The 54,468-nt window shown below is 64.1% G+C and carries 62 protein-coding genes and 1 tRNA gene (1 of these 63 only partly in view); 31 read left to right on the plus strand and 32 right to left on the minus strand.

Annotation, left to right across the window (positions count from 1 at the left end):
• Positions 1-211: 211 nt before the first annotated feature.
• From DXY04_RS02410 to DXY04_RS02425, 4 genes are all read left to right on the plus strand, one after another.
• Positions 212-475, plus strand: a complete 264-nt coding sequence (locus DXY04_RS02410) for a hypothetical protein (protein ID WP_115160846.1) — start codon at positions 212-214, stop codon at positions 473-475.
• Positions 417-1,154 carry an ABC transporter ATP-binding protein gene (locus tag DXY04_RS02415; protein ID WP_371634512.1) on the plus strand — a complete coding sequence of 246 codons (738 nt, stop codon included), beginning with the start codon at positions 417-419 and terminating at the stop codon, positions 1,152-1,154. Before DXY04_RS02410 ends, DXY04_RS02415 begins: the two co-directional genes overlap by 59 nt.
• Before the next feature lie 16 nt (positions 1,155-1,170).
• Positions 1,171-1,242 (plus strand) — tRNA-Asn (locus DXY04_RS02420).
• Between the two features lie 282 nt (positions 1,243-1,524).
• Entirely contained in the window at positions 1,525-2,313 is a 789-nt protein-coding gene (locus DXY04_RS02425; protein WP_115131221.1) for a response regulator transcription factor, read from the plus strand.
• A gap of 14 nt (positions 2,314-2,327) precedes the next feature.
• Here DXY04_RS02425 and holB read toward each other — a convergent pair whose 3' ends face one another.
• The 3 genes from holB to DXY04_RS02440 are packed head-to-tail and all read right to left on the minus strand — an operon-like array spanning position 2,328 to position 6,222.
• A complete protein-coding gene (gene holB / locus DXY04_RS02430) occupies positions 2,328-3,272 on the minus strand; it encodes a DNA polymerase III subunit delta' (RefSeq protein WP_115160848.1) in 945 nt (314 codons plus the stop codon).
• The gene (tmk, locus tag DXY04_RS02435; protein ID WP_115160849.1) at positions 3,269-3,898 is read right to left on the minus strand and encodes a dTMP kinase; all 630 of its coding nucleotides are present in this window, start codon (positions 3,896-3,898) and stop codon (positions 3,269-3,271) included. Before tmk ends, holB begins: the two co-directional genes overlap by 4 nt.
• On the minus strand, positions 3,895-6,222 hold the full coding sequence (locus tag DXY04_RS02440; protein WP_115160850.1) for a cation-translocating P-type ATPase: 2,328 nt from the start codon (positions 6,220-6,222) through the stop codon (positions 3,895-3,897). The genes tmk and DXY04_RS02440 overlap by 4 nt, the downstream gene beginning before the upstream one ends.
• Positions 6,223-6,307: 85 nt before the next feature.
• Here DXY04_RS02440 and DXY04_RS02445 point away from each other — a divergent pair, with 85 nt between their 5' ends.
• Positions 6,308-6,829 (plus strand): photosystem I assembly protein Ycf3, encoded by a 522-nt coding sequence (locus tag DXY04_RS02445; protein ID WP_006849793.1) that lies wholly within the window; start codon positions 6,308-6,310, stop codon positions 6,827-6,829.
• A 1-nt stretch (position 6,830) separates the two neighbouring features.
• Here the strand turns inward: DXY04_RS02445 and radA are convergent, their stop codons facing one another.
• Positions 6,831-8,228 (minus strand): DNA repair protein RadA, encoded by a 1,398-nt coding sequence (gene radA / locus DXY04_RS02450; protein WP_006851231.1) that lies wholly within the window; start codon positions 8,226-8,228, stop codon positions 6,831-6,833.
• 90 nt (positions 8,229-8,318) lie between these two features.
• Here radA and rpaB point away from each other — a divergent pair, with 90 nt between their 5' ends.
• From rpaB to DXY04_RS02475, 5 genes are read left to right on the plus strand one after another with little or no spacing between them, the layout of a single operon-like run.
• On the plus strand, positions 8,319-9,065 hold the full coding sequence (gene rpaB, locus DXY04_RS02455) for a response regulator transcription factor RpaB (RefSeq protein WP_025362545.1): 747 nt from the start codon (positions 8,319-8,321) through the stop codon (positions 9,063-9,065).
• Positions 9,046-10,365, plus strand: a complete 1,320-nt coding sequence (gene plsX / locus DXY04_RS02460) for a phosphate acyltransferase PlsX (RefSeq protein ID WP_115160851.1) — start codon at positions 9,046-9,048, stop codon at positions 10,363-10,365. Before rpaB ends, plsX begins: the two co-directional genes overlap by 20 nt.
• A 57-nt stretch (positions 10,366-10,422) precedes the next feature.
• A complete protein-coding gene (locus tag DXY04_RS02465; RefSeq protein WP_244278577.1) occupies positions 10,423-11,412 on the plus strand; it encodes a beta-ketoacyl-ACP synthase III in 990 nt (329 codons plus the stop codon).
• 28 nt (positions 11,413-11,440) lie between these two features.
• The gene (gene fabD / locus DXY04_RS02470) at positions 11,441-12,337 is read left to right on the plus strand and encodes an ACP S-malonyltransferase (RefSeq protein ID WP_115160853.1); all 897 of its coding nucleotides are present in this window, start codon (positions 11,441-11,443) and stop codon (positions 12,335-12,337) included.
• Positions 12,334-12,987 (plus strand): 1-acyl-sn-glycerol-3-phosphate acyltransferase, encoded by a 654-nt coding sequence (locus tag DXY04_RS02475; protein WP_115081170.1) that lies wholly within the window; start codon positions 12,334-12,336, stop codon positions 12,985-12,987. Before fabD ends, DXY04_RS02475 begins: the two co-directional genes overlap by 4 nt.
• Here the strand turns inward: DXY04_RS02475 and DXY04_RS02480 are convergent.
• From DXY04_RS02480 to DXY04_RS02490, 3 genes are read right to left on the minus strand one after another with little or no spacing between them, the layout of a single operon-like run.
• Positions 12,950-13,525: a YdcF family protein gene (locus tag DXY04_RS02480; RefSeq protein ID WP_115081171.1), complete on the minus strand. Its 576-nt coding sequence runs from the start codon at positions 13,523-13,525 to the stop codon at positions 12,950-12,952. The two genes, DXY04_RS02475 and DXY04_RS02480, sit on opposite strands and share 38 nt — an antisense overlap.
• Positions 13,525-14,148: a tRNA (adenosine(37)-N6)-threonylcarbamoyltransferase complex dimerization subunit type 1 TsaB gene (gene tsaB, locus DXY04_RS02485; RefSeq protein WP_115160854.1), complete on the minus strand. Its 624-nt coding sequence runs from the start codon at positions 14,146-14,148 to the stop codon at positions 13,525-13,527. Before tsaB ends, DXY04_RS02480 begins: the two co-directional genes overlap by 1 nt.
• On the minus strand, positions 14,145-14,396 hold the full coding sequence (locus tag DXY04_RS02490; protein WP_115160855.1) for a Ycf34 family protein: 252 nt from the start codon (positions 14,394-14,396) through the stop codon (positions 14,145-14,147). Before DXY04_RS02490 ends, tsaB begins: the two co-directional genes overlap by 4 nt.
• A 32-nt stretch (positions 14,397-14,428) precedes the next feature.
• On the opposite strand from DXY04_RS02490, the gene DXY04_RS02495 reads away from it, so the two are divergent.
• Together DXY04_RS02495 and DXY04_RS02500 are read left to right on the plus strand one after the other, a co-directional pair.
• Positions 14,429-15,622 carry a CCA tRNA nucleotidyltransferase gene (locus tag DXY04_RS02495; RefSeq protein ID WP_115160856.1) on the plus strand — a complete coding sequence of 398 codons (1,194 nt, stop codon included), beginning with the start codon at positions 14,429-14,431 and terminating at the stop codon, positions 15,620-15,622.
• Positions 15,623-15,683: 61 nt separating this feature from the next.
• Positions 15,684-16,115 carry an RNA-binding protein gene (locus DXY04_RS02500; RefSeq protein ID WP_115160857.1) on the plus strand — a complete coding sequence of 144 codons (432 nt, stop codon included), beginning with the start codon at positions 15,684-15,686 and terminating at the stop codon, positions 16,113-16,115.
• A gap of 70 nt (positions 16,116-16,185) precedes the next feature.
• Here DXY04_RS02500 and DXY04_RS02505 read toward each other — a convergent pair whose 3' ends face one another.
• Together DXY04_RS02505 and pds are read right to left on the minus strand one after the other, a co-directional pair.
• A complete protein-coding gene (locus tag DXY04_RS02505; protein ID WP_115160858.1) occupies positions 16,186-17,094 on the minus strand; it encodes a phytoene synthase in 909 nt (302 codons plus the stop codon).
• A gap of 3 nt (positions 17,095-17,097) precedes the next feature.
• Positions 17,098-18,516: a 15-cis-phytoene desaturase gene (gene pds, locus DXY04_RS02510; RefSeq protein WP_115160859.1), complete on the minus strand. Its 1,419-nt coding sequence runs from the start codon at positions 18,514-18,516 to the stop codon at positions 17,098-17,100.
• 88 nt (positions 18,517-18,604) lie between these two features.
• Here pds and DXY04_RS02515 point away from each other — a divergent pair, with 88 nt between their 5' ends.
• Positions 18,605-18,952, plus strand: coding sequence for an NAD(P)H-quinone oxidoreductase subunit M (locus tag DXY04_RS02515; RefSeq protein WP_025362552.1), 348 nt, complete (start codon positions 18,605-18,607; stop codon positions 18,950-18,952).
• Positions 18,949-19,584 (plus strand): DUF3172 domain-containing protein, encoded by a 636-nt coding sequence (locus DXY04_RS02520; protein ID WP_115160860.1) that lies wholly within the window; start codon positions 18,949-18,951, stop codon positions 19,582-19,584. Before DXY04_RS02515 ends, DXY04_RS02520 begins: the two co-directional genes overlap by 4 nt.
• On the opposite strand, the gene DXY04_RS02525 is transcribed toward DXY04_RS02520, so the two are convergent.
• Positions 19,575-20,564, minus strand: coding sequence for a LysR family transcriptional regulator (locus tag DXY04_RS02525; protein ID WP_115160861.1), 990 nt, complete (start codon positions 20,562-20,564; stop codon positions 19,575-19,577). The genes DXY04_RS02520 and DXY04_RS02525 overlap by 10 nt on opposite strands.
• A gap of 81 nt (positions 20,565-20,645) precedes the next feature.
• Here DXY04_RS02525 and DXY04_RS02530 point away from each other — a divergent pair, with 81 nt between their 5' ends.
• From DXY04_RS02530 to DXY04_RS02555, 6 genes are all read left to right on the plus strand, one after another.
• Positions 20,646-21,377 (plus strand): NnrU family protein, encoded by a 732-nt coding sequence (locus DXY04_RS02530; RefSeq protein ID WP_115160862.1) that lies wholly within the window; start codon positions 20,646-20,648, stop codon positions 21,375-21,377.
• A gap of 34 nt (positions 21,378-21,411) precedes the next feature.
• Entirely contained in the window at positions 21,412-23,421 is a 2,010-nt protein-coding gene (locus tag DXY04_RS02535) for an NAD(P)H-quinone oxidoreductase subunit 5 (protein WP_115161245.1), read from the plus strand.
• 89 nt (positions 23,422-23,510) lie between these two features.
• Positions 23,511-25,148: an NAD(P)H-quinone oxidoreductase subunit 4 gene (locus tag DXY04_RS02540; RefSeq protein WP_115160863.1), complete on the plus strand. Its 1,638-nt coding sequence runs from the start codon at positions 23,511-23,513 to the stop codon at positions 25,146-25,148.
• Positions 25,149-25,215: 67 nt separating this feature from the next.
• Positions 25,216-25,617: a lipopolysaccharide assembly protein LapA domain-containing protein gene (locus DXY04_RS02545; protein ID WP_115160864.1), complete on the plus strand. Its 402-nt coding sequence runs from the start codon at positions 25,216-25,218 to the stop codon at positions 25,615-25,617.
• A 58-nt stretch (positions 25,618-25,675) separates the two neighbouring features.
• On the plus strand, positions 25,676-26,578 hold the full coding sequence (locus DXY04_RS02550; protein ID WP_115160865.1) for a segregation/condensation protein A: 903 nt from the start codon (positions 25,676-25,678) through the stop codon (positions 26,576-26,578).
• A gap of 46 nt (positions 26,579-26,624) precedes the next feature.
• Positions 26,625-27,803, plus strand: a complete 1,179-nt coding sequence (locus tag DXY04_RS02555; RefSeq protein ID WP_115160866.1) for an NDP-sugar synthase — start codon at positions 26,625-26,627, stop codon at positions 27,801-27,803.
• On the opposite strand, the gene DXY04_RS02560 is transcribed toward DXY04_RS02555, so the two are convergent.
• Entirely contained in the window at positions 27,784-28,689 is a 906-nt protein-coding gene (locus DXY04_RS02560) for a methylenetetrahydrofolate reductase (protein WP_115160867.1), read from the minus strand. The two genes, DXY04_RS02555 and DXY04_RS02560, sit on opposite strands and share 20 nt — an antisense overlap.
• Positions 28,690-28,756: 67 nt before the next feature.
• Between DXY04_RS02560 and DXY04_RS02565 the strand changes: the two genes are divergently transcribed.
• The gene (locus DXY04_RS02565) at positions 28,757-29,035 is read left to right on the plus strand and encodes a helix-turn-helix transcriptional regulator (RefSeq protein WP_011365335.1); all 279 of its coding nucleotides are present in this window, start codon (positions 28,757-28,759) and stop codon (positions 29,033-29,035) included.
• 208 nt (positions 29,036-29,243) lie between these two features.
• Here DXY04_RS02565 and DXY04_RS02575 read toward each other — a convergent pair whose 3' ends face one another.
• Genes DXY04_RS02575 through DXY04_RS02615 form a run of 9 tightly spaced genes read right to left on the minus strand, consistent with a single transcriptional unit; the run spans position 29,244 to position 36,751 of the window.
• Complete coding sequence (locus tag DXY04_RS02575; RefSeq protein WP_115160869.1) at positions 29,244-29,750, minus strand: CYTH domain-containing protein; 507 nt, start codon at positions 29,748-29,750, stop codon at positions 29,244-29,246.
• Positions 29,751-29,753: 3 nt separating this feature from the next.
• Positions 29,754-30,704: an NAD(+) kinase gene (locus tag DXY04_RS02580; protein WP_115160870.1), complete on the minus strand. Its 951-nt coding sequence runs from the start codon at positions 30,702-30,704 to the stop codon at positions 29,754-29,756.
• Between the two features lie 18 nt (positions 30,705-30,722).
• Positions 30,723-31,052: an NADH-quinone oxidoreductase subunit NuoK gene (nuoK, locus tag DXY04_RS02585; protein WP_038552705.1), complete on the minus strand. Its 330-nt coding sequence runs from the start codon at positions 31,050-31,052 to the stop codon at positions 30,723-30,725.
• The gene (locus DXY04_RS02590; protein ID WP_038552703.1) at positions 31,052-31,651 is read right to left on the minus strand and encodes an NADH-quinone oxidoreductase subunit J; all 600 of its coding nucleotides are present in this window, start codon (positions 31,649-31,651) and stop codon (positions 31,052-31,054) included. Before DXY04_RS02590 ends, nuoK begins: the two co-directional genes overlap by 1 nt.
• A complete protein-coding gene (ndhI, locus tag DXY04_RS02595; protein WP_115160871.1) occupies positions 31,648-32,295 on the minus strand; it encodes an NAD(P)H-quinone oxidoreductase subunit I in 648 nt (215 codons plus the stop codon). Before ndhI ends, DXY04_RS02590 begins: the two co-directional genes overlap by 4 nt.
• Before the next feature lie 59 nt (positions 32,296-32,354).
• Complete coding sequence (gene nuoH, locus DXY04_RS02600; RefSeq protein WP_170950528.1) at positions 32,355-33,473, minus strand: NADH-quinone oxidoreductase subunit NuoH; 1,119 nt, start codon at positions 33,471-33,473, stop codon at positions 32,355-32,357.
• A gap of 27 nt (positions 33,474-33,500) precedes the next feature.
• Positions 33,501-34,691, minus strand: coding sequence for a citrate synthase (locus DXY04_RS02605; RefSeq protein WP_115161246.1), 1,191 nt, complete (start codon positions 34,689-34,691; stop codon positions 33,501-33,503).
• A gap of 13 nt (positions 34,692-34,704) precedes the next feature.
• Positions 34,705-35,193 (minus strand): phosphohistidine phosphatase SixA, encoded by a 489-nt coding sequence (sixA, locus tag DXY04_RS02610; RefSeq protein WP_115160872.1) that lies wholly within the window; start codon positions 35,191-35,193, stop codon positions 34,705-34,707.
• Positions 35,171-36,751 carry a DUF3352 domain-containing protein gene (locus DXY04_RS02615; RefSeq protein WP_244278554.1) on the minus strand — a complete coding sequence of 527 codons (1,581 nt, stop codon included), beginning with the start codon at positions 36,749-36,751 and terminating at the stop codon, positions 35,171-35,173. Before DXY04_RS02615 ends, sixA begins: the two co-directional genes overlap by 23 nt.
• A 53-nt stretch (positions 36,752-36,804) precedes the next feature.
• On the opposite strand from DXY04_RS02615, the gene DXY04_RS02620 reads away from it, so the two are divergent.
• Together DXY04_RS02620 and DXY04_RS02625 are read left to right on the plus strand one after the other, a co-directional pair.
• Positions 36,805-37,161 carry a rhodanese-like domain-containing protein gene (locus DXY04_RS02620; protein ID WP_115160874.1) on the plus strand — a complete coding sequence of 119 codons (357 nt, stop codon included), beginning with the start codon at positions 36,805-36,807 and terminating at the stop codon, positions 37,159-37,161.
• On the plus strand, positions 37,161-38,135 hold the full coding sequence (locus tag DXY04_RS02625; RefSeq protein ID WP_115160875.1) for a heat-inducible transcriptional repressor HrcA: 975 nt from the start codon (positions 37,161-37,163) through the stop codon (positions 38,133-38,135). Before DXY04_RS02620 ends, DXY04_RS02625 begins: the two co-directional genes overlap by 1 nt.
• Positions 38,136-38,145: 10 nt before the next feature.
• On the opposite strand, the gene trpB is transcribed toward DXY04_RS02625, so the two are convergent.
• Positions 38,146-39,402, minus strand: coding sequence for a tryptophan synthase subunit beta (gene trpB / locus DXY04_RS02630; protein ID WP_115160876.1), 1,257 nt, complete (start codon positions 39,400-39,402; stop codon positions 38,146-38,148).
• 99 nt (positions 39,403-39,501) lie between these two features.
• Between trpB and DXY04_RS02635 the strand changes: the two genes are divergently transcribed.
• Together DXY04_RS02635 and cysC are read left to right on the plus strand one after the other, a co-directional pair.
• The gene (locus tag DXY04_RS02635) at positions 39,502-39,828 is read left to right on the plus strand and encodes a translation initiation factor (RefSeq protein WP_115161247.1); all 327 of its coding nucleotides are present in this window, start codon (positions 39,502-39,504) and stop codon (positions 39,826-39,828) included.
• A 31-nt stretch (positions 39,829-39,859) separates the two neighbouring features.
• Positions 39,860-40,504 carry an adenylyl-sulfate kinase gene (gene cysC / locus DXY04_RS02640; protein ID WP_115160877.1) on the plus strand — a complete coding sequence of 215 codons (645 nt, stop codon included), beginning with the start codon at positions 39,860-39,862 and terminating at the stop codon, positions 40,502-40,504.
• Here the strand turns inward: cysC and DXY04_RS02645 are convergent.
• The 3 genes from DXY04_RS02645 to purE all read right to left on the minus strand — a co-directional run bounded on the left by DXY04_RS02645 (position 40,464) and on the right by purE (position 42,725).
• Complete coding sequence (locus DXY04_RS02645; RefSeq protein WP_115160878.1) at positions 40,464-41,549, minus strand: AI-2E family transporter; 1,086 nt, start codon at positions 41,547-41,549, stop codon at positions 40,464-40,466. The two genes, cysC and DXY04_RS02645, sit on opposite strands and share 41 nt — an antisense overlap.
• Positions 41,550-41,570: 21 nt before the next feature.
• A complete protein-coding gene (locus DXY04_RS02650) occupies positions 41,571-42,068 on the minus strand; it encodes an oxidoreductase (RefSeq protein ID WP_244278555.1) in 498 nt (165 codons plus the stop codon).
• Between the two features lie 102 nt (positions 42,069-42,170).
• The gene (purE, locus tag DXY04_RS02655) at positions 42,171-42,725 is read right to left on the minus strand and encodes a 5-(carboxyamino)imidazole ribonucleotide mutase (protein ID WP_115160879.1); all 555 of its coding nucleotides are present in this window, start codon (positions 42,723-42,725) and stop codon (positions 42,171-42,173) included.
• 11 nt (positions 42,726-42,736) lie between these two features.
• Between purE and DXY04_RS02660 the strand changes: the two genes are divergently transcribed.
• Positions 42,737-43,936 carry an N-acetylglucosamine-6-phosphate deacetylase gene (locus tag DXY04_RS02660; protein WP_115160880.1) on the plus strand — a complete coding sequence of 400 codons (1,200 nt, stop codon included), beginning with the start codon at positions 42,737-42,739 and terminating at the stop codon, positions 43,934-43,936.
• A 27-nt stretch (positions 43,937-43,963) separates the two neighbouring features.
• Positions 43,964-44,677 (plus strand): magnesium protoporphyrin IX methyltransferase, encoded by a 714-nt coding sequence (gene bchM / locus DXY04_RS02665; protein ID WP_115160881.1) that lies wholly within the window; start codon positions 43,964-43,966, stop codon positions 44,675-44,677.
• On the opposite strand, the gene DXY04_RS02670 is transcribed toward bchM, so the two are convergent.
• From DXY04_RS02670 to DXY04_RS02680, 3 genes are read right to left on the minus strand one after another with little or no spacing between them, the layout of a single operon-like run.
• Positions 44,641-45,600: an RNA pseudouridine synthase gene (locus DXY04_RS02670; RefSeq protein ID WP_115160882.1), complete on the minus strand. Its 960-nt coding sequence runs from the start codon at positions 45,598-45,600 to the stop codon at positions 44,641-44,643. The genes bchM and DXY04_RS02670 overlap by 37 nt on opposite strands.
• Positions 45,597-46,334, minus strand: coding sequence for a response regulator transcription factor (locus DXY04_RS02675; RefSeq protein ID WP_115160883.1), 738 nt, complete (start codon positions 46,332-46,334; stop codon positions 45,597-45,599). Before DXY04_RS02675 ends, DXY04_RS02670 begins: the two co-directional genes overlap by 4 nt.
• Before the next feature lie 39 nt (positions 46,335-46,373).
• Positions 46,374-46,886, minus strand: a complete 513-nt coding sequence (locus DXY04_RS02680) for a hypothetical protein (protein ID WP_170951319.1) — start codon at positions 46,884-46,886, stop codon at positions 46,374-46,376.
• Positions 46,887-46,912: 26 nt separating this feature from the next.
• Here DXY04_RS02680 and DXY04_RS02685 point away from each other — a divergent pair, with 26 nt between their 5' ends.
• Complete coding sequence (locus DXY04_RS02685; RefSeq protein ID WP_115160884.1) at positions 46,913-48,085, plus strand: cysteine desulfurase family protein; 1,173 nt, start codon at positions 46,913-46,915, stop codon at positions 48,083-48,085.
• Here the strand turns inward: DXY04_RS02685 and rsmH are convergent.
• Positions 48,082-48,966, minus strand: a complete 885-nt coding sequence (gene rsmH / locus DXY04_RS02690; RefSeq protein WP_115160885.1) for a 16S rRNA (cytosine(1402)-N(4))-methyltransferase RsmH — start codon at positions 48,964-48,966, stop codon at positions 48,082-48,084. The two genes, DXY04_RS02685 and rsmH, sit on opposite strands and share 4 nt — an antisense overlap.
• A gap of 54 nt (positions 48,967-49,020) precedes the next feature.
• Here rsmH and DXY04_RS02695 point away from each other — a divergent pair, with 54 nt between their 5' ends.
• Positions 49,021-50,205: an NAD(P)H-quinone oxidoreductase subunit H gene (locus DXY04_RS02695; RefSeq protein WP_115009907.1), complete on the plus strand. Its 1,185-nt coding sequence runs from the start codon at positions 49,021-49,023 to the stop codon at positions 50,203-50,205.
• Between the two features lie 24 nt (positions 50,206-50,229).
• Positions 50,230-50,592, plus strand: a complete 363-nt coding sequence (locus DXY04_RS02700; RefSeq protein ID WP_115160886.1) for a DUF2752 domain-containing protein — start codon at positions 50,230-50,232, stop codon at positions 50,590-50,592.
• A 4-nt stretch (positions 50,593-50,596) separates the two neighbouring features.
• On the opposite strand, the gene DXY04_RS02705 is transcribed toward DXY04_RS02700, so the two are convergent.
• Positions 50,597-51,274, minus strand: a complete 678-nt coding sequence (locus tag DXY04_RS02705) for a hypothetical protein (protein WP_115160887.1) — start codon at positions 51,272-51,274, stop codon at positions 50,597-50,599.
• A gap of 59 nt (positions 51,275-51,333) precedes the next feature.
• Here DXY04_RS02705 and DXY04_RS02710 point away from each other — a divergent pair, with 59 nt between their 5' ends.
• Positions 51,334-51,783 carry a thioesterase family protein gene (locus tag DXY04_RS02710; protein ID WP_115160888.1) on the plus strand — a complete coding sequence of 150 codons (450 nt, stop codon included), beginning with the start codon at positions 51,334-51,336 and terminating at the stop codon, positions 51,781-51,783.
• Here DXY04_RS02710 and DXY04_RS02715 read toward each other — a convergent pair.
• The 3 genes in view from DXY04_RS02715 to menA are tightly spaced (each overlapping or abutting the next) and all read right to left on the minus strand, a layout consistent with a single transcriptional unit that may run on beyond the window.
• On the minus strand, positions 51,754-52,920 hold the full coding sequence (locus DXY04_RS02715) for an AMP-binding protein (RefSeq protein ID WP_115160889.1): 1,167 nt from the start codon (positions 52,918-52,920) through the stop codon (positions 51,754-51,756). The genes DXY04_RS02710 and DXY04_RS02715 overlap by 30 nt on opposite strands.
• Positions 52,917-53,885, minus strand: a complete 969-nt coding sequence (gene menC, locus DXY04_RS02720) for an o-succinylbenzoate synthase (RefSeq protein WP_115160890.1) — start codon at positions 53,883-53,885, stop codon at positions 52,917-52,919. Before menC ends, DXY04_RS02715 begins: the two co-directional genes overlap by 4 nt.
• Positions 53,882-54,468 carry the 3' portion of a 2-carboxy-1,4-naphthoquinone phytyltransferase gene (gene menA, locus DXY04_RS02725; RefSeq protein ID WP_115160891.1) on the minus strand. It continues 358 nt past the right edge of the window, so only the last 587 of its 945 coding nucleotides appear in the window; the start codon falls outside the window, past its right edge; it ends in the stop codon at positions 53,882-53,884. Before menA ends, menC begins: the two co-directional genes overlap by 4 nt.

The raw sequence follows: 54,468 nt of genomic DNA on the forward strand, positions 1-54,468 counted from the left end.
ACGTCAAACCATCCCCGCTGTGGCGCGCGTCCTACAGCGATCGTCATGAGAGGTGCTTCATGATCCGTTACATGGCCGAGCCTAGGGGGTGATCACCGAAATGGGGCGGCTCCCCGCACCCTTTTCGAAGGGATGAGTAGAAATGCGCATTTTTGGACCGACGGGATGCCGGTCCCTCCGCGAAGATGACGCATCGCTTCTTTCCAACGCTGTGTACGTCATCGAACTGGCCCTGCGCATGAGTCCTGTCCCGGTGTCTGTTCAGCGCAAGGAGCATGCAGATGCCGATGCGCTGTATGAGCAGATCCGCCAGGCCCTCGAGAACGGCCAACCGCGGCTGCTGGAGCTCACCTGCGAGAAAGTGGAAGGCAAGAAAGTAACGCTGCTGGTCAGTGAGGTTCTCGCCGTTCAGCTTTATGAGAAAGCTTCGGCAGCGGGTGGCAGCAAGCGTCCCGGCTTTTCCTTTGATTCCTGACACCTCAACCGCCGAACTGAGCGTTGAGGCCGTCAGCCACCGCTGGCCGAACGGCCAGCAGGCCCTCAACCGTTGCAACCTGGTCATTCCTGGCCCGGGCCTCTGGATGCTGGTGGGCAGCAACGGCAGCGGCAAAAGCACCCTGTTCCGCCTGATTTCAGGACTGCTCGAACCCCAGAGCGGACGCATCGCCTGCCGCAGCAAATCGGCCCTGGTGTTTCAGAACCCAGACCATCAGCTGCTGCTCCCCAGTTGCGGCAGCGATCTGCTGCTGGGCATGGACCCGGAAGGGCCCCAGCAGCACCGCCTAAGCACCGTGCGCGACCTGCTGAGCCAGCTTGGCCTCGCCCAACTGGAGAAGCGGCCGATTCACAGCCTCAGCGGCGGCCAGAAACAACGCCTGGCCATTGCCGGAGCCCTGGCTAGTGACGCCGGGCTCCTGCTGCTCGATGAGCCGACCGCGCTGCTGGACCCTGAGAGCCAAACAACGGTGCTGACCACCGTGCAACGGCTTTGCAAGGACCCCATTAAGCCGATCACGGCGCTGTGGATCACCCACAGGCTTGGGGAATTGGCCTTCGCCGATGGTGCCGCTCGCATGCAAGACGGTCGGATTGGACCATGGACCCGAGGAACAGAACTGCAACGGCGCTTGCAGGGGGGCACATTCGAGGGGTAAATTCTTCGGGTCTGATTCCTCGGTAGCTCAGCGGTAGAGCGGTCGACTGTTAATCGATTGGTCGCAGGTTCGAATCCCGCCCGGGGAGCTTTAAAGCCACAGCTCACGCTGTGGCTTTTTTATTGACGAAAAGAGGAATTTCGTGACGGGTGATTGCCCGAAGCGGAAGACTTCCTAAACAGACACGGGCGAATGACAAGCAAAAAAACCTTCAGATCGCTGCTCCTGCAATCGATCTGAGACAAGCAAGCCCTTAACAGTATCTTTGCTGAAAATCTGCAGACAGTTGAAAAGCTTGAGAGAATCCGTTCAGCGTTAATCCGTACAGACAAGCGCTCGTTATTTCTCCAGCCGAATTGCCGCCGAACCGATGAAGCCCTGCATCCTGCTAATCGAAGATGACCAGGACATGCGCGACCTGGTCAGTGGCCATTTGGAGCACAGCGGCTTCGATGTGCAGCGCGCCGACGATGGCATCAAAGGTCAGGCCCTCGCACTGCAATACACCCCGGATCTGATCCTGCTGGATCTGATGCTGCCCAAAGTGGATGGCCTCACCCTGTGTCAGCGCCTACGGCGCGACGACCGCACCGCTGGGATTCCGATCCTGATGCTCACGGCTCTCGGCGGCACCAAAGACAAGGTGAGCGGTTTCAATTCCGGAGCCGACGATTACCTGACCAAACCCTTCGATCTGGAGGAACTTCAGGTGCGGGTCAAAGCCCTGCTGCGTCGCAGTGACCGAGCTCCGGTTGGAACAAGCAACCACAACGAGATCCTCAGCTACGGGCCTCTCACCCTTGTGCCCGAGCGCTTTGAAGCGATCTGGTTTGATCAACCCGTGCGCCTCACACACCTGGAATTCGAACTGCTTCATTGCCTGTTGCAGCGTCACGGGCAGACCGTGGCCCCCTCGTTGATCCTCAAGGAAGTGTGGGGCTACGAGCCCGATGACGACATCGAGACCATTCGCGTGCACGTCAGGCACCTGCGCACCAAGCTGGAACCCGATCCCCGCAAACCACGCTTCATCAAAACGGTGTACGGAGCGGGCTATTGCCTGGAACTGCCCACCAGCGCCCAGATGGATGGCCTGGAGGACGTGGTGGCCATGGCACGCGAAGAGCGCAAACAGCAAGGTGATCGAGCCTCGGCTTGATCACCGTCATGCACCTAAGAGACGGATGGCGTGAGATCGAGCAGCGCCACCTCCCAGGCCAATCGCGGCTGAACGAACGAAAGCAGCTGGCCGCGCAGAGTGTCCAAGCGCTTGAGGCTTGAGGCGGAACTGCCGGAGCGCCAAAGCCGGTGTTGCCACCAGCCAATCAACCACAGCTGCTGCTCGCCATCGAGGGCTTCGCAGAGCTCGCGTGCCAACGCAAGTGCCTCCATGGGAGTGGCGGGAAGCGAATCGAGGCGCTGAACCAACGCCTCGGGCAGACCAGCCAGGCTGCGGCGATGGTCGATCAGGGCGCCTGGAGACCCGGCAGCCAAGGCAAGAAGTTCCGGAGCATCTTGAGAGGTTGCACCGGTGCGCTCGAGCACCTGAGCCATGGCCTCGGGGTTGAGCCGAAGGAAACGGATCAACTGACAGCGGGAGCGAATTGTGCTGAGCAACCGCTCGGGGGCTGAGGTCAACAGAATCAGCACACCATGGCCGGGTTCCTCCAGCGTTTTCAACAGGGCATTGGCCGCAGCTTCCGACATCGCCTCAGCAGCCTCAATCACAACCATCCCGCGCTTCGCCTCCACCGGCTGCCGGGCCAGACAGCGTCCGATGTCGCGGATCTGCTCCAATCGCAACTGGGGCGGAGTGCGGCGACTGAGCCCCGCCTCCTCGGCTTCGGCGCGGGTCAGCAAACGGCCCTGATGCTGATAGGTGGGTTCCACCCAGAACAGGTCGGGGTGATTGCGTTCCAGCAGGCGTCGTCGTTCCCGGGCCGAGGGCTGACCATCGGCCAGCAGTCCCTCCAGAAAACGCACCGCCGCCAACTGACGTCCCACCCCTTCAGGGCCGGCAAAGAGATAGGCCGGGGCCACACGGCCCTGGGCCAGGGCCGCCGAAAGCAGATCAACGGCGAGGGGCTGGCCGATCAGATCGCCAAACAGCGCGCTCAAGCCAGATGCTCCTGAAGCTGACGTTCCAGAGCAGCACGAACGGCGCTGGCTGACTGATCTGCAGCGACGGCGCACCAGGAGCGCTGCTGGGCCAACTCGGCAAAACCCTGTGCAACCCGCTCCAGGAATGCGGCTCCCTCGGCTTCGATGCGGTCCTCCTTGTCCCCGAGACGGCGCCGCAGGCTCTCTTGAACGGAAAGGCTCAGCCAGAGGGTGAGATCGGGCTGAAGCCCCGTGGTGGCGATCCGTTCGAGCCGCTGAATCAAGTCCCGATCCAGACCCCGTCCATAGCCCTGATAGGCGAGGGTCGATCCCGCGAAACGATCGCTGATCACCCAGTCACCGCGCTCAAGAGCAGGACGGATCAACGTTTCAACATGCTGCGCCCGATCGGCGGCGTAAAGCAGCAGTTCAGCGGTGGGAGCTGGTGCCGCCTGGTCTGCCGTGTGCAGCAGGAGTTCACGGATCGAGCGCCCCAGGGGAGTGCCTCCCGGCTCACGGGTGCAGACCACAGCAGCGCCCTTCGGCATCAGACCGCTGTTGGGCAACCACTCGACCAGATGCTGGATCTGCGTGGTCTTGCCGCAGCCGTCGATGCCCTCCAAAACAATGAAGCGACCTGTCATGGCAAGCGAAGAGCCAGGGCGTTGAGCACCACAGTGATCGAACTCAGGGCCATCAACAGCGCCGCCAACGGAGGCGACAGCAGCACTCCATGGCTGGGGAGCAGGGCACCGGCAGCCACCGGAAGAACAATCAGGTTGTAACCAAAGGCCCAGAAGAGGTTCTGCCGCACCTTCACCAGGGTGCGGCGCGCCAGGCTGAGGGCTTCGGGCAGATTGTCGAGCCGATCGCCGAGCAACACCAGGCCAGCGGAGTCCTGCGCGACCTGGGTTCCAGTGCCAATGGCAATCCCAAGATCAGCCGCGGCCAGGGCCGGCGCATCGTTGATGCCGTCGCCCACCATGGCCACCCGCTCCGCCTGCCGCAGCTGCTCGAGGCGCTGCAGCTTCTGCTCCGGCAGCATCTGCCAGCCCAGATCATTGGCGGCAAAGCCCAGCTGCTGACCCAGGCGCTGCACAGCCGCCTGCCGATCACCACTGAACACCGAAAGCGCAAGACCATGGGAGCGCAGGCGTTGCAACGCCGGGGCAACATCCGGGCGCAGCTGATCCTCGATCTGCACAAGGCCCACCAGGACAGCTCCCACAGCCACAGCCACCACCGAGCCTTCAGCGGTAGAGAGCCAGTCCTGGGCGGCGGGGGCGATGGCAACACCCTGCCCTTCCAACCAGTCGGGCTTGCCAACACGCACCCGAGCCGATGCACCGTCCACGTGGCCCTCCAGGCCCTGGCCGGAGACGCTGCGAACGTCCTCGCAGTTCAGTAGTGCGAGCTCCCGGCGCTGGGCCTCCTGCAGCAGGGCGTAGGCCAAGGGATGGCGGCTGCTTTGCTCCAGGCTGGCCGCAAGCTGCAACAAATGATCCGGGTCATCCCCGTACACATCGGTCACGAGGGGACGACCCAAGGTGAGGGTGCCGGTCTTGTCGAAGACCACATGCTCCAGACCGGCGGCGGTTTCGATCACATCACCACCGCGGAAGAGCCAGCCGCGCCGTGCTGCCAAACCGGTGGCCACCGTGATCACAGTGGGGGTCGCCAGACCCAGGGCACAGGGGCAGGCGACCACCAGCACGGCGATTGACAGTTGCAGGGCCAGACCCATCGGGGTGCTGGCTCCACTGCCCAAGCCGCCGTGATGCATCCCATGGCCATGGTCCATCCCATGGGACATCGCATGGGTCATGGGCAGCCCAGGTGCAGACGCCTGCAGAACCTCAGGCCAGTGCTGGGCACCGAACAACCACCAGAACAGAAACGTGGCGAGGGCCAAGCCGATCACGCCGTAACAGAAACGGCCTGCTACACGATCGGCCAGGCCCTGGATGGGAGCCCGACGGGCCTGGGCCTGCTCCACCAGACGAATGATCCGGGCCAGGGCGGTTTCGGCACCGACACGGGTTACCTTCAGCACCAGGGTTGACTCCAGATTGAGGCTGCCGGAGGACAACTCCGTGCCGGGCTCCGCCTGCAGTGGCAGGGGCTCACCGGTGAGGCTGGACACATCAACGGCCGAGGCCCCCTCAAGCACCACCCCATCCACCGGAATGCGGTCACCGGCCAGCAACTGCACGGTTTCACCGGGCCTGAGAGCGCCAACGCGCACCTCACGAATCGCCCCGTCGCTCAACAGCAGGCGCGCCGTGTCCGGCTGGAGCTCAGCCAACTGCTGCAGGGCCTGACCGGTCCGGAAACGGGCCCGTTCCTCGAGGAAACGTCCCAGCAGGACGAACCCCAGCAACATCACTGGCTCATTGAAAAAGCAGGGCCAACCCACCTGGGGCCAAACCAAGGCCACCAGGCTGGCCACATAGGCACTGCTCACCCCTAGGCCCACGAGGGAATCCATGCTGGGGGCCCCTGCGCGAGCGGCCGCAACACCACCCACCAGGATCGGACGGCCCGGCCCCAGCAGAGCCACCGTTGCAAGCGTGGCGTGAAAAGGCAGGCTGCCGATCATGGGAAGCGACAGGTGACCGGCCTCGCTGAGATGCCCCAGCACCGACAGCAACAGCAGCACCAGGGCCACCATCAGCTGTCGCCATTGCTGCCACCAGCCTGGCAGCGCCTGCCCGGCAGCCATCGCTCCGATCGGGGCATCCAGGGAACGCTCCTTGGCCGGAAAGCCCCTGTCTGCAAGGGCTTTCAAGACACCATCCACATCACTCTCACCGGCGGTGAGATCAAGCCAGGCCGAGCGGCTGACCAGATTTACATCGGCGCGCTGAACACCGGGCTGATCCAGCAAAGTGGTTTCCACAGCGCGGACGCAACCGCCGCATTTCATCCCTTCCACATCCAGGACGACGGTCTGAACCGAAGGGCTCACAGGTGTTTACGCAACAGGGATCTTTACGAGCAGGCTAGGTCGGGCTCCGGTCCCGTCAGGATGGGGGTCCGTCCGCCGGAGCGCCGTGCCCCGCAGCAACCGCAACGACAACTTCATTGACAAGAGCTTCACGGTGATGGCGGACCTGATCGTCAAGCTATTGCCGATCAATGCCCGCTCCAAGGAGGCCTACGTCTATTACCGGGATGGCCTCTCCGCCCAGAACGATGGCGACTATGCCGAAGCGCTGGAGAACTACGAGGAGGCCCTGAAGCTTGAGGAGAACTCCACCGACCGGAGCGAAACCCTCAAGAACATGGCCATCATCTACATGTCCAACGGCGAGGAGGAGCGGGCGATCGAGACCTACCGCAAGGCACTCGAGGAAAACCCGAACCAGCCCTCCTGCCTGAAGAACATGGGGCTGATCTACGAGAAGTGGGGCCGCATCGCTGAGGAAGGCGGTGAGCAGGACGCAGCGGATCGCTGGTTTGACCAGGCCGCTGACGTCTGGACCCAGGCCGTGCGCCTCAATCCCGGCGGTTATCTCGATATCGAGAACTGGCTGAAGTCCACGGGCCGCAGCAACGTCGACGTTTACTTCTGAATCAGTCCTGGTCGGGCTGCACTGCATCACCGAGCGCCAGCACTAGGGCCTCGGTGACGCTGTCGGCCTCCAGAAGAGCGAGATCCAAACCCGAAGCCAGATCGCCCAGGCCACTGCCCCGGGGGACGACGGCCCGCTGGAAGCCCAGCCGGGCCGCTTCCTGCAGCCGAAGCTCCAGCTGACCCACAGGGCGCAACTGCCCCCCCAAACCAAGCTCGCCGATCAAGACCGTGCCCGCAGGCAGGGTGAGATCTCTGAAGCTGGCCACCACCGCTGCAGCGACCCCCAGATCCGCCGCAGGCTCCTCCACCTCCAGGCCACCGGCCACGGCCAGATAGCAGTCAAAGCGGGAGAGCGGCAGTCCCATGTGCTTCTCCAGCACCGCGAGGATCTGGTGCAAACGGTTGGTGCCGATCCCTGTCGCCGTGCGTCGCGGACTGGCATAGCTGGTGACGTTCACCAAGGCCTGCAGATCCACCACCAACGAGCGGGTGCCCTCACAGGCCACGATCGTGGCGACACCGGAGGCGCGGGCATCGCTGAGGAACAGCTCACTGGGGTTGCCCACCTCGGCCAGACCACCGCTTTGCATCTCAAACAAACCCAACTCATGGGTGGCACCGAAGCGGTTCTTGACGGCCCGCAGCAGGCGATGACTGGCGAAGCGGTCTCCCTCGAAGGTGAGCACCGCATCCACAAGGTGTTCCAACACCTTCGGGCCGGCCAACATGCCTTCTTTGGTGACGTGGCCCACCAACAACAACGAGATGTTCTGGCGTTTCGCCAGCCGTTGCAGGGCAGCCGCACATTCACGCACCTGGCCGACGGACCCCGGCGCACTGGTGAGGTTGGCGTCATGCAACGCCTGAATGCTGTCGATGATCGCCACAGCGGGGCGAAGGGCCTCCAGCTCCTCCAGCACCAGTTCCAGATCGGTTTCGGCCAGCAACTGCAGCTCCGATGCCCCCCCGGCAAGCCGCTGCCAGCGCAGCTTCACCTGCTGCGCTGATTCCTCAGCACTCACATAGAGCACGGATGCACCGGCCGCCATGGCCGAGGCGCTCTGCAGCAGCAATGTGCTCTTGCCGATGCCCGGATCACCTCCCACCAGCACCAGCGAACCGGGAACCAGGCCACCACCCAGAACGCGGTCAAATTCCGCCGACCCGGTCGCCAGCCGCTGCAGCGGCTGATCCTCCAGCGAGGCCATGGCCGTGGAGCGTCGCGGGGCAGCGGCCTGCTCCGGATCTGGAGCACTGCGGCGGCGACGGCCATCGTCGGCGGGCTGGGATTGCTCCACCAGCGAATTCCAGCTGCCGCACTCCGGGCAACGGCCGAAAAACTGTCGGGCACGGGCTCCACAGACCTGACAGATGAAAACAGCGGTGGATTTGGGCACTGCGAACTGTGAAGAAAGTTGCCGTTGAATGAACAGACCGGGGGGCTGCCCTTTTATTTGTGGCGAGAAGTGACTAACGCCTCGGTGCCCATGACGGCCACGGCTCCCACCAAGGAAACGATCCTCGTGGTCGACGACGAGGCATCAATCCGACGGATCCTGGAAACCCGTCTATCCATGATCGGATACAACGTCGTAACCGCCTGCGACGGCACCGAAGCCCTGGAATTGTTCCCCACCTGCACGCCCGATCTGGTGGTGCTGGACGTGATGATGCCAAAGCTGGACGGCTATGGCGTCTGCCAGGAGCTGCGCAAGGAATCCGACGTTCCCATCGTGATGCTGACGGCCCTCGGCGACGTGGCTGACCGCATCACCGGGCTTGAGCTCGGTGCCGATGACTATGTGGTGAAGCCCTTCAGCCCGAAGGAGCTGGAAGCCCGCATCCGCTGCGTGCTGCGCCGGGTCGAGAAGGAGCAGGTGGCGGGCATTCCCAACTCCGGCGTCATCCAGGTCAGCGACCTGCGCATCGACACCAACAAACGCCAGGTCTTCCGCGGCGATGAACGCATCCGCCTAACGGGGATGGAATTCAGCCTGTTGGAACTGCTGGTGAGCCGTTCCGGCGAGCCGTTCAACCGCGGCGAAATCCTCAAAGAGGTGTGGGGATACACCCCGGAGCGCCATGTGGACACCCGGGTGGTTGATGTTCATATCTCCCGTCTGCGCTCCAAATTGGAGGATGATCCTGCCAATCCCGAGTTGATCCTCACAGCTCGGGGCACCGGCTACCTGTTCCAGCGCATCGTCGATTCCGTTGCCTCCGAAGGACCCTGATCCCACCCCGGCCCCTCAGCCGCGGCATAAAACAAACCGTCCTCGGGCGATCCGTCGCCTGGTGATTTGGTATCGGCGCAATGCCGCCGTCACAACCATCGTTGATGGCGCTGCCAGCTCAGCAACGGCCGCGGGTTCGATGGCCGGCAACGTGGCCGAAACCGTTGTCTCCGGAGCAGGCACGGTGGCCAGCAGCGTGCTCCAACCGCTGGGGTTTGATCCCCTGCGCTGGCTGCAGGGTGGCACCGATGCCGATGAGATCGACGATGCAGAGCGCCTCTGGGTGGCCGTCGATGGCATGGGCGGTGACCATGCGCCGGGGCCGATCCTGGAGGGATGCCTGGACGCCATTGACCGGCTGCCGCTGAAGATCCGCTTCGTGGGGGAGATCGACAGGGTGATGGCTGACGCCACCAGCCTCGGGCTACGCGAAGCCTTGGAGAGTGCGCGTGCGGCAGGACATCTGGACCTGGTGGCCAGCGGGCCCTCCATCGGCATGGATGACGAAGCCACGGCGGTGCGGCGCAAACGGGACGCCAGCATCAATGTGGCTATGGACCTCGTGAAGAAAGGCGAGGCCGAGGCGGTGTACTCCGCCGGCAATTCCGGGGCGGTGATGGCCTCGGCGATTTTTCGGCTGGGACGGCTGAAGGGCATCGACCGCCCCGCCATCGGTGCTCTGTTCCCCACCAAGGATCCAGGCAAGCCGGTGTTGGTGCTCGATGTGGGCGCCAACATGGACTGCAAGCCCACCTACTTGCACCAGTTCGCCCTGCTGGGGAACATCTACAGCCGGGATGTGCTGCAGGTGAAACGGCCACGCATCGGCCTGCTGAACATTGGCGAGGAGGAGTGCAAGGGGAACGATCTCTCCTTGAGGACCCACGAATTGCTGCGGGACGAATCCAGGCTCCACTTCGCCGGCAACTGCGAAGGCCGGGATGTGCTTTCGGGCGACTTCGATGTGGTGGTCTGCGATGGATTCACCGGCAATGTGCTGCTGAAGTTCCTGGAGTCCGTCGGCAGTGTTCTGCTGGGGGTGCTGCGGGCGGAGTTGCCCCGAGGGCGTCGCGGCAAGGTGGGATCAGCGTTTCTGCGCAGCAACCTGAAGCGCATCAAGAAGCGGCTCGACCATGCCGAACACGGTGGTGCCCTGCTTCTGGGCGTGAACGGCATTTCCGTGATCGGCCACGGCAGCAGCAAGGCCCTCTCGGTGGTCAGTGCCCTGCGCATTGCCCACTCCGCAGCCAGCCATGGGGTGATGGAGGATCTCGCCACGCTGCAACAGGGTTGTGATTGACTGACGCGACGTCAATCAACCTCCGTCTTGGTCGAGCCGCTCAGCACAACCAGGGGGGTGTTGTTCCGAGGGTCTGGCAGCGCGACGCCCAGCCGCTCGATCAGCAACGCAGAGCTGGGCCAGCGGGTTGAGACGAGTGACGAATGGATCCGCAGTCGCACAGGCATTGCCGCGCGACGGGTGATCAACAGCGACGAATCCCTGGCGGAACTGAGCGGGTTGGCGGCAAAACGGGCCTTGGAGATGGCCGGTTGGTCGGCCGACAGCCTCGATCTCATCCTGTTGGCCACCTCCACCCCAGACGACCTGTTCGGCTCGGCTCCACGGCTGCAGGCGCGCCTCGGCGCCACCCATGCCGCGGCCTTTGATGTCACCGCTGCCTGCAGCGGCTTTCTCTTCGCCGTTGTGACCGCCGCCCAGTATCTGCGCAGCGGGGCGATGCGCCGCATCCTCGTGGTGGGAGCCGATCAACTCAGCCGCTGGGTGAACTGGGACGATCGCCGCTCCTGCGTTCTCTTCGGTGACGCGGCCGGTGCCGTGGTGCTGGAGGCCTCAGAGAACGGCCAGGACGATCTCGACGGATTTCTGTTGCGCTCCGATGGCAGCCGCGGCGAGGTACTCCAGCTGCCCCAGGTGAACCAGCGCCAGCCCCTGGTGGGGGATGCCAGCCATCAGTGCGGCGGCTTCGACCCCATCCAGATGAACGGGCAGGAGGTCTACAAATTCGCGGTGCGCGAGGTGCCGGCGATTCTCGAAAAGCTGCTTTCACAGGGTGGTGTCGCCGCAGATTGCCTGGATTGGCTGCTGCTGCATCAAGCCAACCAGCGCATCCTTGATGCCGTGGCGGATCGCTTCTCGGTGCCCTCCGAAAAAGTGCTCAGCAACCTGGCCCACTACGGCAACACCTCGGCAGCCACCATTCCCCTGATGCTGGATGAAGCCGTGCGCGATGGACGCATCCAACCCGGCCACCGCATCGCCAGCAGTGGATTCGGAGCGGGTTTGAGCTGGGGTGCAGCCCTCTTCCGCTGGAGCGGGCCCGCCTAGTCTCCGGCACGGTCTGCAGAACACAGCAATGGCGATCGCCTGGGTCTTTCCCGGTCAGGGCTCTCAAAAAGTGGGCATGGCAGAAGCGCTGCTCAGCATCGAAGGCAGCCGCGAGCGTTTCGCCATGGCCTCAGAGCTGCTGGGGCGCGATCTGCTGGCGATCTGCCAGGGGGAAAGCGGCGGTGGTGATGGCCTGGATGACCTCAACGACACCCGCAACACCCAGCCCGCCCTGTTCGTGATCGAATCGGTGCTGGCCGACAACCTTCAACAGCAGGGCCGCAAGCCTGCGCTGGTGGCCGGCCACAGCCTGGGCGAGCTGGTTGCTCTGTACAGCGCAGGGGTGTTTGGGCTGGAGACCGGTCTGCAGCTGATGAAAACCCGCTCAGAACTGATGGCGAACGCCGGGGGCGGCGCCATGACGGCCGTGATCGGCTTCGATCGCGCTCAGCTGGACGATCTGGTGGCCGCCACGGACGGCGTCAGCATCGCCAACGACAACAGCGATGCGCAGGTGGTGATCTCTGGCGCTCCAGAGGCCGTGGAAAGCGTGAGTGGAGCCCTGAAATGCAAGCGCGCCATCCCCCTGGCCGTCTCCGGAGCCTTCCACTCTCCGTTCATGGCGGAGGCTGCTGAACGCTTCGCCGCCGAGCTGGACAACGTGCCCTTCCTGGATGCCCGCGTTCCGGTGCTCAGCAACAGCGCCGCCAGCGCCAGCACCAGTGCGGACGAGCTCAAACAGCGCCTGAAGCAGCAGATGACCACCGGTGTGCGCTGGCGCGAAACCATGGCAGCGATGACCGACAGCGGTGTGGACACCCTGGTGGAAATCGGTCCGGGCAACGTGCTCAGCGGCCTGGCCAAACGCAGCATGAGCGGGGTCACCACCGCCCAGATCTCCGGGGCTGGAGACCTCGGACAGTGAGTCAGTCCAGCCTCGTCCGCACCCCCAAGCCGAGCCTCACCTACCGGCTGGTCAGCAGCCTGCTGGTGTTCCCGGTCTTCCGCTTGCTGTTCCGCGGATCGACCTCCGGCAACAACCGAGTGCCCATGCAAGGGCCCCTTGTGGTGGTAGCCAACCATGGTTCGCACCTGGACCCGCCCTTGCTGGGCCATGCCCTGGGGCGCCCCGTGGCCTTCATGGCCAAGGCGGAACTGTTCAGCATCCCGCTCCTGGGGCGCTTGATCCGGGCCTGTGGTGCTTACCCCGTGCGGAGAGGTGCCAGCGATCGCGAAGCGATCCGCACCGCAACGGCTCGACTCGAAGAGGGTTGGGCAACGGGAGTGTTTCTGGACGGCACCCGACAGAACGACGGCCGGATCAACAACCCACTCCCCGGAGCGGCCCTGCTGGCGGCTCGCACGGGAGCCCCGCTGCTGCCGGTGGCCATCTGCAACAGCCACCGCGCCTTGGGCAGCGGGCGCAGCTGGCCGCGCCTTGTGCCGATTCAGCTGCGCATCGGCGACCCCATCCCAGCCCCGGCCAGTCGCCGCAGGCCTGATCTGGATGCCACCACCGCTCTGCTGCAGGAACGCATCAACGCTCTGCTGGATCAGGGTCCGCAGCATCCCTGAGATCGCGACCGGTCATCACCCACGCCACCGCACGAAGCCAATCACTCCATTGCTTGAGGCGTCCCTCCTGGGTGCAGTCCTCGCGGCAGGCCACGGGAACTCCGGTGAGCTGAATTCCGCGGCTGCCGGCCACCACCTGGCCCACCGCCATGGAGCGGGGCAGGTGGTCTTCGCTGGTCACCAGCAGCACGTGGCGAACACCATCCGCCTGCAGCTCATCCACCACAGACGTGAAATTGCTGAGGGTGTCACGGGCCCGGTAATCCAGGGTGACGCGGTCGGGATTGAAGCGCTCCTCACTGAGCATCCATTCGGCGTACTCACGGTTGCTGCCGCCGCTCACCAGCAGGGGTAGGTCGAGCTGACGCGCCAACCGGGCACCCATTCGTTCCCTATCCACATCACCCCCGAGCACCAGCACCAGCTGGGGCGGGCTGCGATCCAACAGAGCCCGCCGATAGGGCGACAGCGGGCCGGGCCCCAACAGCCAGGCCATCAAACCAGCACCCAGCAGCAGCCCTGTACGCACGCCCGCCATCAGACCTGTCCAACAGGTGAGGTGGGGTAGATCGGCAGCACCTCAGCCCAGGGCATCGCAGCCCCGGCGGCATGGCTGCGCTGCAACAGCTGCAGGAGCCGCGCCACATCTGCTTCCACATCCAGCTGCACCTCAACAGCGGGCTTGGGTGATGCCCCCTGAGGCAGCAAGGTCGGCAGGCTGAGTTCGTGAACCTGCCCGGCCGTGATCCGGTACTGACCACCCACCACTCCCCGGCGCGGCAACTCCTGGGTGATCCAGAACGGTTCCCCCTGCATGGATTGGGGCAGTTGCCGCTCCAGGCGTGGGGCCATCAGGGCATAGCTGCTCACCCCAAGCAGGGGGCAATCCAGCTGTTGCGCCAGGGTGCGGGCCATCACCACCGTGAGGCGGGTGCCGGTGAAGCCGCCGGGTCCCGTCGCGACGGCAAGGCCCTGCAACTGGGGCCAACGCTCGGGCGGGAGGAGCCCCTGAACCCGCGAAATCAAGCTGTTGGAGAGGCCCCGGCCATCCGGATGAGCCTGCACCAAAGGCTCTGCCCCAGGCTGCTGAGGATCCAGCAGCGCCATGCCAAAGCAATCGGAACAGCTGTGCAAGGCGAGCAGTAGCGGTGGAGCCGTCATCGGGGCAGCTCCTGTCCAGGACGGCAACGCTGCCACCGGCCTGGATCCGCCTTGAAGCTGGCGCAGGAGCGCACATCCCACTCAATCCCGGCCTGGCCATCGGGAAGATCCATCACCGACACGTGGATACGGGGCGCGTCTGGCTCAAAATCCGGGGCCTGGGCTAGATGCGGAACACCATGCTGACGCTCAACTGCGTGATAGGCCTGACAACGGTCGACCCAGCTGCAATCCACGCAGATGCACATGCCTCCCGAGGCCGTTCACTCCACCCATTCTGATGGCCCAAGGCTCCGGCAACGCATTGCTTGACCAGCTGCGCGAGCGACTGGCTCCAGCCCAGTGGCCTCTCCCCCTGGCACGGCTTCCGGAGGGCACGGCGCTGGTGGGTGGCGCCGTGCGGGATGGCTTGCTGGACCGTCTCCAGGAGCAGCCGGATCTTGACCTTGTGGTCCCAGCGGATGCCATCGCTCTGACCAAGGCCCTGGCCCAGGAGCTCCATGGCACTTGTGTGGTGCTCGACGCGGAACGGAGCATTGCTCGGCTGGTGCTTGGGGGCTGGACGGTCGACATCGCCCGACAGGACGGAGACCGCATCGAAGACGACCTCTGGCGGCGCGACTACCGGCTCAATGCCATCGCCGTGTCGCTCCAGCCCTGGGGAGAGCTGTGGGACCCCACAGGGGGACTGAGCGACCTCCAGCAGGGCTACCTGACCGCCGTCTCGGAAGCCAACCTCATCGACGACCCTCTGCGGTTGCTGCGGGGATTGCGGCTGATGGCGGAAATCCCTCTCACCATCTCCAGCCAGACCATGGCGTGGATTGAGCGCCACGCCGCACGGCTTCCGGAAGCGGCACCGGAGCGAATCCTGGCGGAGCTGCAGCGCCTGGTGCGGGGCGAACACGCTGACGCCGCGATGGCAGCCCTCACAAGCCTGCCGTTGCTGCATCCCTGGGCGGCCGGAGGGCAACCTCCCACGCCCGGCAACATCGATGGCCTGACCAGCGAGGAAGCCGCAGAAGCAGTGCCCTTGGCTCGACTGACGGCCCTGGTGAGCGATGAGGGTCTCAGCCAACTCCGCGCCAGTCGCGCCCTTCGCCAGCGCTGCAAACGGCTGCGGAGCTGGCAGCAACGCACCGGCCAGGCACCGGACGCGCTACTCGAGAGCGATCGACTGCAATTGCATGAGGAGCTCGAGGGGGATCTCCCCGCCCTGGCCCTGCAACTGCCCATGCCCGAAAAAGAAATCTGGCTGCGTCGATGGCGCAACGCCGAGGACCCTCTGTTCCACCCCAGAACCCCGGTCGACGGCAATGGCCTGCTGACGGCCCTGGAAGTCGAACCCGGCCCCCGTCTCGGACGCCTGCTGCATCATCTGAAGCTTGAACATGCCTTTGGACGCATCCAGACCCCAAGCGAGGCACTGAAGGAGGCCCAACATTTCTTGACCCGTGAAAGCGAGGCTCTGTGATTAACTTTCCTGGTGTCAATGATGACGGTCAGACACCGACAGATCGCATTTCCTTTCCTTCATGAGCATCCGCCTGTACATCGGCAACCTGCCGCAGACCTTTGAAGAACAGGAGCTGGTGGCTCTGCTCAAGTCGGTGGGAGAAGGGATTCGGTTCAAGTCGGTTCTCGACCGCGAAACCGGTGCATGCCGCGGTTTCGGCTGCGCCAACGTGGACGATCCGAAACTGGCCGACGCCGTGATCGAAGCTCTCAACGGCAAGGAGTTCGGTGGCAGTGCCCTACGCGTCGAGCGCTCCGAGCGTCGCGACAACAATGCTGGCGGCAACCGTCGTGGAGCACCCAATGCAGCCGGCCAGCCTCAAGTTGCCCGCAAGGCTGTGAACAAGGTGGTCCACAGCGATGCGAAGAGCGAAGGCGCCCCTGACCCCCGCTGGGCCGGCGAACTGTCCAAGCTCAAGGATCTGCTGGCCAACCAGAAGACGGCGGTTTGATCCGTCGCTGATCTGATCAAGGGAAAAAGAAGATCAACTCCACCCCTGCCGGTCATCCCGGCAGGGGTTTTTAGCGTGACTGAGCCAACAGGAATGAACGGGGCAGATCAAGCAGCTTGTTGACCTTGGCCACATAGGCACGGTGATTGAACACGTCGTAATCGACCCGTTCAATTTCATCCAGGATGCCGCGGTACAACCGCAACGACGTCCACACTGGCCAGCGCGCATCGGCGGACAGCCAACGGACTCCGGCTTCGGAGCGGGCAAACCAATCGCGAGCCCGCTCCAGCTGGAAGCGCATCAACGCACGCCAGGCGTTATTAAGGGTTCCGGCCATCAGCTCCTCCTCGGAATAACCGAACCGCTCGAGATCTTCCTGGGGCAGATAGATACGACCACGGCCCCGGTCTTCCCCCACATCCCGAAGGATATTGGTGAGTTGGTTGGCGATCCCCAGGGCGACGGCAGCATCGGAGGTGTCCGGACAGTCGCTCCAGGGAGCTGAGGTGTAGGCCTGGTCGACGCCCATCACCCCCTGGGTCATCAGGCCAACGGTGCCTGCCACGCGATAGCAGTAGAGCTTGAGATCTTCAAAGCGGGGGTAGCGGGTCCAGGTGAGGTCCATCCGCTGGCCCTCAATCATGTCGAGGAAAGGCTGAATGCCCTGGGGGAAGCGCTCCAGGGTGTCGACCATCACCGCATCCAGGTCGTCCTCCACCCGACCATCAAACAGAGCACGGGTCTTCTCTTCCCAACGGTCGAGCCGCTCTGCAAGCTCCTCCACCGGACGCGCCTGGGCCTCAGGGCTGTCCATCAACTCATCCGTGCGCCGGCACCACACATAGATCGCCCAAATGGCACGCCGCTTCTCTGGAGGGAGAAGCAAGGTGCCGATATAGAACGTCTTGGCCCACTCGGCGGTCTCCCGACGGCAGGCCTCAAAGGCTGCGTCGAGATCCGGGGAGGCGAGGGGCATGGCTCAGGCCGTCACAGGCTCACTGGAAGAGGTCGATGATGCCAGCTGACCTGTCTTGCGGTCCACTGCGCCGGCGCAGAGCTTGCCGCTGAGAACAGCACCCTCCATCGAGGCGAGATAGCGCTGCATCGTGTAATCGCCCGCGAGGAAGAAGTTCTTGATCGGGGTGGTTTGATCCGGACGCAGCTCCTGGCAACCGGGGGTCGTTTTGTAGACGGACAAGGGCGTCTTCACGACCTTGTATTTGCGCAGGGTGGCGGGGTTGTCGCCACTGAAGTGCATCGGGAACAGCTTCTTGAGCTCACCTATGGTGGCCTCGATGATCTCCTCATCGGGACGGCCGATCCAGTCTTTGGCAGGAGCAAAAACCAGCTCAAGCATCGACTTGTCGGGGTCTTCGTACTCCTTGCAGGTGATGCTCATATCGGCATACACGCTGAGCAGGGGGGAGCGGCTGAACAGCAGATGGTCAATGTCAGTGAGCTTGCGATCGAACCAGAGGTGCAGGTTGATCACAGGGACACCCCGGAGACCATCCAGCTTCTGGAACACCTCCATCTGCTTCCAGGGCTCAGGCAGCAGCAGCTTGAAGGGATCCACCGGCAAGGCACTGACGTAGGCATCAGCGGTGAGGTCGAAGCTCTCCTTGCCCTTCACGCCACCGATATGGAAAGCCGCCACCGAACCATCGGCATTGAGCTTGATCTCACGCAGGGGGCTGTCAAGGTGCACTTCACCACCCAGTGATTCGATGTGCTCGACCACCGGCTGGCAGAGGCGCTCCGGCGGTGCACCATCCAGGAACGCCATCTTGGAGCCGTTTTTCTCCTGCAGGAAGCGGTTCAGGGCCGTGAGCACCACGGTGGCGGAGATCTCATCGGGATCGATGAAATTCAGCGCCTTGCTCATCGCCAAGAACACTTCATCGTTCACCCGTTCGGGAATGTTGTGGACCCGCAGCCACTCCGTCCAGGAGTATTTGTCGCACTCCTCGACATACCCCTGACCCCGGAGCATCGCGGGGACCAGTCCCAGGCCGAAGCTGATCTTCTCCGGCCAGGTGAGCATGTCGTTGTTGCCCAGAATCGCCGCCACACCGTTCACCGGTGCCGGCAGGTCGGGGAAATCAAAGCGGCTGTAGGTGCCTGGTTCGTCCTGCTGGTTGAAGATCATCGAATGGCTCTTCCACTGCAGCCGGTCTTCGATGTTCAGCTCCTTGAACAACTGCAGCATGTTCGGGTAAGCCCCGAAGAAGATGTGCAGGCCGGTTTCATACCAATCGCCGTCCTCGTCCTTCCAGGCCGCCACCTTGCCGCCGAGAACATCCCTGGCTTCCACAACGATGGGGGTGTGGCCGGCATCCGCCAGATATTTGGCACAGGAGAGTCCAGCAAGACCAGCTCCGGCAATAGCGACGCGCATGCGGCCGTCTCGAAAGTGAAACCAACCTTAAAAGGGCTTGACCCCCGTTCGCTTCTTAAAGTCGTGTCAGCTTTCCCGTGGGCGCGTCTTGGCTGACACCCTTCTCAAGTGCACCACCCGCCACGTGCGCCTGTTCACAGCAGCGCTTCAAGAGGAGGATCTGGTTCCTTCGGATGACCAACTGACCTTGGATCTGGATCCCGACAACGAATTTCTCTGGGATGCCGCCAGCCTCGCCAAGGTGCAGGGACGCTTCAAGGAACTGGTTGATGCCGCAGCCGGTGGCGAACTGAGTGACTACACCCTGCGCCGCATTGGTACAGACCTGGAGGGATTCATCCGGCAACTGCTCCAGGCCGGAGAACTCAGCTACAACCCGGATGGCCGCGTGCAGAACTTCTCCATGGGCCTGCCCCGTACCCCAGAACTGTTGTGACCGGCTCGCGCTACGACCGCGGCAGCCGCCGACCGCGTGATGGCCGCTACGACCGCGGTGAGCGGGATCGTTACGACGCTCCTCCCCGTGGCGGATACGGCCGTCCTCCCGGCCCCCCACCAGGTGGAGGAGGTGGCCAGGGCGGCTTTCAATTCAGCACCCTCACCGTGGCCGTCTTGGCAGGAGTTCTCGTGGTGGGAATCGGCATCGGCAGCGCTGTCACCAGCACCACCACGGGCGACCAGGGAAACATCGCCAGCTCCCAGCAACTGGACATGGCCGTTCCCGACCCGGAGTTCTGCCGCCAGTGGGGGGCGAGCGCCTTCGTCATGGACATCGAGATGTACACGACGCTCAACCCCTCCAGCAGCTTTGTGACCCAGCCAACCCTGCAACCGGGTTGTGTGATCCGTCGGGAGAACTGGTCGGTGCTGCGCAAGGAGGGGGCCATCACCGCCGAGCAGGAGCGTGAGTGCAAACAGCGGATGAACACTTTTGCCTACATCGGCTCCGTTCGGGACAAGCCCGTGGTGCGCTGCGTCTACCAAACCGATATAAGTGAGAACAAATTCCTCACCCGAGGCGTGGCAGATGACGCTGTGGGCGTGACACCCGAGGCCGATCAGTTCTGAACCAGTTGCTCCCCGATCGCTTCAGGCACGACCTTCGCTGCCTGACGAATTGGGCTGTCAGCGCTGGCAAAGACGGGCAGAACGTCATTGCGGAAGGCCACCGAGGCGCGTGAGCAGTAGCGGGCGGGATGGGTGATCAACTTGAGCTGGCGCCGCACCTGCAGATCAGCCACCTGGGGCCGATGAATCGTTCCCGACGATAACTCCCGCTCGATCGACACCACGGGAACAAAGGCGGCGCCCAGGCCCGCCTGAACGGCGTTCTTGATGGCTTCCAGCGAATTCAGCTCCATGTCGATGCGCAGGCGCTGCACATCCAGGCCGGAGCGCGCCAGAAGCTGGTCGACCATCTTCCGGGTGGTGGATTGCGCATCGAGGCAGACGAAGCCCAGGCGATACAGGTCTTCCTTGGTGAGTTCAGCCAGTCGGGCCAAGGGGTGCTTCACCGGCAGCACCAGCGCCAGCTCATCACTGGCGTAGGGCACCACCTGCAGCAGTTCATTGAGTTCCGCCGGCAATTCACCACCGATGATCGCCAGGTCGATCTGACCGTTGGCCACACTCCAGCCCGTGCGTCTGGTGCTGTGGACCTGGAGCTGCACGGACACGTCCGGATATTTCTGGCGGAACAGGCCGATCATCCGGGGCATCAAGTAGGTGCCGGTGGTCTGGCTTGCCCCCACGATCAGGGATCCACCTTTGAGGTTGTGGAGATCATCCAGGGCCCGACAGGCTTCGTGGCACTGGCTCAGGATCCGGTCGCAGTAACTCAGCAGCAGATGGCCAGCCTCAGTGAGCTGCGCCTTGCGCCCGCCGCGATCAAACAACGAAACCTCCAGCTGCTTCTCCAGGTTCTGGATCTGAAGGCTGACGGCGGGCTGGGTGACGTAAAGACTGTCGGCGGCTTTCTTGAAGCTGCCCTCACTAACAATCGCGCGAAGGATCCGCAGCTGGTCGAGGGTGAACGGCAGATCGGCCACCGCGGAACACCCGGAGGAACACCAGAAATTTAGGACCGCCACGTCCGACAGCCAGAATCACGCCCTTCCAACGCAGCCGCCATGGCCTCCACCCACCACAGCAGCGTCGTGATGCTGGTGCTGCTGATCCTGTTTGCCGTGATTCACAGCGGTGGTGCTGCCCTGCGCAGCCGGGCTGAGGCCGTGATCGGAGCACGGGCCTGGCGCCTGATCTTCGCGGCAGCCAGCATTCCCTCGGCCGTGGTGGTGATCGGATGGTTCCTGGCCCATCGCTACGACGGGATGCGGCTGTGGAATCTCCAGGGCGTACCTGGGGTGATTCCGCTCGTGTGGATCGGAACCGCCATCAGTTTTCTCTTCCTCTATCCAGCCACCTACAACCTGCTGGAGATCCCGGCGGTGCTGAAACCGCAGGTGCGTCTTTACGCCACGGGGATCATCCGCATCAGCCGCCATCCCCAGGCCATCGGGCAAATCCTCTGGTGCCTCACCCACGCCCTCTGGATCGGCAGCAGCTTCATGCTGGTGACCTGCGTGGGCTTGATCGGCCATCACCTCTTCGCCGTCTGGCATGGCGACCGGCGCCTGAAGGCCCGCTTCGGCGAAGCCTTTGACGAGCTCAAGGCCAGCACCTCGATCGTGCCTTTCGCAGCGGTGCTGGATGGACGCCAGCAGTTGCAGTGGCAGGAATTCGTTCGACCGGCACAACTGGGCATCGCCATCGCCGTCGGCGTGTTCTGGTGGGCCCATCGCTTCATTCCGACGGCTGCTGAGTTGATGCGCAATTCAGCACTCCAGAACCTGCTGGGCTGAGCTGCCTACACTCGCTTCAACCTCCTTTATGCGGATGCCCTCGGCCGAGGAACTCGCCTGGCTCATTCCGGTTCTGCCCCTGCTCGGCGCAGTGCTAACCGGGTTGGGATTGATCAGCTTCAACCGCACGATCAATCGGTTGCGCAAACCCGTTGCGCTGCTTTTGATCTCCTGCGTTGGCGCAGCTGCGGCCCTCAGCTACAGCATCCTGTTCAACCAGCTCAATGGGGCGCCACCGGTCGAGCATCTGTTCGTCTGGGCCAGTGCTGGCAGCTTCGTTCTGCCGATGGGCTACGTGGTGGATCCGCTTGGTGCGGTGATGCTGGCGCTGGTCACCACCATCGCCCTGCTGGTGCTGGTGTATTCCCACGGCTACATGGCCCATGACAAGGGCTATGTGCGCTTTTTCACGTACTTGGCGCTGTTCAGCAGCTCCATGCTGGGTCTGATCATCAGCCCCAATCTTCTGGAGATCTACGTCTTCTGGGAGCTGGTGGGCATGTGCTCCTACCTGCTGGTGGGCTTCTGGTACGACCGCGACGGTGCCGCCCACGCCGCTCAGAAGGCTTTCGTGGTGAACCGGGTTGGTGACTTCGGCCTGCTGCTGGGCATCCTTGGCCTGTTCTGGGCCACCGGGAGCTTCGATTTCCAGGGAATCGCCGATGGTCTGCAGAACGGCCTGGCCGCCGGAACGGTGGCCCCATGGGCAGCGCTGCTGCTCTGCCTGCTGGTGTTCATGGGTCCGATGGCCAAGTCGGCCCAGTTCCCCCTCCACGTCTGGTTGCCCGATGCCATGGAGGGCCCGACGCCGATTTCAGCACTGATTCACGCCGCAACGATGGTGGCAGCAGGGGTGTTCCTGGTGGCCCGCCTCGATCCCCTCTACGCCCAGTTCCCCGTCGTTCAAACCGTGATCGCCGTCGTTGGCACGATCACCTGCTTCCTGGGGGCTTCCATTGCCCTCACCCAGATGGACCTCAAGAAGGGTCTGGCCTACAGCACCGTCTCCCAGCTCGGCTACATGATGTTGGCGATGGGTTGCGGTGCCCCGGTCGCCGGCATCTTCCACCTGGTGACTCATGCCTTCTTCAAGGCGATGTTGTTCCTGGGATCAGGCTCCGTCATCCACGCCATGGAAGAGGTGGTGGGCCACGAGCCCGTTCTTGCCCAGGACATGCGCCTGATGGGCGGCCTGCGCACAAAGATGCCCGTCACCTCGATCACCTTCTTCATCGGCTGCATCGCCATCAGTGGCATTCCGCCCCTGGCCGGCTTCTGGAGCAAGGACGAAATTCTTGGCCAGGCCTTCAACAGCTACCCGCTGCTCTGGGTGGTGGGCTTCCTGACGGCGGGGATGACGGCCTTCTACATGTTCCGCCTCTATTTCCTCACCTTTGAAGGTGAGTTCCGCGGCAATGACACCGCCATGCAGGCCCAGCTGCTGACCGCAGCCGGCAAGGATCCCGCAGAGCACCACGCCCATGGCGGCAGCGTGCATGAGTCGGCCTGGCCCATGGCAGCACCCTTGGCGGTGCTGGCGGTGCCATCGGTGCTGATTGGCCTCTTGGGCACCCCCTGGAACAGCCGCTTTGCGGGCCTTCTCAATCCGGAAGAAGCCCTCGAGATGGCCGAACAGTTCAGCTGGGGAGAGTTTCTCCCCCTGGCGGGCGCCTCCGTTGCCATCTCCGTTGCCGGCATCAGCCTGGCTGTTCTGGCCTATGCCCTGCGTCGGATTGATCTGGGGCAGCTGGTGGCCGGCCGCTTCCCGGCGGTGAATGCCTTCCTCGCCAACAAGTGGTACCTCGATGTGGTGAACGAGAAGCTGTTCGTTCGCGGCAGCCGCAAACTGGCGCGGGAGGTGCTCGAAGTTGACGCCAAAGTGGTGGATGGCGTGGTCAACCTCACCGGCCTGCTCACCCTCGGCAGCGGCGAAGGTCTCAAATATCTCGAGACCGGACGGGCCCAGTTCTATGCCCTGATTGTGTTTGCCGGCGTGATCGGCCTGGTGGTGCTGTTCGGCGTGATCGGAGGGCCGATCGCATAAAGCTCATCGTCCATGTGTGTCATCGCCTATCGAGGTGATGACACAGCGGCCATGATTTCTACGATCGACCCAGTGAGTGTCGGATCAGCGTGGTCGAATTCGCAGTCGCCGGACTCAGCGATCCGGTGCAGGCCACCGTTCCATGGCTGAGCCTGTCGATCCTGGTGCCGATTGTGGGTGCCCTGCTGGTTCCGCTGGTTCCAGACAAAGGCGAGGGCAAACAGGTGCGCTGGTACGCCCTGATCGTGACGCTGATCACCTTCCTGATCACCGTTGCGGCCTACCTCACCGGCTATGACCCCAGCCTGAGTGGTCTGCAGCTTTCAGAACGGGTGAGCTGGCTGCCGGATCTTGGCCTCACCTGGGCGGTGGGAGCCGACGGGCTCTCAATGCCGTTGATCCTGCTCACCAGCTTCATCACCAGCCTGGCCTGCCTAGCGGCATGGCCGGTGAGTTTCAAACCGCGGCTGTTTTATTTCCTGCTGCTGGCCATGGATGGTGGCCAGATCGCGGTCTTCGCCGTGCAGGACATGCTGCTGTTCTTCCTGGCCTGGGAGCTGGAACTGATTCCTGTGTATCTGCTACTGGCCATCTGGGGCGGCAAGAAACGCCAGTACGCCGCAACCAAATTCATCCTCTACACCGCCGGCAGCTCCCTGTTCATCCTGTTGGCCGCCCTGGCCATGGGCTTCTTCGGCGGCGGCACCCCCAGTTTTGAGTACACCGCTCTCGCAGCCAAAGACTTCGGCACGGGCTTTCAACTGCTCTGCTACGCCGGGCTGTTGATCGCCTTCGGCGTGAAGCTGCCGATCGTGCCCCTGCACACCTGGCTGCCGGATGCCCATGGCGAAGCAACGGCACCGGTGCACATGCTGTTGGCCGGCATCCTGCTGAAGATGGGCGGCTATGCCCTGCTGCGCTTCAACTGTGAACTGCTGCCAGCGGCCCACTCTCAGTTCGCCCCACTGCTGATCGTGCTGGGGGTGGTGAACATCATTTACGCCGCCCTCACCTCCTTCGCCCAGCGCAACCTCAAGCGAAAGATCGCCTACAGCTCAATCAGCCACATGGGCTTCGTGCTGATCGGCGTGGGCAGCTTCAGTGCCCTGGGCACCAGTGGCGCCATGCTGCAGATGATCAGCCACGGCTTGATTGGCGCCAGCCTGTTCTTCCTCGTGGGTGCCACCTACGACCGCACCCACACGCTTCAGCTGGATGAGATGGGAGGCATCGGCCAGAAAATGCGCATCATGTTCGCGCTCTGGACGGTGTGTGCCCTCGCCTCCCTGGCCCTGCCCGGCATGAGCGGGTTCGTGAGCGAACTGATGGTGTTCGCTGGTTTCGCCACGGATGAGGCCTACACCCTGCCCTTCCGCGTGGTGATCTGCGGGCTGGCCGCCGTCGGCGTGATCCTCACACCGATCTATCTGCTCTCGATGCTTCGCGAGATCTTCTTCGGCAAGGAAAAAGAGGAGCTGGTGTCCCACACCAACCTGGTGGATGCGGAGCCGCGCGAGGTGTACATCATCGGCTGCCTGCTGGTGCCGATCATCGGAATCGGGCTGTACCCCAAACTGATGACCGACAGCTACCGCAGCTCGATTGAAGCCCTGGTGAACCGAAACCTGGGTGCGATGGAACAAGTGATCTCACCAACGGCCCCCCTGATTCGAGGTCAGGCGCCCGTTCCAGCAGTCATCCAGGCCCCCGCCGTGGGCGCGTCATAAATCACGTATCGATTCCGATTCATTCCCAGCCAACCGTCCGTAAGTTCCAGGGGAACGCTCCCCTGCCATGCGTCAGATCAACTTCGGCCTGATCTTCAGCTTCGGCCTGATCACGGTGTTCTTCACCCTGGCGAACACCAGCCCCACGACGGTTCACGTGTTGCCCGGGGTCGAGTACACCCTGCCTTTGGCGGGTCTGCTGCTGCTGGCAGCGGGGTTGGGAGCCGTGTCGGCCTGGTTCTTCGCCGCCTGGACCGGGATGCTCAACAACGTTGAACAGTTCAGCAAGGCGAACGAATACGAAGCACAGCAGGTGCGGATCCAGGAACTGGAGACCGACCTCAGCCGTTACCGCTCCACCGTTGAAACCCAGCTGGGCCTCCTCCCCGCGACCACCGTCAGCGCGACCAGTGCCGAGAGCGATGACAGCGACCAGGCGGAGGTCACCGATGCCAGCAGCGCGGCCTGAGGCAGCACTGGCGACACCGGTTGAGGACCGATACCTTGCCGGGAAAGGGTGAATTGACTTGCTCCAGGTGGCCCCCAACGACGGCGCTGATGCTGGAGCCCGCCTTGCGATTCGGCTGCTGCAGGACGCAGCGGAGCGGGGCGATCTCGATCCCTGGGATGTGGATGTGATTGCCGTCATCGACGGCTTTCTGGATCAACTCCGGCAACGCATCGAAGTTCCCGGGCAGGTGGCGGCCGCCCTGGCCGGACGGGGCGGCAGCTACGAACGGGATCTGGCTGACAGCAGCGAAGCCTTCCTGGCCGCCTCCGTGCTGGTGGGACTCAAGGCGGAGATGCTCGAAACCAGCATGTTGCCGCCGCCGCCTGAAGTCGAAGATCACTTCGATGCCGACTTCGATGAGCAAGGTTGGCTGGATCCGGCCTTTGATCTGCCCCGACGGCCGGAACGCCATCTGCAGCGGCGGCCCGTGGCGCCACCGCCCTTGCGTCGCCCCGTCACCCTCGGGGAGCTGATCGAACAGCTGGAAACAATTGCCGAGCAGCTGGAATCAGACGAACTCGAGGCACGGCGCCGCAAACGGCAAAAGCGCTACAGCAACCGTGAAGCCATCGCCCAGGTGGCCGGACTGGCCCACCGCGAAAAGCTGCCGGAAACAACCGCAGCACTGGGGGTGTTTCTGAACGGTTGGGAGACCGCCCTGGACTGGGTGGGCTTCGATCAACTGGTGGATCAGTGGGAGGTGGCCGCCGCGGCGGACCTGGACCGTGACCGGGTCGGGGTGTTCTGGGCCCTGCTGTTTCTCTCCTCCCAGGGACGGGTTGAGCTGGAGCAGGAGGGTTGGCTCCACGGACCGCTGCGACTGAAATTCATCCCCGCGAGTGGCACTGCAACGCAACTGCCGATCCGCAGCCTTCAGGTGCCAGATCCGTCGCCGACCCGGACGGTCGTGGCGGCCTAAGACCGGGTCTATGGTCACTACCTTGTATTGACCCGACCAAACGCCAATGAAGGCGATGATTCTGGCGGCTGGTAAGGGGACGCGGGTCCAACCGATCACCCATGTGATCCCCAAGCCAATGATTCCGATCCTGCAGAAGCCGGTGATGGAATTTCTGCTGGAACTGCTCAAGGAGCACGGTTTCACCGAAGTGATGGTGAACGTCTCCCACCTGGCCGAAGAGATTGAAAATTACTTCCGGGATGGCCAGCGTTTCGGGGTTGAAATTGCCTACAGCTTTGAAGGACGGATTGAAGACGGCGAACTGATCGGCAGTGCCCTGGGGTCTGCTGGCGGGCTCAAAAAAATCCAGGATTTCCAGCACTTCTTTGACGACACCTTCGTGGTGCTCTGCGGCGATGCGCTGATCGACCTTGATCTCAGCGAAGCGGTAAGGCTGCACAAAGAAAAGGGTGCGATCGCCAGTCTCGTGACCAAACGGGTCCCGAAGGATCAGGTGAGCAGCTACGGGGTTGTGGTCACCGATGAGCAGAACAGAATTTCAAGCTTTCAGGAAAAGCCCAGCGTTGAGGAAGCCCTCAGCGACACGATCAACACCGGCATCTACATCTTTGAACCGGAGGTTTTTGAGCACATCCCCTCGGGTCAGTCCTTCGACATCGGCTCCGATCTGTTCCCGAAGCTGGCCGAGCTGGGGGCACCCTTCTATGCCATCCCGATGGATTTCGAGTGGGTGGATATCGGCAAAGTTCCGGACTACTGGCAAGCCATCCGCAGTGTGTTGATGGGGGATGTGCGTCAGGTGGGCATCCCCGGCAAGGAGGTGCGTCCCGGGGTTTACACCGGTCTGAATGTGGCCGCCAACTGGGACAAGATCAACGTCTCCGGCCCCGTCTACGTGGGCGGCATGACCAAGATCGAGGACGGCGCAACGATCATCGGACCCACAATGATCGGGCCGAGCTGCCACATCTGCGAGGGCGCCACGGTCGACAACTCGATCATCTTTGACTACTCGCGCATCGGCCCCGGCGTTCAGCTGCTCGAGAAGCTGGTGTTCGGCCGCTACTGCGTGGGCAAGGACGGTGATCACTTCGATCTGCAGGAGGCCTCGCTCGACTGGCTGATCACCGATGCCCGTCGTCAGGACCTTGTGGAGCCTTCCCCGCAGCAGAAAGCCATGGCGGAGCTGCTCGGCACCGACCTCACCCAGGCAGCGAGCTGAGTCCGGCGCGATCCAGGATCAACGGGATGCGCTCCTCGGCCTTGATTGCCATCAGGTGCACGCCACGAACGATGCCGAGATAGCGCTTCACCTGTTCAGCGGCGATGGCCACGCCCTCCATGGCGGGATTCTCGGCGCACTCCAGCCGATGGATCAACGCATCGGGGATGCAGGCTCCCGGCACAACGCGGTTGATGAACCGGGCATTCTTGGCTGACTTCAGCAGAAACACGCCAGCGAGCACGGGCAGACCCAGGGGGCCGGCCAGTTCGTGCTGGAAGCGCTCGAGCGCTTCAGGGTCCATCACCATCTGGGTTTGAACGAAGCGGGCTCCCGCCGCCTGCTTGCGCTGCAACCGGCGCTGGAGACCGCTCCAGCTCCTCGATTGTGGGTCGGCGGCACACCCGGCAAACAGCGTAGTCGACCCATCGGGCAGGGTGCCCTGCACGGGATCCACGCCCCGATTGAGGGCATCCACCTGCTGCAGCAGCTTCACCGACTCGAACTCATTCACCGGCCGGGCATCCGCCTGATCGCCCGCCCGCACCGGATCGCCAGTGAGACACAACAGGTTGCGGATCCCCAAGGCATGGGCCCCGAGCAGATCGGCCTGAAGGGCGATGCGGTTGCGGTCCCGGCAGGCCATCTGCAACACCGGCTCCAGACCGGCCTCAAGCAGCAACTTGCAGGAGGCCAGGCTGCTCATCCGCATCACGGCCCGACTGCCATCGGTCACATTCACGGCATGGACACGGCCTTGCAGCGATGCGGCCATGGCCAACATGTGGGAGGGGTCGGCTCCACGGGGAGGCATCACCTCGGCCGTGAGCACCTGATCCCCGGCCTCAATTGCGCGCTGCAGCGCCGTGCTCAAATCTCGTTCCATTTCACCGGCCCACTATGCAGGATCAGACCGGTCGTCCGGACTAGCATGATCCCAACGGTGGTCGCCCATGTCCTCCCTCGACGGTACCGATCCTCTGGAGATCTCCCTCTCTGCCAGGGAGATCGAGATCATCGAGCTCGTGGCCGAAGGACTGACCAATCAGGAAATCGCTGACCGTCTCACCATCAGCAAACGAACGGTGGACAACCATGTGAGCAACGTGTTCACCAAAACCGGCTCGAAGAACCGGGTGGCACTGCTCAATTGGGCCATGGACAACGGCAAGATCTGCCGGGACGGCTTCAACTGTTGCGTCCTTCCAGAACACGATCCCCCCTCAGCCTGATCGTGGAGCTGACAGGCTCCGGCAAGCTTTGAAGGGAGGTGGGGCCTACAGGGATCTGAAACAGCGTGGCGTATTCCAGACAGGCCTCCACGCTGGAGCCTGCGAAGCGAAGCATTCCAGTTGTGTCGTACAGACCCACCACTGGAAGGAGCCACCAATCAGAACACCTCAAAGCTAAAGGAAATCTGAAGACAAATCCAGTCCGGTCTTACGTCAGGCCAAAACGTCGACGCTGCTCCTCGGGCCAGGACTGAACCGGATGCTGGGCCAGCACCGCATTGCTCCAGCGGGATTCCCCGGTGATCTCCTCGCCACACCAGGGCGGAATCAGCAGATCCGCCTGGGCCGATGCCAGCTCCACCTCCGCCAGCACCAAGGGGGCGTTCTCGCCCTGGAAACAATCCACCACCCAGTCACCACCAGGGCAATCCAGGGCGTAGCGGACTTTGTCCAGGCGGTGCGGTGCCAGATCCCAGAGGGCTTCGGCATCCGCCACGGGAATCGGATATTCGAACTCGTGGCGCACCAGGCCAACGGCATCAGCCGCCGCCTTCAGGGTGAGCCAGGCCTGATCCGATCCGCGCAGACGCATCCGCACTGTCACACCGTCGGCACTGGCGGCCAGGTAGCCCTGACGCAGCGGCTGTGCGGGGCTAGCACTGCTGCGCCAGGCATCCGACCGCACGAGAAAGCGCCTTTCAATCTCAAGGGCCATGGCTCAATTCTGCGAGGGCTGAGACGCGTGCAGGCTTCCCGCCCAATGCAGCTTGTGGGAGAGGGTTCGGTAATACGACGGGCTTTGATTGAGCAACACCATCAAGGCATGGTGGCGCGCCTGCTGAACAACACAGCACTCCCCAGGCTCCAGCACCGTGCAGCCCACACCGTCCTTCCACAGCTTGATGCGGTGATCCCCAGCCCCGAGGGGCCAGATCGCCAACCTGGCTCGGGGAGGCACCACCAGCGTTCGGCTGGAGAGGCTCATCGGGCAGATCGGGGCAACGATGATGGCATCGATGCCGGGATGAAGAATCGGTCCCCCTGCCGCCAGGGCGTACCCGGTGGACCCCGTCGGGGTGGAGAGGATCAGGCCATCACCACGCACCTGGTCGATCACTTCCCCATCGATCTCGAGCTCCAGGGTGCAGGTGGGCGAAATCTCATCGCGATAGGCCCGCAGGTAGAAGTCGTTGAAAGCCCAGTGGTGCTCTTCATCGTCTTCGAGATCCGGCTGCTGCAAAGGACCCGGCGAAGCCGCTCGATCTTCCGCGGAGCGTCGATCCACCATCGCCTGAAGCATCATGCGCCGTTCGATCGCGAACTGATCGTCCTGAAGGCGTTGCCAGATCTGATCGCCGCGCAACACACGACGGTCATGGGTGAGAAAGCCCAGATGGCCTCCCACATTGATGCTGAGGATCGGGATGTCATGCACCGCCAGGTGGCGGGCAGCCCCCAGCACCGTGCCATCTCCCCCCAGCACCAGCGCCAGGTCGGGCAACGACTCCTCAACGGCCAGCAGACCGGGGAAAGGATTCACCCGCGGCCCCGACATCGCGGTAACCACATGGGAGCCGAGAGCTTTCAGCTCCTTGGCACATTGCCGGGCTTCACGCTGGGCAGGCTGGCTATCGGCCCGATAGATCACCCAGACCCGATCGAGACGCATGACCCAGGTGTGCGGGGGTTACCAGCGCAGCAGGTTGAACTGCTCCATGTCGACGGTAACGCGATTGCGATAAAGCGACAGCAGGATCGCCAGACCGACAGCGGCCTCAGCAGCGGCCACCGTGATCACGAACACAGCGAAGACCTGGCCGCGAATTAGATCACCATCCACGAAGGAGGAGAAGGCCATCAGGTTGATGTTCACGGCATTGAGCATCAGCTCAATGCTCATCAGCACGCGCACCGCATTGCGGCTGTTGATCAGACCCCAGACACCGATGCAGAAGAGCATCGCGGCCACCAGGAGGTAGGCCTGCAGGGAGGGAAGCGTGGCAAGGAAATCGCTCATCAGTCCGCTCGATTCATCAGCAGGGGAGTACGGGCCTTCTCAATCAGACCTTGATCGGCCACCTCACCGGTGACCACATCGGTGGCCAGCACATCACGACGGGCCAAGACGATGGCGCCGATCATGGCCATCAGCAGCAGCACCGATGCCACCTCGAAGGGCAAGAGGTAATCGGTGAACAGGTGCTCACCAATGCGGGCCGTGGCTTCCTCACCCACGGCGGCAGGACCGGGCAGCGACCAGGGAGTGGTGACCACAACACGAACCAGCAACGCCAGCAGACCGGCGCAGACGCCGGCGGACACCACACGGCGCGTGGTGAGGTTGGCGATGGCCTTGAGGTCTTCCCGCTTGTTGACGAGCATGATCGCGAACAAGATCAACACGTTGATCGCGCCCACATACACCAGGATCTGGGCCATGGCCACGAAACTGGCGTTCAGGAGCAGGTAAAGCCCTGCAACGGCGGTAAATACCCCGCCCAGCAGGAAGGCGGAATAGACGATGTTGCTGAGCAGCACCACACCCAGGGCGCCGATCACCACAACGGCTGACAGCACCAGAAAACAGATCAGCTCGGTGGTTGTCGCGATGGTCATGCGTCGCCCTCCTTGGCCTCATTGGAGGATTGTCCCTCATTCTTGGCAGAGGACTTGGCAGGAGGGGTGAGGGTCTCCAAAACCTGAGACGGCAGCTGGCCAGCCCGGGGGCGATCGGCAGCAACACCGTGGGGATCCATCTCGCCCGCCGGGAGATAGGCGAGTTCCCTGAGGGGAACAACGGAGGGGTCGGTGGTGACGCTGGTGGGAAGGCGTCCGAGGGCCACGTTGTCGTAGTTGAGGCTGTGGCGATCAAAAGCCGCCAGCTCGTACTCCTCCGTCATCGAGAGGCAGTTGGTGGGGCAGTACTCCACGCAGTTGCCGCAGAAAATGCAGACGCCGAAGTCGATGGAGTAATTGCGCAGCTCCTTCTTCTTCGTGGCCTTGTTCATCACCCAATCGACCACCGGAAGATTGATCGGGCAGACCCGCACGCACACCTCACAGGCGATGCACTTATCGAACTCGTAGTGAATCCGGCCCCGATAACGCTCGGAAGGAATGAGCTTCTCGTAGGGATACTGCACCGTGACCGGACGGCGCTGCATGTGGTCGAAGGTGACCGAAAAGCCTTGGGCCAGATTCCGGGCTGCATCGACTGCATCCCGGGTGTAATCACCGACCTGTTTGAGGAAGCCGAACATGGTCTGAAGGGGAGAGAACGAAGCTGAGCCGGGAGGGAAGAAATCCTAGGTAGGAAAACCTAGCCGCCGAATGCAACGGGGAATGCGAGCTTGAGGGCTGCTGTCACCAGAAGGTTCACCAGGGACAGGGGCAGCAGGAACTTCCAGCCAAGATCGAGCAGCTGGTCAATGCGCACGCGGGGGGTGGTCCAGCGCAGCAAGATCGCCACGAACACCAGCAGATAGGCCTTGAGCACCGTCATCACGATGCCAACAGTGCCCGTGATCACCTGCACCACGGGGGCATCGATGGGCTGGTTCAACCAGCCGGCCAGCCACTCCACAGGAATCGGGAAGCCCCAACCACCGAGGTACAGAACGCTGACCAGGACTGCTGAGAGCACCAGGTTGATGTAACCCGCCAGGTAGAAGAGGGCGAACTTCATGCCCGCGTACTCGGTCTGATAGCCGGCGACCAGCTCTTCCTCAGCTTCGGGAAGGTCGAAGGGAAGCCGCTCACACTCGGCCAGGGCACAGATCCAGAAAATCAGGAAGCCCACCGGCTGGCGCCAGATATTCCAGCTCAGGATGCCGGCACCGGTCTGCTGACCCACAATGTCGACCGTGCTCAGCGAGTTGGTCATCATCACGATGGCCAGCACTGCCAGAGCTAGGGGAATCTCGTAGCTGATCGATTGAGCCGCGGCCCGCAGCCCACCGAGCAGCGAGTACTTGTTGTTGGAGGCATAGCCACTCATCAGCAAGCCGATCGGCTGAATGCTGCTGAAGGCGATCCAGAGGAAGATCCCCACGCCCACATTGCTGATCAGCAGGTTCTGGCCAAAGGGAATGATCAGCCAGGAGATGATCACCGGCACCACCACCAGCACCGGGCCGAGGGTGAACAGCAGGCTGTCGGCCCGCGCCGGAATGATGTCTTCCTTGACCAGAAGCTTCAGGCCGTCGGCCAGGGGCTGAAGCACGCCCAGGGCACCGGCATACTCCGGACCGATCCGCTGCTGGACGGCGGCAGAAATCTTGCGTTCCAGCCACACCGAAACAAGCACACCCACCACTGCAGCCACCAGAACCAGCAGCATCGGCAGCGGCAACCAAAGCAGCCTCGCCACCTCCGGGGAGAAGCCAAACCCTTGCAGGGCCTGGCTAAAGCTCAATTCCAGGTCCAGTCCCGGACTCACCATGGTGTCGACGGAAGTGGGTGCAACTTAGGCGGCCGGAGCCGAGACGCGCTCCTCAATGGGCATCCAGGAGCGTGGCTGGGATCCGGAGTAGATCTGCGAAGGCCGGAAAATCCGGTTCGCCCCGAGCTGCTCCCGCCAATGGGCCAGCCAGCCGGCAACCCTGGCAATGGCGAAGACCGGCGTGAACAGATCCCTGGGAATGCCGAGCTTGCGGTACACCAGGCCCGAATAAAAATCGACGTTGGGATAGATGCCTTTGGGGCCGAGGCGGGACGCTGCTTCTGCTTCGATCGCCCGGGCCACGTCGTAGAGGTCGTCATGGCCAAAGCTGGCGAACATCTCCTCCACCAGGGCCTGCAGGATCACGGCACGGGGATCCTTCACCTTGTATTCCCGGTGGCCGAAGCCCATGATTTTGCGTTTGGCCGCGATGGCTTCATCCAAGAAAGCGCCAGCGTTCTCGGGACTGCCCACCTGCTCGAGCATGGCGAGAACATCTTCGTTGGCGCCACCATGGAGTGGGCCCGCCAGGGTGCCGACGGCTGAAGCCACCACGGCGTAGGGGTCGGTGAGGGTGCTGGCGGTGACGCGGGCACTGAAGGTGCTGGCGTTGAGGCTGTGCTCGGCATGGAGCATCAGGCAGCGATCAAAGATCCGCGCCGCCAGGGGGTCCGGCTCACGTTCGGTGAGCATGTAGAGGAAATTGGCGGAGTAGGCCAGATCATCCCTGGGCTGGATTGGGTCCTGGCCTTTGCGGATCAGCTGAAAGGCCGCCACCATCGTGGGGATCTTGGCGATCAACCGCACCACCGCGTCATAGATGTACTGCGGGTCGTCGATCGCCCGGCGCGAATAAAACAGCCCAAGGGAAGCGGCGCTGGACTGCAGCGCGTCCATGGGATGGCCGCTGGCCGGGAAGCACTTCATCATGTCCCGCACACGGAAGCTGACCCGCCGGTGCATCTGCACCGCGTGCTCAAACTCCGCCAACTGGTCGCGGCTGGGCAGCTCTCCCCAGATCAGCAGGTAGGCCGTTTCCAGAAAACTGCTTTTGGCCGCCAGATCCTGCACCGGGTAGCCGCGATAGGTGAGCAGCCCCTTCTCACCATCGATGTCGCAGATCGCCGACTGGGTGGCCGGCACGCCATCCAGACCTGGACGCAGTTCGATCCCGGTCCGCGCATGGCGCAGGTCGCCTGTCTGCTGCTGGGCCACCACCTGATTGCCTCTAACAGCAACCTAAATCGTCAATCAACAGTGCTGGCCGAAGCAAAGCCTTCAACTGCCACTGGCCCGTGGAACGACGCAGCTGAATCACGCCGGCTTTCTTCAGCACCAGGGATCCCGGGGCACACCCCAGAAGACCGCAGGTCAGATCTCCTAGATCCGGCTCATGGCCGACCAAGCCAAGCCGTTGATCGAAGGCGGTCACCAGCATGTTGAGGGCCCCTCCCGGCTGGAGCCGTTCATCCACCGCGAGTTCAGAAGCGAGCCCCGCCTCCAAAGCCAGTTCCGCCGTTTGCAGAGCCCGGCGATAGGGGCTGGACAGCAATCGATCCAAGCGCAGCCCGCGTTGCACCAGGGCCGCCATCACCCGCTGGGTTCGCTGACGGCCAGCGGCGGTCAGGGGTCGATCCGGATGGTCCTGGCCCGCCTGGCGGGGCTCGGCGATGCCATGCCGCAACAGAACCAGGTCAGCCGAGTTCGAGCCGGGCATGCAACGGAATCTCGGTACTGCCTTGCTCCTGACGATCAACATCGACGGCCACCGCAAGGCCGCGGACCTGATCCTGAAGCGGCCGCCCCGCCATCACCTGCAGCAGGGCCCAGGGCCGCCATTGCCCCAACAGCGCACGGGCCGGCTCATCCGCCAGCAGGAGGGCCTGCGCCGGTTGGGAGGACGCTGTGAGTTCCTGCCATTGGTTCAAGCGGGGCTGGAGGGCACGCCCGTTCTGGCGCTGCGCCAGAGCCATCAAGGACTCGCCCCACCAGTTCAGCGCAGACGAGCGAACCTGAGCCACGGCCAATTGGGCATCCACCCCAGGCTGGCGTCCCCGCTGGCGCACCAGCCGCGTCCACACGCTCAACACCTCGCCATCGCCCTCCAGTTCAGAACGGGTCAGGCCCTGCTCCTGCAGACGTGCATCCACCGCATCCCTGGCGGGGCTTTGCGGGCGGGTGGCCAGCAGCCAGCCCTCGGGTTGCTCCTGCCAGAGAAGAGGGCCAGCATCAGCCCCCACAACAGCATCGGCCGCCGGCTGGTCCGCCAGGCGCTGCTTCAGCAACGGAGCGAACCATTGGGCCAGCGGATGGCTTTCGCTGGGATCCAACAAACGGGCCGGACTCTGGAGCTGAGCCAGCCAGCGGGCATGGCCGCCCGCCGACGCCGTCAGATCCGTGAGCCCAGGCCAGGGGTCGGTGCCAAGGGCTTGCCGGAACCCGAGGCGCCCATCCACCGCCAGGGTTGAACCCTCCGGACGCAGTGATGCCACGAGTCCGCTCAGGTCGTCCCGTTGGGCCACCAGCTGCGGAAGCTGCAGCCAATGCTCAAGGGCATGGGGAGATGCCGTGAACAGAGCCACGCCTTCGCCGAGCTCAGCCACCTGACGTTGCAGGCGTTGATCGCCCAGCTGATGCTGATCCGGAAGCTGGGAGACATCGAGGGCCTGCTCCAGCACACCCCGGCCTGAGGCCACCAGCAGCAGATCGTCGTCAATCAAGGCCGTGGCCAGGGGTTGGGGGTCATGCCCCACCAACGCCCCCTGGCCGCTGATCACACCGATGCCGCGGTAACTGCTGATCTGCAGGTCGGTACCCGCCAGGCTGCGGGTCTGCCAGAACCGTTGCAGAAAGCGCCGGGCGCCGTCGTCATCCCGACTGGTCAAAGCCAACACCCAACCGGCGTTGGAATCCCCATCGGTGAGGGTGAGACTGACCTCCTCGCCAAGCCAGGGCTCCAGCTCAAGACCGAACTGGAGGCCCGCCAAGGCAAAGACGCCTTCGCGCCACTGCCGGGCGCCATCACGGGCATCGCGGCGTTGGGAGGCAGGGGCAACGGCCTGGGCATAGGCCGGCAGCCGTCCTGGATCGGCCAACCAATGGAGGGACAAGTCAGCATCCCGGGGCACAAACCGGGCCGCCCGAGGCAGATGCAACGGCTGCTCCGCCAACTGCAGGGGGCTCTGGCGGTTCATGGTCCAGAGCAGGCCAGCGGCCAGCAAAATCAGCGACAACAGCACAGCGCCGGCAGCGCTGAGGAAGGGGCGGGCCTTCATGGGCCGGCGGTCTCGGGTCGCCTCATCTTTGTCCATCACCGCAGAATGGCGCCATGGGCCAATCCCAACAACCACAACCAATCCAAGCCTCTGAACTGCAGCAATGGCTGCAAAGCGAGCGACCTTCACCGCAACTGGTGGATGTGCGCGAGGAGGCTGAGTTCGCGATCGCTGCCTTTCCAGGTGCGGTGCTGCACCGCCCCCTGAGCCAATCCAATGCATGGCTTGGAACACTGCAGGCCGACCTCAACCCCGATCAACCCGTCGTGGTGGTCTGCCATGCCGGCGTGCGCAGCTACCACTTCGGCCTGTGGCTGCTGGACCAACCCTGGGGCCTTGAGGTGTGGAACCTTGAGGGAGGCATTGATGCCTGGAGCCTTCAGGTGGATCCCAGCGTTCCCCGCTACTGATGAGCAAGCCCCTGTCCCTGCGGCAAGAACAGGTGCTTCAGGCGACGGTGCACCACTACGTCGACACGATGGAGCCGGTGGGCAGCCGCACCCTGGTGCAACGCTTCGGCATTCCCGCCAGCTCCGCCACCGTTCGATCGGCCATGGGGGCGCTTGAGCGCCGAGGACTGCTGCATCAACCGCACACCTCCGCCGGACGCGTTCCCAGTCCGATGGGATACCGGCACTACGTGGACGCGTTGCTGCCGGAACCCGGCATCGCTGTTCAACACCTGGAACGGGAGCTCACCGGCCTCAGTCTTCGTTGGGCCGGTTTGGACGACCTGATGATGCATCTGGCTCGTCGGCTGACGGATTTCACCGGTCTGATGAGCCTGATCACCCAACCGCAGCAGGAGAACCAGCAACTGGAGACGATCCGTCTGGTGCCCAGCGGTGATCGACTGCTGGTGATGCTGGTGGAAGCCAATGGCCGCGCCAGCCACCTCAACCTGCGTCTGCCCCACGGGGCTGAAGCCGAACTCACCGCGATGGAACGCTGGGCATCGGCCCAGCTCGAGCAGGGCGACCTGAACTGGGACGCACTGCCAAGGCAGCTGCAACGCAGCGGTGCTGTGCTGCGCAACGCCCTTGAGCAGCCCACCCCCGCCAACTCCACACAGGTGGTGGTGCATGGCCTTTCCAGGCTGGTAAGCGAACCGGAATTTGAAAGCACCTCCAGTCTTCGGCCGCTGTTGGAACTGATCGATGACCAACCCGCCACCTTGATCAGCCGCGGTAAATCCGCACGGGTGTGGATCGGCGAGGAACATCCGCAGCCAGCCCTGGAGGCCTGTGCCGTGGTTCAGGCGCCCTACCGCTGCAACGAGGGGCTCGGCCATGTGGCTCTGGTGGGGCCGATGCGGATGGCATACGCCACGGCACGGGCTGCCGTACAGCGGGTGGCCCGCCACCTGGAATTGCTGCTGGCCTGAGGTCAGCTCCCTAGAGCTGATCCCCCAGCTTCTCCGCCACGGTGTTGACGTCCTTGTCGCCGCGGCCAGAACAGTTGATCACCACTTCGGTGCCATCGGCCAGGGTGGGGCAAAGCTGCTCAAGCCAGGCGAAGGCATGGGCGGTTTCCAGGGCTGGAATGATGCCCTCAAGCTCACTCACCAGGCGCAGGGCATTGAGGGCCTGTTGGTCGGTGACTGCGGCGTACTCGGCACGTCCGATCTCCCGGAGATAGCTGTGCTCCGGCCCCACTCCGGGGTAATCGAGACCTGCACTGATGGAGTGAGCCTCCATCACCTGACCGTCGCCGTCCTGCAGCAGCAGGCTCATGGCGCCGTGCAGCACACCGGCACGACCCTCGGTGATCGTCGCGGCGTGGCGACCGGTGGCCACACCATCACCGGCGGCCTCAACACCGATCAGCCGCACATCTGTGCATTCGACGAAGGGATGGAACAGGCCCATGGCATTGGAGCCACCGCCAACGCAGGCCATCAGCACGTCGGGCAGCCGGCCGAAGGCGTCCTGACACTGCTGCTTGGACTCCTCACCGATCACGGCATGGAAATCCCGCACCAACATCGGATAGGGGTGCGGACCAGCGACGGATCCAAGGATGTAGTGGGTGGTCTCGACGTTGGTCACCCAGTCGCGGATCGCCTCACTGGTGGCGTCCTTGAGGGTGGCGGTGCCGGCCGTCACCGGTTGAACCGTGGCGCCCAGCAGGCGCATGCGGAAGACGTTGAGGGCCTGACGGCGCATGTCTTCCGCGCCCATGTAGATCACGCACTCCAGACCAAAGCGGGCACAGACCGTGGCCGTGGCGACGCCGTGCTGCCCCGCACCAGTCTCGGCAATGATCCGCTTCTTGCCCATGCGCAGGGCCAGCAGGGCCTGCCCCAGGGCGTTGTTGATCTTGTGGGCACCGGTGTGGTTCAGGTCTTCACGCTTGAGCCAGATGCGGGGGCCACCCTCGGCGCGGCGGTAGTGGGCGGTGAGACGCTCGGCCTCATACAACGGTGTCGCCCGCCCGACGTAGTTCTTGAGCAGACGGTTGAGCTCGGTGGTGAAAGCGGGATCGTTCCAGGCCTGGGCCGCTGCTTGCTCCAGTTCCGCCAAGGCCGGCATCAGGGTCTCGGGCACGTACTGGCCACCGAATCGTCCAAAGCGGCCGTGGGCACCGGGGCGCACCGCTGGCTGCAGGCTGGAGGGATCCGGAGTGCTGGCGTTGGGCAGGGTGCTGGTCACGGATCCACGGCGGAGCGTCGGCTCAGCGTAAGCAGGCGGTCACGCCATGGGGCGCCGCATCGGCGCTCATCGACAATGCAAGCCGGTTGCGACGGGTGGATGCCGAAGGGAGGCTGGCAAGAATTCAGCAGTGCCGGGAGCCTGCAGCGACCGAGCGGCCCTGCGGCGGAGCCCACAGCCAAGGCGCAGCAAATGGTGCGGGTGCAGCCCACCCGTGGTGGCAAAGGTGGCAAAAGCGTGACGGTGATCCGGGGCCTGGAGCTGGATGCTGCGGGCTTCAAGGCGCTGCTGAAGAAGCTCAAAACACGCATCGGCAGTGGCGGGACCGCCAAGGAAGGCGTGATCGAACTGCAAGGAGATCAGGTGGATCTGGCGCTCGAGCTGCTCAGCAAGGAGGGATACCGGCCGAAACGGGCTGGGGGCTAAGGGAGAATGGCCGCCACTTCTTGCTGTGGCCATGACCGCCAGCCCCACCTACGGAGAGCTCACCAACAAAGGTGCGTCCACCAACATCGCCTGGCATGAGGCCTCCGTGGGCCGCGACGAGCGCTCAAAGCAGCGTGGTCACCGCAGCGCCATTCTTTGGTTCACCGGACTCTCCGGCTCCGGCAAGAGCACCCTGGCCAATGCCGTCAACGCAGCCCTGTTTGAGCGGGGACTCGCCACCTATGTGCTGGATGGCGACAACATCCGTCACGGCCTCTGCAAAGACCTGGGCTTCTCCGATGCCGACCGTGAGGAGAACATCCGCCGCATCGGTGAAGTGGCCAAACTGTTCCTGGATGCGGGCGTGATCGTGCTGACCGCCTTTGTGTCCCCCTTCCGCGCTGACCGGGACAAGGCCCGGGACCTGGTGGAGGACGGCGACTTCCTCGAGGTGTTCTGCGCCGCAGATCTCGAGGTCTGCGAATCCCGCGACCCCAAAGGCCTTTACGCCAAGGCACGGGCGGGGCAGATCAAGGAATTCACTGGCATCTCCAGCCCCTACGAAGCACCGGAAACGCCCGAACTGAAGATCGACACCGGCAAGCAGGATCTGGCCGACTCCGTGGAGCTGGTGATCAAAGCGCTCCAGGAGCGTGGTGTGATTCCGGCCGCCTGAGGTCGCCGTCGCCAGCCCTGGCGGCATCCGCCAGGGTTTTGATGCAACTGGCCACCGGCACAGCCAACAGCAGGCCCAGAAGATCCCCCACGCCATAGAGCGCACCCACCCGGGCGCCGATGGGCAAGGCGATCAGCAACCAGGCCGGTTGCAACCCCACGATGCTGCCCATCAGCCGCGGTTGGATCACCTGATCCACGATCTGACCGACCACAATCGCCGCGGCGAGCAGCTCAAGACCTGTGCGGGGGTCCTGAACCGCCAGCACCGCACTCACCGAGACGATCGACACGGCACTGGCATAGGGCACCAGGGTGGTGAAGCCGATCAGCACGGCGAACAAAACGCCGTAGGGAATCTTCAGGGCGGTGAACACCAGAAGCTGACCACCACTGAGGATCAGCGCCAACACCACCTGGCCGGCGAAATAGCCCCGAAAGGTGCGCTCGAGGGTCGTCTGCACCAGATCCCGCCAACGGTCGGGCAGCCAGCGGGCCAGACCGTCGACGATCGGATCCGCCCCAAGCAGCAGGAAGACCGCCAGGACCAGCACGATCACCACATTGATCGTGGTACCTACCGTGGCCCCCAGCAGGCCCAACAGACGCTGGCTCAACTGCGTCGCCAGACGGCTGAACTGGGCCACAAGATCACTGCTGAGGTCAGCGAAATCAGCCGGAAGGCCATGGTCCAGCGCCCAGAGCTGACCCCGATCGATCCACTGCTCAGCCGCCGTGAGCAGAGACGGCGAGGCACTGAGCAATTGGCTGAGCTGTTCGATCAGGAGCGGCACCAGGGCCACAGCGGCCCAGACCAGAAGCCCAAGGGTCACTAAAACCACGGTGACGATGGCCCAGGCGCGGGGAAGACCCCGTTGCGCTAGCCAGCGGCAGGGCAAGTCCAACAAAAAAGCGATCAAAGCCGCGGTGAGGAACAGCCCGGGGAATGGGGCGAACTGCACCAGCAAACGCTTCAGCACAAAGGCGTTCAAGCCCAGAACAGGCAGCAGAAGGCCAAGCCGCAACCAGGCCGGCCAGGGCGTCATCGAAACGATGACGCGAATCGATCAGTGCTGCTCAAGGGAAGCCGGCCTGGAGGCGGAACTGACGTAATGGCACCAAAAACTGAGCCAGGCGGCAATCCCAAGGAACTTGAATCCCTCCTCAAAGATCTGCACCGTCTCGTAGGAATTCGGCCACAGCCACTGGAGTTCATCGGTCAGAACCGATAGGCCCAGCAGCACTACGGAAACCAGAAAGGTGTCGCCACCGAAACGCCGCAGAGGGCCACGGAAGCGGAACAACAGCATCCCGGTGAAGAAGGCGTAGGTGATGTAGAGAAACAACTGGCCGAGGTAGCGGTCATGCACCAGGAACATGTCGTCGAGGCAGAGCCAGAGCGAGAAGCCACCACCACAGAAGGCGAATTGACGGTTCAGAACGGAGCCTTGGATCTGCCGAGTGGATGCCGCAAACAGGGCAATGGCAGCCGCCGCCATCCAGAGCAGATAGCCCACGCTGGAGAGGAAACCTTCCCCCAAAGGTGCCTTGCAGGACTGGGCCAAATCCCTCAGCGCCACTCCAAACCAGCGCAACCACATAAACAACAAGCGCCGGCAGCACCGCCCAAAGCAGCGTGGATCGCAGGGTGGAACGAACGGGAACACTCATGAATTCATCTGGGAGAGGTAATCAGTGCTGCCCAGATCAACCAGGCGCGTATCCTTGGCGACCACAGCATCGTGGAGGCTGCTGCGGTACTCATCAAGTTTCTGAGCCAAGCCAGCGTCACCCACCGAGAGGATCTGCGCCGCCAGCAAGCCGGCATTGAGGCCTCCACCGATGGCGACAGTGGCCACAGGGATCCCCCCCGGCATCTGGACGATCGAGTGAAGGGAATCGATCCCTGACAGCGCACGGCTTTTCACCGGCACACCGATCACGGGCAGCGTGGTGAGGGCGGCCACCATGCCGGGGAGATGGGCCGCCCCGCCGGCGCCGGCGACGATCACCCCAAACCCCTGACCCCGGGCCGCTTGAGCGAAGTTCACCATCTCCAGGGGGGTGCGGTGAGCCGAAAGCACACGAACCTCCACCTCCACCCCCAACTCGCGCAGGATGGCGGCGGCGGGTTCCATGGTGGGCAGGTCAGAGTCACTGCCCATCACAACGGCAACACGGGGGAGCACTGGCGGCACAACGCAGAGGGGCAAGACTGCCATCGTCTCCCCCCATGGCTGCAGAAGCCAGTGTTGCGTTGATGCACCGGATCACCAACGTTCGACTGCCGGGTCCCCTGCCGGGGGACGGAGACCAGCGCTATGCCATCGACCTGAACGAGAAGGGTCTGATCTGCCGCATCGAGGCGATGGGCGGCGTGGCGCAACACGAGGCGCAACAAGAGACTCAAGAAACCGTTGCGAACTGGAACGGCGACTGGATCAGCCCCCGGGGTGTGGACCTGCAGATCAACGGCGGGCTGGGGCTGGCCTTCCCGGAGCTGAGCGAGAGCGATCTGCCCCGGTTGGAGCAACTCCTCGAGCTGTTGTGGCGCGATGGAGTCGAAGCGATCGCCCCGACCCTGGTGACCTGCGGCATCGCGCCGCTGCGCCAGGCCCTGGCCGTGCTGCGGCAGGCGCGGGACCTGCACCGACCAGGCCGTTGCCGGCTGCTGGGGGCCCATCTGGAGGGCCCCTTTCTGGCCGAAGCCCGCCGCGGCGCCCATCCCCGTGAACACCTGGCCAGCCCCAGCCTGGAGGCTCTCGAGGAACGAATCGGTGGGTTCGAAACGGAGATTGCCCTGGTCACCATGGCCCCCGAACTGGAGGGAGCCGCTGCGGTGATCGGGCGACTGCGGGAGCTGGGAATCAGCGTGGCCCTGGGCCACAGCGCCGCCACCGCCGAACAGGCCAGCGCCGGGTTCGATCAGGGGGTGGCCATGCTCACCCACGCCTTCAATGCCATGCCGGGCTTGCACCACCGGGCACCCGGCCCTCTTGGGGAAGCCTGCCGGCGAGGTGGGATTGCCCTGGGGCTGATCGCCGATGGCGTGCATGTGCACCCAACGATGGCGGTGCTGTTGCAACGGCTGGCACCGGAGCAGACAGTGCTGGTGAGCGATGCGCTGGCCCCCTACGGCCTGGTCGACGGAGAGCACCGCTGGGACGAGCGGGTGCTGCTGGTGCAGAACGGCACCTGTCGTCTCGAAGACGGCACCCTGGCGGGGGTGACCCTGCCGCAACTGGAGGGGGTGAAACGGCTGGCCCGCTGGGGTGACGCCCCCGATGCTGCGATCTGGAGCGCCACGGTGGCGCCGCGGCGGACGATCGGCGATGCAACGGGATGCATGGACGCCCTGATGGGACGGCCACTGACGCAGCTGCTGCGCTGGCACCAGAAGGAGGGTGATCTGCACTGGGCCTGCGCTGCTTAGGATCCCGCCGACACAAACCCCTCCGCCATGGCCCCCGATCAGCTGCTGGAGCAGAAACAGGCCGAGAAGAAGGAGGTGAAGGGCTACTTCGAAACCACGGGTTTCGACCGCTGGAACCGCATCTACAGCGACAGCGATGACGTGAACAAGGTGCAGCGCAACATCCGCATCGGTCACCAGAAGACCGTGGATGAAGTGCTGGCTTGGATCAAGGAGAGTGGTGAACTCAGCCAGGCGAGCTTCTGCGACGCCGGCTGCGGTGTGGGAAGCCTGAGCCTGCCGCTGGCGGCGATGGGTGCCGGTTCCATCAGCGCCAGCGACATTTCTGAGGCCATGGCCCAGGAAGCCGAGCGCCGGGCCCGCGAGGCCGGCCTCGACATGGCCAAGCTGAACTTCTTCGCCAGCGACCTGGAAAGCCTGAGCGGCTCCTTCCACACGGTGTGCTGCCTGGATGTGTTCATCCACTACCCCCAGCAACCGGCCGAGGAGATGGTGAAGCACCTCTGCAGCCTCACCGAAGAGCGGCTGATCGTGAGCTTTGCCCCCTACACACCGCTGCTGGCGCTGTTGAAGGGCATCGGCCAGCTGTTCCCAGGCCCCAGCAAAACCACCCGGGCCTACACCCTCAAGGAAGCAGGCATCGTGAAAGCAGCGGAAGCCTGCGACTTCAAGCTGGTGCGCCGCAGCCTGAACAAGGCACCCTTCTATTTCTCCCGCTTGATCGAGTTCCGCAAGGCCTGATCTCCCCCACTTGGGGGATCCACCTGGAGTGCGGTCTCCCTCAAGTGAGGGAGACCCGAAAGCCGCCAGGCATGCAGCCGATAGCCGCCATCACCGGGGGTTGCGCTAGCTGAAATCTCGCGATCGGGGAGATACAGCGGATCCCCCAGCAAGGGACTGCCGAGCTGCGCCAGATGAATGCGGATCTGATGGGGCCGGCCGGTGGTGATCGTCACCTGCAAGCGATCACCCTCAGCCGTGCGCTCCAACAGCTGCAGCTCGGAGTGGGCGGAAAGCCGTTTGCGGATCGGCGCATCGTCGGACGGTTCCGGCCCCCAGATCCAGCCCAAGAGTGGGTGCGGCCGTTCCACCACATCACTGCTCACCGTCAAACGCTGCCCAAACTCCAAGCCGGGCACCCGCTGGCTCCAGGCCTGATACACCTTGCGGCAACCGCCGTCGGGCCGGAACTGCTTCGACCAGAGGGCACGGGTGTGCGGTTGGCGAGCACACACCTGCAAACCGGAGGTGAAGCGCCCCAGGCGATGCACCGGCCGGGCACCGGTGGGTTCAAGCAGGGCCGTGAGCGTGTGGCGCAGGAAGCCACCACCGGGCATCACCGGCAAACCGGAGGGCTTGTTGATCACCAACAGGTCGCCGTCGTCGTGGATCGTCTCCCATTGATCGGGGATCGCCTGCTCCAACCAGGGCGGACGACTCCAAGAGAGGGTCTCGCCGCCCTGCAAGGCTCGATCACCGGCCAGCTGCGATCCGTTCCAATCCAGCTCACCGGCGGCGATCCTCTGCTGCCACAACACAGCATCAGAGTGCCGGTAACGATCCGCCAGCCATTCGGTCACCAAGGTGCCGGCAGCGGCCCGCGGCACCCGGTCGCGGTAGGTCCAACCGTTGTTGAACGCCGCCTCGCGCCAACCAGCCTTCAAGTCACCAGACGGTGCTCCAGGGCATAGCGCACCAATTCCGTGCGGCTGGAGGTGCCCGTCTTGTTGAACAGCCGGCTCACGTACTTCTCCACGTTGCGGATCGACGTCTCCAGCTGCCGGGCAATCTCCTTGTTCATTAATCCTTCCGCCACCAGCTGCAGCACACTCGCCTCCCGCGGCGTGAAGCTGTGCACCACCGGCTCGGTGGAGGGCAACGCTTCGGCCTGGGCGAGCAGCGAACGGATCTCGGTGATCTGCTTGGCCATCTGGCCCATGTCAGTATCCGCAAAGCGCGCTGCCTCCTGCAGCAGCCGTTGCTGGCGCTGGGCCACGTTGCGCACCCGCGCCACCAGCTCATCGGGATCGAACGGCTTGGGGATGTAGTCATCCACCCCGGCCAGATAGCCCTGAGTGCGGTCCGCCGTCATGCCCTTGGCGGTGAGGAAAATCACCGGAGTGCCGCCAAGCCGTTCATCGGCGCGCAACTTCTGCAGCAGGCCATAGCCATCGAGCCGCGGCATCATCACGTCGCTGATCACCACATCCGGCAGCATCTGCTGCGCCTTCGCGAAACCTTCCTCCCCGTCCACCGCGGTGGTCACCTCAAAGCCTTCGTCTTCCAGGTAGGCCTGCACCGCCGTGCGCAGACCCGGCTCATCGTCCACCAGCAACAGACGCGGGGCGGGCGCCGCGGCCTCTGCGGATTCAGCGGTGGGGGTGGGCGCGTCGCTCATGGCTGGAATCGCTCTGGCCGCAATGTATGGAGAGCACGCTCAACGGGCCAGTGCGGGTAACTGCTCCTGCTGTTCGGGTATCAGGGTGGAAAAGCCCAGATCCAGGGCCTTCTGACGCAACGTGGCAGGGTCGGTTCCCGCCACCTCCGGCACACAGGCCGCCCACCACACCAGGTGATCCTCCCGGTTCACGTCCGTGATCGGACCGCCGGGGTTGAGGGTGCGCACGTAAACGGTCGACGGCGTGCGTTTCACCCGCAAGGGCTTCTCTGGGGAGCAATTGACGCTCTCCACGTAGACGTTGAGATCCGACGCCGACTCCTCCCACAGGCTGTAGCTGCGGGTGTCGGGATTGGACGAGGCTGGTTTCACCGCATAGATGCCGATCGACAGGGTGCCGACGGGAGCAGGGCGTTCGATCAGCACCTTGAGATCGGCTGGCCGCGATTGCCGCATCTGCTCCAGCACCTGCTGACGATCGAAGCCACTGGCGGGTTGCAGGCACACCAGCCCGCCCAGGCCCAGCAGAGCCATTGGCAATCGCAGACCCATGCCAGTGCCGTTCGCAATGCAGCACCATGATCGCAACATCTGCCTGCATCGTCCTGAGCGGCTCCGCTCTCGCCTTTGATTTCCAGGCCACCACCCCCTGTGCGGCTGAGGTGGTGGAGGCGATGGCGCCGTTCTGGAGTGCGGACTGGGGCAATCCCTCCAGCCGCCAGCATCGGCTCGGCCTCAGCGCCTCTGCCGCGGTGAAGCTGGCGCGGCGCCAGCTGGCGGAGGCGTTGGAGGTGAAGCCGGAACGGTTGGTGTTCACAAGCGGTGCCACGGAAGCCAACAACCTGGCGCTGCTGGGCCATGCCCGCGCCCTGGGAAGCGGCCATCTGATCAGCGTGGCTACCGAACACCACGCCGTGCTCGATCCGCTCCAGCAACTGCAACGGGAAGGCTTCAGCGTCACCCTGCTGACCCCAGGCCCCGATGGACTGATCCGCCCTGAGCAGCTGGAGGCGGCGATCACCCCCGAAACCCGGCTGGTGAGCGTGATGGCGGCCAACAACGAAATCGGCGTGCTCCAGCCGCTCGAGCAACTGGGAGCGGTTTGCCGCCGCCATGGCATCACCCTGCACAGCGATGGAGCTCAGGCCTTCGGGACGCTGCCGCTGAACCCTGATGCCTTGGGGGTTGACCTGCTCAGCCTCAGTGCCCACAAGCTCTACGGGCCCAAGGGCATCGGCGCCCTGGTGCTGCGGGAGGGCATCGCGATCGAACCGCTGCAGTGGGGAGGCGGCCAGGAAGCCGGGCTCCGGGCCGGCACCCTACCCACCGCCTTGATCGTGGGCTTTGCCGCCGCCGCCCGCCTTGCGCTGCAGGAGCAGGAGCAGCGCAACAGCCATCTACAGCACCTGCGCAATCAGCTGTGGGAGAGCCTGCAGCAGCGCCTCCCCGGCGTTCTACTCAATGGGGCCCTGCAGCCGCGCCTGCCCCACAACCTCAACATCAGCCTGCCCGGGGTGAACGGCAGCCGCTTGCACCGGGCCCTGCGCCCGCACCTGGCCTGCAGCAGCGGCTCCGCCTGCAGCAACGGTGCCCCGTCCCACGTGCTCCAGGCGATCGGCCGCTCGCGGGCAGAGGCCGAAGCCTCCCTTCGGCTCAGCCTGGGGCGTGAGACCACAGCCGGCGACGTGGATCAGGCCATCACAGCGATCACCGACGCCGCAACTGCCACCGGGTTCCTCAGCGGTCGCTAAACAGGGGCCACACGCTGGGCCACACGCCATTTGGCACTGCGGCTGCGGGGGTTGGCCTCCTCCTCCTGCTCGGTGGCCACCACAGGCTTGCGGGTGATCCGTTGCAAGCGCTCATCGCGCAGGAAGGCGGTCTTGACGCGGCGGTCTTCCAGGGAATGGAAGCTGATGATTCCCACAAGCCCCTCGGGCTCGAGCCAGTCGGGAGCTTGCTGCAACAGGCGATCGAGCACCCCCAGCTCATCGTTCACCGCAATCCGCAGGGCCTGGAAGGTGCGGGTGGCGGGATGAATCCGTCCCCGCCGCGCCTTGGGGGGATAACAACCGGCCACGGAGTAGGCCAAGGCCGCGGTGCCCTCATAGGAGCCCTTGTCCTTGAGGTCCGCTTTGATGCGCCGGGCGATACGACGGGAGAGCCGCTCCTCCCCATAGCCATAGATCAGATCCGCAAGCTCGTTCTCCTCCAGGCGATCAATCAGCTCAGCCGCGGTCTCCCCCTCGCCGCCGGCATTCATCCGCATGTCCAGGGGACCATCCAGGCGAAAACTGAAGCCCCGCTCCGCCACATCCAGCTGCGGGCTGCTCACCCCCAGATCCGCCAGCACCATCACGGCGGGCTCGGGCGGCACATAGTCGGCAAAGTTGGTGGCCACGATCGAGACGCGATCACCAAAAGCGGCCAGACGCTCCGCCGCCGCGGCCCGGGCCGTGGCGTCCTGGTCCAGTCCGATCAGGCGCAGGCCGGGATGCTGTTCCAGCAACAGGGCGCTGTGGCCGCCGCCCCCAAGGGTGGCGTCGATCAACAGGCCATCCGGACGGGGGATCTGCCGGGCCGCATCCAGCACCGCATCGGCCAGCACGGGCACATGGCTGAAGGGGGGCACAAGCCACAGGCGAAGACTCCTTAAGATCTACTCATCGATCGGACCACCGCTCCCATGACGCAGCTGGAAACGCGCACGGAGCCCATGGTGGTGAACTTCGGGCCCCACCACCCCTCCATGCACGGGGTGCTGCGGCTCGTGGTCACCCTTGATGGTGAGGATGTGGTCGACTGCGAACCGGTGATCGGTTACCTCCATCGCGGCATGGAGAAGATCGCCGAGAACCGCACGAACGTGATGTTCGTGCCCTACGTGAGCCGCATGGACTATGCGGCGGGGATGTTCTACGAGGCGATCGTGGTGAACGCCCCGGAAAAACTGGCGAACATCCCGGTGCCCAAGCGGGCGAGCTACATCCGGGTGCTGATGCTGGAACTCAACCGCATCGCCAACCACCTGCTCTGGCTTGGACCCTTCCTGGCAGACGTGGGGGCCCAGACCCCGTTCTTCTACATCTTCCGCGAGCGGGAGATGATCTATGACCTCTGGGAAGCCGCCACCGGCCAGCGGCTGATCAACAACAACTATTTCCGCATCGGCGGCGTCGCCGCTGATCTGCCCTGGGGATGGCTGGAGAAATGCCGTGATTTCTGTGACTGGTTCGGCCCCAAGATCGACGAATACGAAAAGCTGATCACCAACAACCCGATTTTCCGGCGCCGGATTGAAGGGTTGGGAACGATCGAAAAGGAGGACGCCATCAACTGGAGCCTCTCCGGACCGATGCTGCGCGCTTCCGGCGTGCCCTGGGATCTCCGCAAGGTGGATCACTACGAGTGCTACGACGACTTCGACTGGCAGGTGGCCTGGGAGAAGGAAGGCGACTGCTACGCCCGCTATCGCGTGCGCATCGAAGAAATGCGCCAGTCGCTCAAGATCCTGCGCCAGGCCTGCGACATGATCCCGGGCGGACCCACCGAAAACCTCGAGGCCAAGCGCCTCAATGAAGGCAAGGGCAGCGACGCCGCTGGTTTCGACTTCCAGTACGTGGCCAAGAAGGTGGCGCCCACCTTCAAGATCCCCAACGGCGAGCTCTACACCCGGCTGGAATCAGGCAAGGGTGAGATCGGCGTGTTCATCCAGGGCAACAACGACGTCACCCCCTGGCGCTTCAAGATCCGTGCTGCCGACAGCAACAACCTGCAGATCCTTCCCCACATCCTCAAGGGACACAAGGTGGCCGACATCATGGCCATCCTCGGTTCCATCGACGTGATCATGGGATCGGTGGATCGCTGATCTCTGAACCGGTTTCTGCGGCGGTTGCAACGCGCGGGCTATCTGCTGCCCGCAACCGTGACCGGTGCGTTATGGCTGAAGGGCTTGCATCCAGGGATACCCGGCCTCAGCTGCCCGCTTCGCGCCCTCACCGGCGTGCCCTGCCCCACCTGCTTTCTGACCCGAGCAACAAGCACAGCACTCACCGGTGATCTGGGCGGATCGCTGCAATGGCATCTGTTTGGCCCCATTGCCGCCCTTGGGATGGTGTTCTGGAGTGTGCTGGCGCTCCAGCAACGGCGTCTCATCCCCAGAGGTCTTCCCCTCTGGCCCCTGCCGTTGGTGGCTGGAGGGTTGATCAGCTACTGGCTGCTGCGCCTGAGCACCAACAGCTGGCCCAGCGGCTGAGCGATCAGCGCAACAGTCCGCTCTGATAGGCGACGTTCTGAAGGAAGAAGCTGGCCATGGGAATCACCACAAAGCCCCCCAGACCGCAGGTCGCCAGGGCCAGCAGCCCCACAACGATGCCCGTCAAAACCTCAAGCCCAACGAAGCTCAAGCCGTTTTCCGAGCGATACACCACCTGAAACGACCGGGAGAAGGCTTCACCGATGCCCATGTCGGTGACGAAGATGCGATTCACGAACACCGGCGTCACCAACGCCACGGCAATCCCGGGAAGGATGCAAAGCAGAAAGCCGATGGCGGTGACCAGCGAAAAGAACAGCCCCGCCAGCACATAACGCCACCAACGGCCGGTGAGCAGCTGAGCGGCCGTTGAAATCGTCACCACCTCACCGCGCTCGTAATAGAGGGCAGGAACGGCCACCAACAGCACCGACAACAGGCTGGCGAGGATGGAGAAAGGCAACTGAACCAATTGGGCGAGCACCGCTCCGAGCCCCAATGCCGCATCGCTGCTGCCGATGATTGACGACACAGCAACGATGATCAGGCCATAGGCCAGAACAGCCAGCAGCGACAGCACGATCGAGCCCACCCAGCTCACCAGCACCACAGGGATGTGCTGCAGGAAGGCCTGCCAGGCCTTCTGAATGGACGGAGGCTCGAAGGCGATCGGCGCGGCCATGGTTCGGGCGGGATTTCTGTCAGGGTGACAGTCGGCACCGGCTTGAACAACACATCGCCATGACCTCTGCCCCCTGGCTGGAGCTGAGCCGAACCGTGCGCTTCAGCGACACCGACGCCGCCGGTGTGATGCACTTCCAGCAGCTGCTGGGCTGGTGCCACCAGGCCTGGGAGGAAAGCCTGGAATGCTTTGGCCTGCCGGCGGGTTCAGTCTTCCCTGGCGGCCGCGGGGAGCAACCGAGCGTGGCCTTGCCGATCGTGCACTGCCATGCCGATTTCCGCGCCCCGGTGCAGGTGGGTGACAAGCTGCTGATCCGCCTGGAACCGGAACGGCTCGATCCCAGCAGTTTTGCGGTGAACAGCCAAGTGCTGCTGGAGGAGCAGCTGGTGGCCCAAGGCTGCCTGCGTCATGTGGCCATCGACGCCCAAACCCGGCGCCGCTGTGCCCTGCCCGATGGCGTGGACCGTTGGCTGGAAGCATCAAGCCTCGGCCGCATCCAACCGCTCTAACCACTCTCGCCAGCGCTGACGCTGCCATTTCCCCAGCGCGGAGGGGGCCAGGTCGGGGCACAACACCCAACGCCGTGGCGTCTCCGCAGGCGGCCAAGGCCGAGTGAGGGCCTCAAGCCGCTGCAGCACCGCAGCATCAGAACTACCCACCAGGGCCACCAGCCGCTGGCCCCACTCCGGATCATCCACAGCAAGAAGCAGCACGGCACTCACCGGGAGCGATGCCGCCTGCAGCGCCGCCATCAAGCGCTGCTCCAGCTGCTCGGGGAATACGGTTTCCCCCCCGGAGTGGATGGCTCCATCGATGCGCCCGGCAATCTGAAGGCTTGGGGTCAACGCGGCCTGATCCCCGGAGCGCCACCAGCCATCGCCATCCCCGAGCGATTCCCACCGATCCGGCTGATCCGCCCTCCAACAACCAAGCGCCAACCGATCAGTGCGCACCTCAAGCGCCCCATCAGCAGCCAGCCGCAGCTCCACATCCACCAGCGGGTCCCCACACCCGGGCTCGCCGGCCAAAAAGCGGTCCGGCGTGAGCGCCGCCACCATCGCCGCCGTCTCCGTCGACCCGTAACAGGGCGCCAGCGGCAGCTGCAAGGCACGCGCCTGATCCGCCAACGGCGCCGGGAGGGCAGCGCCACCGATCCAGATCAACTGCAGCCGCTGCAGAAAGGCCACCCCATCGGGATGGGCCAGCAGGCGCGCCAGCTGCGTAGGCACCAACGACAGCACGGCAGGGTTCTTGCCCCAAGCGGGCAAGCCCTGAGAGAACGCGAGCAGTTCGGTGGGGGTTTTCATCAACCCCGGCGCCAGCGACTGATGCCCCGCGCCCCAGCAGCGGCTGCGCCACCAGGGCATCAGACCACTCACATGGGCCAGCGGCAGAGGATTGAGCAGCAGGGTGGAGGCAGGGTCCACACCGATGCCCGTCAACCAATGGGCGGTGGCGGCGGCCGAACGGTCCAGATGCAGCGATGGTTGGGCGCAGCAACGACTGCCGCCACTGCTGCCACCACTGCGGACCAGCACCCCCGGGCCCGGAGGCAATTGAGCCATGGCGGCCGCGTCCGCCTCAGGCGAGAGGGGCACCCACTGCCCTGCCGCCAGCCCCTGCTCCAGCCGCTCGAGCTCGCTCATGCCGCCGCAGCCCAGACCTGCTCTGGATCATTGGAAAACATCGGCCCCGCTGGCGTCCAGCCGGGGGCCAGGCCCGGTGCTGCCGGCGTGGGGCCCTGTGCCTGAAGACCGGCCAGATGCTCCAGCCAGCGTCGACCGATGCCGGTTTCAAACGCCGTGCTCAGCATCCGTTGGGGCAGCCCCGCCTGCAGCTCCCGCAACAGCAGGCGGGGATCGCCCTCCAGCGCTGGCCGACGCACCTGCCAGCCGCTCCAGCTGCTGCGCAGCTCGGGATGCTGGTGGAGGGATTCATCGAGGGCTACCGGCCCCAGCGCCGCCAACTGATCCAAGCCGGCTGGATCCTCCACCGCCAGCGGCTGCTCCAACCAGTCCAGGCGCGGGTCATCGCGCAACCGCTGCATCCAGGCCTCAGCCGTGCTGCGATCCCAGCCGCCGTTGGCATCCAGACGCAGCCGGGCCGTGGGCGGCAGCCGCTGGAGCAGCTGCTCGAGCAGCTGACGCTCCAGGCCATCCGGCGCCGTGGCCACCTTCCACTTGAAGGTGCAGCTCTCCAGGCCACCCATCGATGCCGCAGCAACCTCCAGGGCCGAAAGCATCGCCTCGCCAGCCGGCAGCAACAGCGCCGGGGCAGGAGCCTTCAGCCAGCCCTGGGGTGCAGCAGCACCCACCACACCCTGCAGCTCCGCCAAGGCCGCCCCAAGGCCAAAACCCACCGGCCCCGGGGCCTCCCGCAACACAGCCTCCAGCTGAGCCTCAGGAAGCTCGTCCGGCAGCGCTGCGAGAGCCTGCTCGCAGGCCATGAACTGCTGCGGCTGCAGCGGAGCCACTTCGCCCCAGCCCACGGCCCCCTGAGCATCATCCAACCGCAGCAACCAGCCACAACGCTCCCGCAGCTCGCCGGCTGCCGTGCGCAGCGGCTGCAGCAGGGCAAAGCGGAAGCGGCGACGCTGCAGCCGGAGCGTCATCCGCCCGTCCAGACGCGCGCCAGAGCCAAGCCCGCACTCAGCCCCAGACCATTCCAGCCCTGGAAGCGCAGGGCCAGAAACTTGCTGCCGCTGATCAGCTCCGGCCTGTCGTGGTGGCGCTGGAGCAGACGCATCAGCTGCACACCGGCAGGAAGGCCGAGAGCGCTCAACAACACCGTCGGAGGCCAGTCCCCGTGCAGCACGGGCACCCACTCAAACGCCAGCGTCAAGGCCACAAACCAGGGCACCAAGGCTGCCGCCCGGGCCGTGCCCAGACGCACCACCGGCGAGCGTTTGCCATGGGCGGCGTCCTCCTCCACCTGATGGAAGTGGGAGCAGAACAACACCAGGGTGGTCGCCAGGGCAGGACCTGCCCCCAAAATCCAGGCCATGCCCCAAGGGATCGATCCTGCCCCCCGGGGCTGCAGCACCACGAGGGCCGCTGCGGTGGCAAACGGTCCAAAGGCCAGCCAGCACAGGGGCTCACCCAGGCCGCGGTAGCCCAGGCGGAACGGAGGGCCCTGGTACACGTAACCCAGGCCGCAGCAGACCAACACCAGGGCCAGCAGAGCCCCGCTGCTGT

The organism is Synechococcus sp. UW86, from assembly GCF_900474085.1.
GTDB lineage: Bacteria > Cyanobacteriota > Cyanobacteriia > PCC-6307 > Cyanobiaceae > Parasynechococcus.

Excerpts from the sequence above, each read along its gene's own strand:
- DXY04_RS02415 (WP_371634512.1), top strand. The coding sequence starts at position 417 with ATGAGAAAGCTTCGGCAGCGGGTGGCAGCAAGCGTCCCGGCTTTTCCT.
- DXY04_RS02425 (WP_115131221.1), top strand. The coding sequence starts at position 1,525 with ATGAAGCCCTGCATCCTGCTAATCGAAGATGACCAGGACATGCGCGAC.
- tmk (WP_115160849.1), bottom strand. The coding sequence starts at position 3,898 with ATGACAGGTCGCTTCATTGTTTTGGAGGGCATCGACGGCTGCGGCAAG.
- rpaB (WP_025362545.1), top strand. The coding sequence starts at position 8,319 with ATGACGGCCACGGCTCCCACCAAGGAAACGATCCTCGTGGTCGACGAC.
- fabD (WP_115160853.1), top strand. The coding sequence starts at position 11,441 with ATGGCGATCGCCTGGGTCTTTCCCGGTCAGGGCTCTCAAAAAGTGGGC.
- DXY04_RS02480 (WP_115081171.1), bottom strand. The coding sequence starts at position 13,525 with ATGGCGGGCGTGCGTACAGGGCTGCTGCTGGGTGCTGGTTTGATGGCC.
- tsaB (WP_115160854.1), bottom strand. The coding sequence starts at position 14,148 with ATGACGGCTCCACCGCTACTGCTCGCCTTGCACAGCTGTTCCGATTGC.
- DXY04_RS02490 (WP_115160855.1), bottom strand. The coding sequence starts at position 14,396 with ATGTGCATCTGCGTGGATTGCAGCTGGGTCGACCGTTGTCAGGCCTAT.
- DXY04_RS02495 (WP_115160856.1), top strand. The coding sequence starts at position 14,429 with ATGGCCCAAGGCTCCGGCAACGCATTGCTTGACCAGCTGCGCGAGCGA.
- DXY04_RS02500 (WP_115160857.1), top strand. The coding sequence starts at position 15,684 with ATGAGCATCCGCCTGTACATCGGCAACCTGCCGCAGACCTTTGAAGAA.
- DXY04_RS02505 (WP_115160858.1), bottom strand. The coding sequence starts at position 17,094 with ATGCCCCTCGCCTCCCCGGATCTCGACGCAGCCTTTGAGGCCTGCCGT.
- pds (WP_115160859.1), bottom strand. The coding sequence starts at position 18,516 with ATGCGCGTCGCTATTGCCGGAGCTGGTCTTGCTGGACTCTCCTGTGCC.
- DXY04_RS02530 (WP_115160862.1), top strand. The coding sequence starts at position 20,646 with ATGGCCTCCACCCACCACAGCAGCGTCGTGATGCTGGTGCTGCTGATC.
- DXY04_RS02535 (WP_115161245.1), top strand. The coding sequence starts at position 21,412 with ATGCCCTCGGCCGAGGAACTCGCCTGGCTCATTCCGGTTCTGCCCCTG.
- DXY04_RS02545 (WP_115160864.1), top strand. The coding sequence starts at position 25,216 with ATGCGTCAGATCAACTTCGGCCTGATCTTCAGCTTCGGCCTGATCACG.
- DXY04_RS02555 (WP_115160866.1), top strand. The coding sequence starts at position 26,625 with ATGAAGGCGATGATTCTGGCGGCTGGTAAGGGGACGCGGGTCCAACCG.
- DXY04_RS02560 (WP_115160867.1), bottom strand. The coding sequence starts at position 28,689 with ATGGAACGAGATTTGAGCACGGCGCTGCAGCGCGCAATTGAGGCCGGG.
- DXY04_RS02565 (WP_011365335.1), top strand. The coding sequence starts at position 28,757 with ATGTCCTCCCTCGACGGTACCGATCCTCTGGAGATCTCCCTCTCTGCC.
- DXY04_RS02575 (WP_115160869.1), bottom strand. The coding sequence starts at position 29,750 with ATGGCCCTTGAGATTGAAAGGCGCTTTCTCGTGCGGTCGGATGCCTGG.
- DXY04_RS02580 (WP_115160870.1), bottom strand. The coding sequence starts at position 30,704 with ATGCGTCTCGATCGGGTCTGGGTGATCTATCGGGCCGATAGCCAGCCT.
- nuoK (WP_038552705.1), bottom strand. The coding sequence starts at position 31,052 with ATGAGCGATTTCCTTGCCACGCTTCCCTCCCTGCAGGCCTACCTCCTG.
- DXY04_RS02590 (WP_038552703.1), bottom strand. The coding sequence starts at position 31,651 with ATGACCATCGCGACAACCACCGAGCTGATCTGTTTTCTGGTGCTGTCA.
- ndhI (WP_115160871.1), bottom strand. The coding sequence starts at position 32,295 with ATGTTCGGCTTCCTCAAACAGGTCGGTGATTACACCCGGGATGCAGTC.
- sixA (WP_115160872.1), bottom strand. The coding sequence starts at position 35,193 with ATGCCCGGCTCGAACTCGGCTGACCTGGTTCTGTTGCGGCATGGCATC.
- DXY04_RS02615 (WP_244278554.1), bottom strand. The coding sequence starts at position 36,751 with ATGAAGGCCCGCCCCTTCCTCAGCGCTGCCGGCGCTGTGCTGTTGTCG.
- DXY04_RS02620 (WP_115160874.1), top strand. The coding sequence starts at position 36,805 with ATGGGCCAATCCCAACAACCACAACCAATCCAAGCCTCTGAACTGCAG.
- DXY04_RS02625 (WP_115160875.1), top strand. The coding sequence starts at position 37,161 with ATGAGCAAGCCCCTGTCCCTGCGGCAAGAACAGGTGCTTCAGGCGACG.
- DXY04_RS02635 (WP_115161247.1), top strand. The coding sequence starts at position 39,502 with ATGCCGAAGGGAGGCTGGCAAGAATTCAGCAGTGCCGGGAGCCTGCAG.
- cysC (WP_115160877.1), top strand. The coding sequence starts at position 39,860 with ATGACCGCCAGCCCCACCTACGGAGAGCTCACCAACAAAGGTGCGTCC.
- DXY04_RS02645 (WP_115160878.1), bottom strand. The coding sequence starts at position 41,549 with ATGACGCCCTGGCCGGCCTGGTTGCGGCTTGGCCTTCTGCTGCCTGTT.
- purE (WP_115160879.1), bottom strand. The coding sequence starts at position 42,725 with ATGGCAGTCTTGCCCCTCTGCGTTGTGCCGCCAGTGCTCCCCCGTGTT.
- DXY04_RS02660 (WP_115160880.1), top strand. The coding sequence starts at position 42,737 with ATGGCTGCAGAAGCCAGTGTTGCGTTGATGCACCGGATCACCAACGTT.
- bchM (WP_115160881.1), top strand. The coding sequence starts at position 43,964 with ATGGCCCCCGATCAGCTGCTGGAGCAGAAACAGGCCGAGAAGAAGGAG.
- DXY04_RS02675 (WP_115160883.1), bottom strand. The coding sequence starts at position 46,334 with ATGAGCGACGCGCCCACCCCCACCGCTGAATCCGCAGAGGCCGCGGCG.
- DXY04_RS02680 (WP_170951319.1), bottom strand. The coding sequence starts at position 46,886 with ATGGGTCTGCGATTGCCAATGGCTCTGCTGGGCCTGGGCGGGCTGGTG.
- DXY04_RS02685 (WP_115160884.1), top strand. The coding sequence starts at position 46,913 with ATGATCGCAACATCTGCCTGCATCGTCCTGAGCGGCTCCGCTCTCGCC.
- DXY04_RS02695 (WP_115009907.1), top strand. The coding sequence starts at position 49,021 with ATGACGCAGCTGGAAACGCGCACGGAGCCCATGGTGGTGAACTTCGGG.
- DXY04_RS02705 (WP_115160887.1), bottom strand. The coding sequence starts at position 51,274 with ATGGCCGCGCCGATCGCCTTCGAGCCTCCGTCCATTCAGAAGGCCTGG.
- DXY04_RS02710 (WP_115160888.1), top strand. The coding sequence starts at position 51,334 with ATGACCTCTGCCCCCTGGCTGGAGCTGAGCCGAACCGTGCGCTTCAGC.
- DXY04_RS02715 (WP_115160889.1), bottom strand. The coding sequence starts at position 52,920 with ATGAGCGAGCTCGAGCGGCTGGAGCAGGGGCTGGCGGCAGGGCAGTGG.
- menC (WP_115160890.1), bottom strand. The coding sequence starts at position 53,885 with ATGACGCTCCGGCTGCAGCGTCGCCGCTTCCGCTTTGCCCTGCTGCAG.